The organism is Streptomyces sp. NPDC048441, from assembly GCF_043200235.1.
Taxonomy (GTDB): Bacteria; Actinomycetota; Actinomycetes; order Streptomycetales; family Streptomycetaceae; genus Streptomyces.
In genome coordinates, this window is sequence record NZ_JBICXM010000020.1 from 1 (window position 1) to 56,679 (window position 56,679).

A 56,679-nucleotide genomic window follows, 5' to 3' on the forward strand; every position below is an offset into this window, starting at 1 on the left:
GGGGCGGGGGGGGGGGGTGTGGGGGGGGGGGGGGGGGGGGGGGGGGGGGGGTGTTGTTTTGGGGGTGGGGGGGGGGGGGGGGGGGGGGCGGGGGGGCGCCCCCCCCCCCCCCCCCCCCCCCCCCACGTCTCGGACAGCGGCTCGGCCCCGCTCAGATCGCCACCAGGTCGATCACATTGATCACTACGTGACGGTTCGACTCCTCTTCCTCGCCACCGCACCCGACGGCACTCTCCGCCTCCGCGAGAGCGACGACCCAGGCCGAATACTGGGCGCGACCCGAGAAGGGCTCGCCGCGCTGCTGACGGCGATCAAGGAGTCCCCGGGCGGCAGCTACTAAACAGCAAGCGCCGGACGGGCTCCGAAAGGAACGCGTCCGGCGCTTGGTCGAGCATCGAGCAAGGGCTCAGCCCTGCCAGCTGTGCGGGGCGCGGAAGCCGGGTGAGCGCTCCAGGCGGCGCCAGCCGGCCTTGTCGCGGCCTCGGCGGGCGGCAGCCGGGGTCTGCGCGGTGGCGGCGGCACGGGCCAGCAGGATCGCGGTGATGGCGGCGACCTCTTCGGGCTCGGCGTGACCCTTCTCGACGCGGATGTCGGGGGTAGTCATGTGCAGCGTTCTCCTTGTGGGCTACTGCAGGAATTACTGCGTGTCACTGCATGTCACTGTGTAGTTCTGCGGCGTATTACTGCGGCGGGTTGCCGTGCTTGCGCGACGGCAGGTCCGCGTGCTTGTTGCGGAGCATCGCGAGGGAGCTGATCAGCACCTCACGGGTCTCGGCGGGGTCGATCACGTCGTCGACCAGGCCTCGCTCGGCGGCGTAGTAGGGGTGCATCAGCTCGGCCTTGTACTCCTTGACCATCCGCTGGCGCATGGCCTCGGAGTCCTCGGCGGCGGCGATCTGACGGCGGAAGATGACGTTGGCGGCGCCTTCGGCACCCATCACCGCGATCTCGTTCGTCGGCCAGGCGTAGGTCAGGTCAGCACCGATGGACTGGCTGTCCATGACGATGTACGCACCTCCGTACGCCTTTCGCAGAATCAGCGAGATCCGCGGAACAGTGGCATTGCAGTACGCGTAAAGGAGCTTCGCGCCGTGCCGGATGATCCCGCCGTGCTCCTGATCCACGCCCGGCAGGAAGCCCGGCACATCGAGAAGCGTCACGATCGGGATATTGAAAGCGTCGCACATCTGGACGAAGCGGGCGGCCTTTTCGGATGCCTCGATGTCCAGGACACCGGCCAGGGACTGCGGCTGGTTGGCGACGATGCCCACCACCTTGCCGTCCAGGCGGGCCAGGGCGCAGATGATGTTGCGGGCCCAGCGCTCGTGGACCTCGAGGTAGTCGCCCTCGTCGACGAGCTCCTCGATGACCTTGGTCATGTCGTACGGGCGGTTGCCGTCCGCCGGGACCAGGTCGAGGAGGACGTCCGAGCGGCGGTCCGCCGGGTCGTCCGACTCGTGGGTGGGCGGGTTCTCGCGGTTGTTCGAGGGCAGCATCGCGATGAGGTAGCGGACCTCGGCGAGGCAGGTCTCCTCGTCGTCGTACGCGAAGTGGCAGACGCCCGAGGTCTCGGCGTGCACGTCGGCGCCGCCCAGACCGTTCTGGGTGATCTCCTCGCCGGTGACCGCACGCACCACGTCGGGTCCGGTGATGAACATCTGCGAGGTCTCGCGGACCATGAACACGAAGTCCGTCAGGGCGGGGCTGTAGGCCGCGCCGCCCGCACACGGGCCCAGCATCACGCTGATCTGCGGGATGACTCCGGATGCCTTGGTGTTGCGCTGGAAGATCCCGCCGTATCCGGCGAGGGCGGAGACGCCCTCCTGGATACGGGCGCCCGCGCCGTCGTTCAGCGAGACCAGCGGCGCACCCGCCGCGATGGCCATGTCCATGATCTTGTGGATCTTCGTCGCGTGGGCCTCGCCCAGGGCGCCACCGAAGATCCGGAAGTCGTGTGCGTAGACGAAGACCGTGCGGCCCTCGACCGTGCCCCAGCCGGTGATGACACCGTCCGTGTACGGCTTCTTGGCCTCCAGGCCGAACCCGGTCGCCCGGTGCCGGCGCAACTGCTCGACCTCCTGGAACGAACCCGCGTCCAGGAGCAGCTCGATCCGCTCACGCGCGGTCAGCTTGCCCTTGGCGTGCTGGGCCTCGGTCGCCTTCTCGCTCGGGCCGCGCAGCGCCTCGGCACGGATCGCGTGCAGCTCGGCCACGCGCCCGCGCGCGTCGGTGGGCTCGCCTTCGGGAGAAGCGGTGTCGTCCAAAACGGTCATGTAGTGACCTTACGAAGTGGACCTACAGAAGCGGACCGTCGACTATGAACAGTCTCCGGCCCGTTTTCCTGGCGCCCCTGAACAGAAGCTCACCTCAGTGCGCCCGAAGTGACTGCTCAGAGGTCCGCCGCGCTGTAGGGATTCCACAAAGAGTCAGCTGAGAGACACCTCACACCGGCCTCACCCATGAGAGTCATCAGCGGGAGCGATCGCAGCCGGGCAGAGGCGTCACGCGGTATTCGCTGGGTGACATGCCGTATACGGCGCGGAAGGCGCGGGTGAAGGTGGCGTGGTGGGTGAAGCCCCAGCGCTCGGCGATGCGGTGGACAGGGGTGAGGCGGTGACGTGAGTCGGCGAGGTCGCTGCGGGCGTGTTCGAGGCGCTGGGCACGTATCCACGCCGCGGCTGTCGTGTCCTGGTCGCGGAAGAGGCGGTGCAGTTGTCGCAGGGAGATGTGGTGGGCGACGGCTACGGTCTCGGGTGTCAGCGCCGGGTCGTGCAGGCGGCACTCGATGAACTGCCGGATGTGCAGGAGCAGTCCGCGACGGCGGGCCTCCGGGGAGCAGATCTTCGGGTCCTGAAGCAGGTGGCCGCAACTGCCCACGATGAGGTCCAGCAGGATGCCGCGCAGCCGGGCGACGTCCTTCTCCTGGTAGTGGTGAGGATTTTCGGTGACGTGCAGGAGGAAGTACGACAGGAGCGCGGCGAAGCCCGTGGTGCCGGCCATGGGGCGACCCACGACTTGGTGGACCTGGTCCGATGACAGCGGCAGGAGGACCTTGGGGAACTGTGCGACGACGTGTCGCACTTGCCCGGACGCCGACTCAGCCCAGCCCGCGAAGGGCCGCGACGAGTCGTAGACGAGTAGCTCACCAGTGCCGAACGACGCCTCCCGACCGGCGTGCTCGATCCCCATATGGCCCTCGACCGTGAGCGACATGGTCAGGTAGTGCGGGTCGCGCTCCCTAATGAGCCCGGACGTGCGGCGCACCGCCAGCGGCGGGTAGGCCATGCTGACGACCTCGATGCCGCCCAGGTCCAAGATGGTTGCCGAGGCCGGGAAGTCGTCGGCCCGGTCGCTCGACATCGTCGTGGGTATCAGCGACTGCGCCGTGGTGTCGTGCCACCACCCGAATCGGGTTGCCCGCGGCAGTGACTCCGTACTGATCTCAATGGTCCGCATACTCAACCCCCGGCCGCCATGCTGCATCCCCCAAATCACCCTGGCTACAAGCGTTTTGGCCATCATCACCAAGCCACTGTGCTCACATCGGCGCTCCAGGATCGGACCCGGACCAGCCGCTTCCGCCTGGCACGTATCGTCAAGCGACCCGGCACGCACCGCTAACGACAGTCCCTCGCGCTGCCCGGGAGAGTGGCTGCCCGAGACGAACGATCAGCCAGCCACGGGGCGATGGCCGCACTGTCGTGCCGTGCGTATGAGGGGGGACAAGCATGAGCATCAATAGACGTCAACTGCTGGTCGGGGCGGCGGCCACAGCAGCCGCGGCAACGGCCGGTTCGCTCGGCGTCGCGGCAGCTCCGGCCCAGGCGGCCGCGCGCGGTCCGTTCGACCCGTTCGACCTGGCGCTGGTCGACACCAAGCGAGAGATCGTGGAGATCCACAGCACCGGCGACGTCCAGGGCGGAAAGTTCGGCGCCCCGAAGTCGTCCCTCGGGCCCGGCTGGTCGCCGCTGGAGTTCCGCCGCAGGGAGATCCCGGGGCTCGGTGTCGTCTGCATGGTCTGCGGCTCCGAACTGGACAAGGACGGCGGCCAACAGACACGAACAAGCGGGCGCGTGACGTTCCGCCGCTGGCCCGACATGAACACGGAGATCGCCTCCGCCGAGGGCCTGGAGATCTTCCCGCACTGCATCGAGTACCTGCCGACAGCACGCGCCGTCGTCGTAGTGGGGACCCGGGATCCGGAACCACCGGCCGGGCAGAGGCCGAGGCCGACGAGGCAGCAAGGGAGCTACCAGCTCTACACCGCCCCGGACGGCACACCCGGCTCCTTCCGGCCCATCCCCGGCCAGCTCAAGTACTTCCGGCAAGCGCACGGCGTCCTGTGGGACCCCGTACTCAACGTGCTGTGGATGTACGGCTGGAACCAGCTCGTGGCCTACCGGGTCGAGGGGTCCGGCACAAGCACCCACCTGACCGAGGTGCCGCAGCTGCGCCTCACGACCGAGCTCTTCATCAACGGCCATGACCTTCAGCCCGACTACGCGGAGAGAACGACCCTCTGGGCGAGCGGCTCGAACTACATGATCAAGATATTCAAGGAGGCGGACCGGTCCTTCATCTGGTGGACCGACTCGGTACGCGAGGTGAAGTCCTTCTCCCGGCATGAAGAGGGTCGCGGTATTTACACGACCGCGCGCGGCACGGGCAATCCCTACGGTAACCACCGCGTCTACTTCAAGTGGCCGGAGGAAGTCATCGAGCACCAAGACCGCTCAAGCAGGATCTACAAGGCCCGACTGCTCAACTACGTACTACCAGGCTCCTGACCGACCCGCCGGGGCCCCGGCTCACGCGAATTCGCACCACACGACCTTGCCGGGGTCCCGCTCCCCCACTCCCCACTTGTCCGCGAGCGCCGCGACCAGGAGGAGGCCCCTGCCGTCCTCCGCCTCCGGGCTCAGGACCGGAAGGCGTACATCGCCGTCGCCGCTGTCGTGCACTTCCACGCGTACGACTCCGTCGGCGTGCAGGAAGAGGTACAGCCGGAACCCCCGGCCCGGGGGCACCCCGTGCAGCAGCGCGTTGGTCGCGAGCTCGCTAGCTGCTTTCCAAAGTAGGTCATGAAACTCTTGGCCGACCTCGGGGGGAATGGCGTCCGGACCGGATCATCGTTCCACTACGGCTGGCAGGGGTACCGTTCTGAGTACTGGAGTCGGAACGGAGATCCTCATGTCCACTCACACTGACGGCACTTCACCCGATTACTCGCCCACGTTCGGGCAACGTGTGCGACGACTCCGCGAACGCAACGGTCAGACTCGATCCGTCGTCGGCGGTCTCGTTGGACGCCCGGCGGAGTGGGTCAAGGCGATCGAGAGCGGACGCCTACAGACCCCGCGACTGCCCTTGCTGCTCCGGCTGGCCGACGTGCTTGGGGTTGAAGACCTCGCGGAGCTGACAGGAGACGAGAGGCTCTCGGCCTCCAGCTACACCAAGGCAGCGCATGGCGCTCTGCCTGCCGTGAGGGAAGCTCTAACGACGTACGACCTGGGGCAAGCCGAGGATGAGCCGTCGAACGCGGCAGATCTCCTCACCCGGGTTCAGGAAGCGTGGCGGGTTTGGCACGGAAGCGGCGGCCACCGTACACGCGTTGCTGTCGTGATCCCGGACCTTCTCGCGGACTTGCAGCACGCGGCCCGCTCTTTGGAGGGAAACGACCGCCGTAGGGTGCTCGTCGCCCTGGCTGAGACGTACCACCTCGCCCAGCTCTATCTATCGTTCCAGCCGGTGCCGGAACTGGTCATGCTCACGGGTGATCGCTCGATGTCGGCCGCACAGGACGCGGACAGCCCTCGCGCTATCGCTGCTGCTGCCTGGTACATGAACCACGTGTTTCGTGATGCCGGTGAGCGGCATGAGGCTCGCGTAGATCTCGCGATGAAGGCTGCGGATCTTCTGCGTCCGGATAACACTCCTGAGGATCTTGCCCGTTGGGGCTTGCTGCATCTCGCTGCGTCGCTTTCGTACGCGAAGATCGGGCACCGAGGTAACGCGGAACGCTTCTGGGACCGTGCTGACGATGCTGCGCGACGTCTCGGGGATGATTTCGCACATCCGTACTTGATCTTCGGGCGCGGCATGGTGGACGCCTATGCGATCACTATGAACGCCGATTTGGTGCGCGGGGGCGAGGCTGTGGAGGTGGCTGGACGGGTTGATCTGACTTCGATGCCGTCGGCTACTCGCCGCTCGTTCCACATGATCGAGTCTGCTCGGGCGTACAGCATGCAGGGTGAGCATGTGGCGGTTGTTCACCTCCTCAAGAAGGCTCTCGACATCTCTCCGGAGACTGCGCGGTTCAATATCTTTGCGCGTTCAGCTGTAACGGAGTTGGCGGAGGCCGGTAGTGCCGTCATCCGTGATGATGTTCGATACCTGTCGGGCAAGTTGGGAATTGCCGCTGCTGTGTAAGGGGTACAACCTGTACCCCTTCTCAAGGTGGTAGAAGTCGTACCTGTGCTCCGCATTCAGGCGCCATACGGTCAGCAATTGCCTGACCGAAAGACCCCCGCAACCGTGGTGGACGGTCCGGGGGCATGGCCAACCTGAAAGAGCAGGTCGACATGAACCAAGGTATCGCCCGAATCTTCGAACCGTTGTTACGGCTCCTGCTTCCCGCTCCAGGGCGCCACCGGTCCCCCGAAGCGTCCTCATCCGTGCCGCCTTTGGATGCGCCAACCCGGCCGCTGGCGCGCGTGCCTGTGCTGCGGGGTGAGGACATCGGCTTGGTACGCCCGTACCTCGTCGCCTTCGAGCGGCGGCAGGAAGAGCGTCGGCAGAGGGCGCGGCGGCGTGAGCTGTGGCTGGCCGTGCACGGCGTGGATATCGGCCCGCGCCTGATCCATGGGGTGGAGGTGACGGCATGACGAATCAGACGCGGTTGCTGCCGTGGTCGACGCTGGAGGGAAACCCCTGCGTCCTCGTGGGTCCGGGCACGGGCTTCATGTCGCGGATGGCCGACAACATCGAGAGCGTCCAACTGGGCATGGCCGGTGATCTCCTCGGACACGCGGCGGACACGATCACCGACCCCAAGGCCACACCTGAGGAACTCCGCTTCGTGGCAGCCCGGTTGACCGAGTCGCTCCGGGAGGTCCACCGGATCGCAGAGAGCCGGGGAGATCGCTTGTCCTCATTCGATCAACCCGACGTGGACGACGGCGACGACGAGGGCGACGAGGGGCCGCAGCTTCCGGCGGAGGCGGGCGGATGAGCGAGGTCGGCACCACGCGGGGCCGCTACGTGCCGCTCGAATGGACGCTGGCGGCCATGCCCGCGATGGGCGTGCGTCATGTCGGCAAGTGCCTCGCCTGTAGTGATCACTCGGTGGACACGGCCGATCCGGATGAGGCGCAGTTGTGGTGTCTCAGGCACGCAGGCATGAGACACCATACCGGCTATGAGCTGACGGCCTTTCAGTTCTTCAGTGCCACGATCACTGATCCTGCGGTGAGTGAAGTGGGCCCGTCGATGTAGAGCAGGGCGGGGCTGGCGTGACTGTCTCCGTCAGTCCCGTCCGACCGACTCCCCTCGTCCGGAGGGGAGAGCGGCAGGTACACGTTCCCCCGGCCTGCCCCTGCGGCCCTGGTTCTCTCCCCTGTGAGAGGACCAGGGCCGCGCCGCGCCCGGTGCTTCTGTCCCCTCGGAGTGTGGGCCTGAGCTGGGGTAATGGTGCGCGGTGATCGCGCCGCCTGCCGTAGAGGCTTTTGGGCGGGAGCTGCCATGGGGCGAGTGAACAGGGGGCCATACGCTCGCCAGCGGATCGGGCAGTCTCTTGGAGCCTGCCCGCAATAGCCCGATCGGCCCCCTGTTCTTCGAGGACCGATGCGGCCGAACGGGGGCCCGACGGCGATCCGGATCTGCTTTCCGAAGCACGCCTCGAGCTGTCCGTCTCGCCGTACAGCGCGCGTCCTGTCATCGACGCCATCCGGCTCGCTTGGGACCTGCCGTCGTCCTCCGTGCCGTCCGGGGACGGCCTGATCCCTCCGCCCAGGAGCGCGGACTGTCCGCTGCACCCCCGGGCGTGAGGGATCGGGCACCTTGGATCAGGTCAGCCCCCGCAGTGGAACCGCGCGCCACCCCAGTCCGCGTGGTCGTTCCCGGGCCCGTCACCTCCGTCCCCCGTCACCAGGTCCACGTACTTGGCGCCGGTGACATCGGCCGTCAGGGTCCAGGCGTCGTCCGCCGCCTTCAGCACCGGCGACTTCACCTTCTCCGACCCGTCCGCCGCCACGCTGAACTGCACGCTCCCCCGCGTCCCCTGCGAGTCGTCCTGGCCGACCTTCGCCGTGAAGGACGCGCACTTGCCGCCGAGGTAGTAGCGGATGGTGCCCGGCGGCGCCGTGCCGAGGCCCTTCTCGTAGACCGTGCCGTTGATGGTCAGCGGCTTTCCGTCACCGGCGGCCGTCTCGCCGTTCGACATGTCCTTCTCGGCGGGACCCCATCCGTTCTCCATCGCGGTCCAGTCCATGTCGGAGGCGTACGTGTCCACGGCGGGCGGCGGCGGCAGGGTGCGGACGGATGTGTCCGCCGTCAGGTCGCGCGGTTCGCTCTCCCCTGCGATCGCGTACGTCACCTTCGAACTCAGCTTGTACGTCTGGTACTTGGTGTCTGCCGGGGGTGTGACCTGCCAGGTGGCCGTGGCCTTCGCGCCAGGGGCGACGGGGTCGAGGGCGACCGGGCCCGTGGGCTCGGCGGTCCAGCCGTCCGGGAGCGTGAGGGCGGCCTTGATGTCCTTCGCCTCCGTGGCCTCGTGGTTGGCGAAGGTGGCGGTGACCTCGTTCTTCTCGCCGGGTTCGAGGGTTTCCGCCTTGGCGGCGACGTTCAGCGTCGCGCACGCGGGCTTTTCCTCCGCCGGGCCCAGGTCCTCGACGGTGAAGTTGTCCAGGGCGAAGTCGGCGGTGTCGGCGGCGCTGTCCCGCATTCGCAGGCCCACCCAGGTGTCTCCGCAGCCCGCCGTGACGGTCTGCTCGAAGCGGCCCGTCGTGCGCTGCTCGCCGAGCGGGGTGCGGCGCGTCTCCACCGAGTCCGGCTTGCCGTCCGCCGCGACCCTGTCGTACCCCGTGACCCAGTCGAAGGAGTCGGCGTGGCTCGCCTGGTAGTCGTAACTGACCTTGTAGGAGCGGCCGTTCACCATCGGGACGGTGGCCGGGGTGGTGCGGTGGACCAGGCCGTGGTCGCCCTCGTGCGTCTTGAGCGACCGTGCGCCGTCCAGCACGTCGTCGATGAGCTTTCCGTTCCAGCCCGACTGGGTGTACGGGGCGTGCTTGAGCGCGAGGTGCGTGCGGGGGTCCGTCACGCCTCCCCCGCTGCCCTTCACGAAGGGCCCCCAGCCCTGATCGACGTCCTCGAAGTCCTCGTACGCGATCGTGTCGGGCTTGATGGCGGGGGCGTTGGCGACGATGCGTGCGTCCGCGACGCGGACCTTCGCGGTGGATCCCTTGGACGCCTCTGCCTTGAGCGTCGCGCGGCCCTCGGCGTCCGGCGAGAAGGTGACCTTCACGCGTTGCAGGAAAGTCCCGTGCCAGCTGCTCCCCGCGTCGGTGTTCTCCAGGGTCGAGCGGTCGACCGATCGCGATTTTCCTGCGATCGACAGGGTCGTCCGACGGTCCTTGCCGGGCTCGACCTCAGCCCAGACCGACGCCGTGTAGCGCTTGGCCGGGTCGAGGCCCGTGACGCGCTGGCTCACCGACGCCGCCGACGCGCCGCTCAGTTCCGCGCTCTGGCGGCCCAGCTTGTCGGTGTCACGCCGGACAGTGCCCGCCTTGGACCAGCCGTCCAGGTTCGCGTCGTGGAAACCGGGGTCCTTGAGGTGCGTCCCCTCGCCCCACTCGGGGGTGGTGGCCTTGGGGGTGGTGTTCGTCGGGTAGAGGACGTACGGGCGGCCCGCCTCGGCCTTGAGGGTGACCTTGCCGCCGTCCGCGCGCACCGTGCCCGTCTTCACGCGGCCGTTGTCGGTGAGCTTGTAGACGGTGTACGAGGTGCCGGGCACCGCCCAACTCGTCGTACCGCCCGCCTTGTTGTAGTGGTACAGCTTCTTGCCGCCGTCCCACGGGAGGAGGTACGAGGTGTCGCTGAGGACCTTGCGGCCGTCGTCGTAGAACGTGCGCTTGCCGTCCTCGACCGTGCCGCGCACGCCGCCCGTGAAGGTGATGTCGTCGCTCTTCGCGTCCCAGCGCGTGATCCGCTCGTGCTGGAGATACTTGGCGGGCAGGTCGTGCTGCCAGACGTTGTCGTAGAAGGCGTTCCAGTCGTTCTCGCCGGTCCAGCCCTCGAACTCGTCGATGGCGGTCTGGCCGAGTACGGAGTCGGCGTTCCAGATGTCCTTCTCGCTGTTGCGGATGAAGCGGATGATCTGCGAGTTGAGGCCCTTGTTGGTCTTGGGGCCGTAGTCGAGGTCGTTGGCCCAGTGCGACCAGAGCGAGTCGCGCTCGAACTTGTCCGCCCACTCGGTGGCGAGGTTGAAGCCCTGCGCCTTCACGGCCTTCGCGGTCTGCTCGGCGATCCAGCCGTGGGTGTAGTAGACGTCGATGTAGATGAGGGAGAGGTTCGGGTCGGTCTCCTGCCTCAACTGCTTGAATCTGCTCGCCAGATCACCGCTGTTGATGTCGCGGCGCTGGTCCATGTAGTAGCTCTGGTTGAGCCAGTTCCAGCCGGGCCTGGTCTTGTCGACGAGCTTCTCGTCGAAGGCGTTCGCCTCCGGGTAGGCCTCCGTGGCGTTCACGTGCACGCCGAAGGTGGCGCCCCACTTCTTGCCTTCCCTGAGCAGCTTGTTGAGGTCCGTCAGGCCGCCCGCCCGCTTGTTGATGTTGCCGCCGTAGTCGGGGTGGGCGGAGTCGTGGCCCTCGGAGGCGTAGCCCTTGAGGATGGCCTGCTGGCCGAGGCCGTCCGTGGCGAGGGAGACCCGCTTCACGTCGTCGAGGGTGCGCAGGAAGGGGTGCTGGGCCTGGCTCGCGAAGTTGAAGGGGATGTGGGTGATGACGCGGTCGGGGGTGCCCGCGCTTCCCTTGGGCTTGGTGGCGATGGTGTCGCGGAAAGCGACGGCGCCGTCCTGCCAGTCGACCCGCTTGTCGCCGTTGGCGTCCGGTGTGACGACGACCTTGGCCCAGGGGAGGTCGTCGCCCTTCGCGGGCTCGGGGGCGTCCGCACCCCGGTTGACCCACTGCCCGGACCAGACGCCGACGCGCGTCGCGCCGTCGTCCCCCTTGGTCGCCCGGTGCCAGAAGCGGGCACCGTCCTGACCCGTGGCCCCGCCCGGTTTGTCGTCGGTGGAGTTGGACTCGACGGCGGCGGCCAGCTGTCCGGTGTTGACAAGGGCGTACGAGGCACCGACGGGCGCCTGGTCGGCCGGAGTCTCCGTGGTGACCTTGCCGAACTTGTCGGCGGTCCGCGTGGCATCCGGGTCCAGCTTGGTGAAGGCGGTCTCGGCACCGCCGTCCGAGCTGCCGACGGAGACCAGGTCGTGGCCGGGGATGTCGATGGTGCCGACGCGGAAGCCTTCGGTGTCGCGGACGGCGGTGACCTTGAAGGTGGTGACGCGTCCGCGCACGGAGAGGCGGGCGTCGATCTCGACGCCGGGGAGGTCGGGGAAGGCGAGCGTGTACGCGGCGGCGGCGCCATCGGCCTCGGGGGCGCCCTTGACCTGGACCTTGTGGGGCTTGCCGTTCAGGGTGACCTCGGTGACCGGGCGCGTACTGCCGAGGAGGCGGGCTCCTGTCGCCTTGTCGGTGTACGAGAGGACGCGGGGGAAGTCGTCGGCGACGGCGACGGCGAGCCGCTCGGAGGCGATGACGGTCTGCGCCGTTTCGGATGCGGCCCGCGGCGGGGTGGGGTCGGCGGCGGCGGGACCCGCCAGGGCGAACACGGCGGACGACGCGGTCGACGCGGCGGCGATGGCGCAGGCCGCGCGGAATCTTCGGGAGCGGGGGCTTCGGGAGCCGGCGCTTCGGGAGCCGGCGCTTCGGGAGCGGGACGAGGGCATGGGGACTGGGTATCCGCGTTGTCACGCTCCGGTCAATGAAGTCGGGGGCCACGGAGCGCGGCAGTCCAAGAACCGCCCGGCGGAAGTCCAAGGGGCGGTGCGGCGGGGCGTGGCATAGCGTCGGTTCCGGTACGTGATCTCACGAGCACACTCAGTTTACTGTTGAAAGTTGAACGGAATGGGAGTACGGTCAATCTCGTTGAACATTCAACAGAAGCATGGATACGTACATTCATCCCCGTAGCTCGCAGCTCGGCTTCACCGCCCGCAGCTCGTCCCCAAGGAGCAGTCATGGGTCTCTTCGGCCGCAAGAACGAAACCGCCACCCCCTCCGCCACCGCCACGACGCCCGCCCCGGTCAACCCGGAGCTCGCCGGTCTGACCGGCGACTACACGATCGACCCCTCGCACACCTCGATCGGCTTCGTCGCACGCCACGCGATGGTCACGAACGTCAAGGGTTCCTTCACCGACACCTCCGGCACGCTGCACCTGGACGGCACGGACCCGGCCCGCTCGACGGCCTCCCTCGACGTGCAGATGGAGAGCATCGAGACCGGCAGCGCGGACCGTGACGGTCATCTGAAGAGCTCGGACTTCTTCAAGATCGACGAGTTCCCCACGATGACGTTCCGCTCCACCAAGGCGGAGGCCCTGGGCGGCGACGACTACCGCATCACCGGTGACCTGACGATTCTCGGCACCACGAAGCCGCTCGCCATCGACCTGGAGTTCAACGGCTCCGCCACCGACCCCTTCGGCAACCAGCGGGTCGGCTTCGAGGGCAAGGCGGAGATCCTTCGCTCCGAGTGGGGCCTGACGTGGAACGCCGCCCTGGAGACGGGCGGGGTGCTTGTCTCCGACAAGATCAAGCTGAACTTCGACATCTCGGCGATCAAGGCTGACGCCTGATCCTGGCCGCACCTCTCGCCCCGCACCCTGTCTCTACGAAAGCAACTGGTCGAGCACATCGGCCAGTTGCTTTCGTGCGTCCGGGTCGGTGATCACCCCGTCCTCACCCACCGTCCCCCGGTCCACCGGGATCCGTACGCAGGCCTGCTCCACGATCGCGGCCCCCGTGTAATCGAGCACAAGACGCAAGGTGGCCGCCGCGCCCTCACCGCGTCCAGGCGCCGCCGCGTTCACCCAGGCGACGGGCTTGTCGGAGATCTCCGTACCGCCGACCGTCCAGTCGAGCAGGTTCTTGAACGAGCCGGGGAGGGTCCCCGCGTACTCCGGGGAGCAGACCAGAATCGCCGCCGCCTCGTCGATCGCCGCGCGCAGCTCGACCACGGGCCGCGGCAGGGGGTCGGTGTCGTCGTCGGGGTTGAAGTGGGGCAGCGTCGCGAGGCCTTCGTAGCGAAGAGTGCGTACGTCCGAGGGGGCCACGTCTTGCGCGGTGCGCAGCACGGTCTCGTTGGAGGAACCGGCACGCAGGCTTCCGGACAGCAGCAGGATCATGGGTGAGGATGACATCCGCTGAAGGTACCGAACGTACTGAACGTACCGAACCTCGCTGCCTTCCCGTCCTCCAGCACCTCGGATACGGTTCGGGCCGTGGACGAGTTCGTGCAGCAACTGCCCGCCCTGATAGGCGTGATCGTCGGTGCGCTCGGTTCGTATCTGGCGATCACCCGGGGCGACCGGGCCCGCTTCGAGCGGGAGCAGGCGGCCCGTTGGGAGGAGCGGCGGCTCACCGTCTACACCGACTACGCCCGCGTCCTGAAGCAGGCGGTCACCCTCGCCTACCGCGTCTCGGCCCACTTCGGCAACGACCCGCACCCCCACCCCCTCTCCCCCGACGAGGCGGCGCCCCAGCTGGCGCGAGCCGCCGACGCGCGGGATCCGGCCGGTGAGGCGCTGCTGATGCTGGGCACGCCGGACGTGGTGGAGAGGGCGCGGGTCTGGGTCGTCACCGTCATCGAGATGGAGCACTTCCTGCGCGAGGGCACGCGGGACCCGGACGCGTGGTCCGGACTCCTGGAGCGTCAGCGCACCTCGCGTGAGGGCTATTACGCGGCGGTACGACGGGACTTGGCGCTTCCACCGGGGCATTCGGGACGCTGGCAGCTGTCTCCACCGCAGGACGCCTGACCGCCGCCGAGCGACCCCGCGGCACCCCCGCGGCACCCCCTAGAACCCGCCGCCCCCGAAATCGCCCCCGCCCCCGAAGTCCCCGCCCCCGCCGAAATCTCCGCCGCCCCCGAAGTCCCCGGGGTCGAAGTCCGACCCCGAGTAGTCCCCACCGTCGTAACCGGACCCCGCCCCGAAGTCCCCGTACCCCGAGCCGTAGTCGGCCGCGTACGCCGGGCTCGACATCATGCCGCCCAGCATCGTGCCGACCAGCAGACCCGGCAGCATTCCGCCGCCGAAGTATCCGCCGGCCCACGGGCCGTACGCCGGGCCCGCGTCCCAGTACGGGCGCCGCTCCCCCGACTCCGTGGCCACCGTGCGTGCCATGGGTTCCTCGCCGTCCGCGAGGCGGGTCGCGTCCGCCAGGCAGACCGGGACCGAACGCTCGGACCCGGCCGGCGGTGTCCACTGCGCGTCCTTCACCGACGGGCCGTGCCGCGGGTCGAAGAAGCACGGGGCGCGCCGCTCCGGCAGCGGCCGTCCCTCGCGGCGGGATGCCAGCAGGGCGAGCGAGAAGCGGCCGTCCTCCAGGGACTGGGTGACGGCCCGTACCTCTTCGGGCCGCTGCGCCGCCGCCATGAACGACTTCGCCTTCTCGTACGAGTCGAGCGCCCGCTCGTAATCCGCGCGCATCGCGTCGTCCGCGCCCGCCTCTGCGGGGTGGAAGTCCAGCCGGTCCAGTTCCTCGCCGTACGCCGTGATGTCCTCGTCCACCACGACCCGCAGCTTCTCCAGGGCCACCCGCTGCTCCTCGGCCTTCCGTCGCCGGTTCCGCCGGGCCACCGCGTACGTGGCCCCGGCGCCCGCGACCAGCACCGCGCCGATACCGATCAGCGCACCCACGGGGGTACCGCCGTCGTCAGCACCGGCACCGGCACCGGCACCGGCCCAGGAGGAGGGCGCCGAGCCGTGGGCGTCCTTCACCGCCTGGTCGACGAAGTCGTTGAGCTGGGTCTTGGTGTCGTTCACGCCGCCGTAGGTGGTGACGAGGTTGGAGACGGCCGCGGGGCCGAGGACCTGATGATCGGCCCTCGCGTCGAACGCGTCACCGAGCCGGATGCCGTACACGCCCGTCACGCCGGTCTCGGTGCGGAGCTTCTGGAAGAGGTCCTGCTTGGGGAAGTCGGCCGGCAGCACCGCCACGAACACGGGCTTGTCCGCATCCTTGATCTTCTCCGCGATGGCGTCCGCGTCGGCCCCGGACAGCTCGTCCGAAGCGGCCGGATCCACGTACACCGGGCTCTTCTCCCAGGCGTCGGCCACAGCCGGGACACCGGTGGCGGCCGCGGCCCCGGGCGCCGCCGTGAACGACACGGCACCCAGGGAAACGAGAAGCCCGGACAGCGCGACAATTATTCGCTTCGTCCCATTGCTCATACTTCGAAGCTAACTCAGTCGGGCCCCTGGCGGCGGTCCGGAGCCGCCTCGGCTCTCTCTACTCCACGGGCTCGACGCCCGCCCGCAGCAGACCGAACGTGCACGCGTCCTCAAGCGCCTGCCAGGACGCCGCGATCACGTTCTCCGCGACCCCCACAGTTGACCACTCGCCGTCGCCGTCACTGGTGGAGATCAGCACGCGCGTCGTGGAGGACGTGCCGTGCTTGCCCTCCAGGATGCGGACCTTGTAGTCGACGAGCTCCATCTTGGCGAGCTGGGGATAGATCCGCTCCAGGCCGACCCGCAGGGCGCGGTCGAGGGCGTTGACCGGGCCGTTTCCCTCCGCCGTCGCGACGATGCGCTCGCCCTTGGCCCACAGCTTCACGGTCGCCTCGTTCGCGTGCGTGCCGTCGGGGCGGTCCTCGACGATGGCCCGCCAGGACTCGACACGGAAGTAGCGCCGGGCGCGGCCCTCGGCCTCCTCGCGGAGCAGCAGTTCGAAGGAGGCGTCGGCGGCTTCGTACGTATAGCCCTGGAGCTCGCGCTCCTTGACCCGTTCCACCACCCGCCCGACCAGATCACGGTCGTCGCCCAGGTCGACCCCGAGCTCCTTGCCCTTGAGCTCGATGGAGGCGCGCCCCGCCATGTCGGAGACCAGCATCCGGATGCGGTTGCCCACCAGGTCCGGGTCGATGTGCTGATAGAGATCCGGGTCGACCTTGATCGCGGAGGCGTGCAGGCCCGCCTTGTGGGCGAAGGCCGATACGCCCACGTACGGCTGGTGCGTGGAGGGGGTGAGGTTCACGACCTCGGCGATGGCGTGCGAGACGCGGGTCATCTCGCTCAGCGAGCCCTCGGGCAGGACCTGCTTGCCGTACTTGAGCTCGAGCGCGCCGACCACGGGGAAGAGGTTGGCGTTGCCGACCCGCTCGCCGTAGCCGTTGGCCGTGCACTGCACGTGTGTGGCACCCGCGTCGACGGCGGCGAGGGTGTTGGCGACCGCGCAGCCCGTGTCGTCCTGCGCGTGGATGCCGAGCCGGGCGCCGGTGTCCGCGCGTACGGTTCCCACGATCGCCTGGACCTGGGCGGGGAGCATTCCGCCGTTGGTGTCGCACAGGACGACGACATCGGCGCCCGCGTCGGATGCCGTGCGGACGACGGACTTCGCGTACTCGGGATTGGCGCGGTAGCCGTCGAAGAAGTGCTCGCAGTCGACGAAGACGCGCCGCCCCTGCTCCCGGAGGTAGGAGACGGTGTCCCGCACCATCTCCAGGTTCTCCTCAAGGGTGGTGCGCAGGGCGAGCTCGACATGCCGGTCGTGGGCCTTGGCGACGAGCGTGATGACCGGGGCTCCGGACTCGAGCAGGGCGTTGACCTGCTGGTCCTTCGCCGCCGAGCCGCCCGCGCGGCGCGTGGCGCCGAAGGCGACGAGCTGGGCGTGCCGGAAGTCGATCTCCTGCTGCGCGCGGGCGAAGAACTCGGTGTCACGGGGGTTGGCGCCCGGCCAGCCGCCCTCGATGAAGCCCACGCCGAAGTCGTCCAGGTGCCGGGCGATGGTCAGCTTGTCCGCGACGGTCAGGTTGATGCCCTCGCGCTGCGCGCCGTCGCGCAGCGTGGTGTCGAAGACGTGGAACGAATCGTCGGGTGTGCTGGTTTCCGTCATGCTGATCTGGCTCCTGTGTCGGATCTCGGTCTACCGGAATGACCGGCTCCACCGCCTCAATGATCCCTCGCGCTCCGCGTCCGGCTGATGTTGGGCCAGGAAACGAAAAAACCCCTCGTGGGTACGAGAGGTTTGCGCGCGGGTCTTGAGACGACGGTGTCCGCCCGTACGTGGTCGTACGAGACGGTCACTGCGGACCGGCGCGCCTGCTGCCAATAATCATGGCGAACGAGAGCACGGTGGCAGCCTGCCACAGCGCGCACACACCGCGCTGCTCCGTCTCACCATGCGGGCGACGCACGGGACGCGCCGCCCGCCCGAATGACGTGCGGCCTCACTGGAGCGAGGCGTCAGCGCACGTGGCGTACGAACGTGTCGTCGCCGTCATTGGTGTCGCCGCTCAGGAGTGACGCGTCGCCGGAGAGGAAGGCGATGCGGCGGCCGTCCGCCGAGATGCCGCCGGGGGCGGCCTTCGCCGTGGCCGCGCCGCCCGTGGTGTCCGGCGTGACGAGCGTGGTGCCGCCCTTCTTCAGGTCCCGCAGGTAGACGGGGTACTCCTTGCCGTACTCGGAGCCGGGTTCGGCGAGCTCCGACATATACGTCAGATAGCGGCTGTCGGCGCTGATCGCGGGCGAGCGTGTGTAGACCTCACCGGGGCCGCCCTGGGTGCCGTGGACGCGCTGGTTGGTGCCCGCTGCGATGTCGTGCACGAAGACGTTCCAGGCGACGTCGTTGTCGTCAGGGACGAGATGCGTGTCACGGGACTCGAAGACGACGGTGCGGCCGTCGCCGCTGATCGACGCGTCCAGGGACTCCTTCTCGGTCTTGGAGCCGTCGTAGGAACGGTCGACCTGCGTCACCTTGCCGGTTTCGCGGTCGCGCACCCAGAGGTCGCTCCAGTCGTCGCCGCGCGGGCCGTTGACGAAGGAGTTCGCGTACGCGACGTAGCGGCCGTCGTCGCTGACGGTCGGCGAGTGGGCGTTGCGCTCCCCGTCGCCGCCCGTGTAAGGGTGACTGACCTTCTCGGTGGTGCCGGTCTTCCGGTCGCGCAGGAAGACCGCCGTGCCGTCGAACTGCGGCCCGTCCGTGCTGAAGACGGCGTAGCGCCCGTTCGCGCTCAGGGACACGCTGCCCGCGCTGTCCCCGGGATAGCCGTCGGGCAGTTCGACGTCGAGCCGCTCGAACTTCTTGGTCCTGCGGTCGTAGAGCCGGACGTCGGCGTGCGAGTAGGAGTCCGCCGGGCTGGTGACCATCGCGACGTAACGCCCGTCCGCACTCAGCGAAGGGCTCCTGAGGTCACGCCCTTCGCCGGCGATCCGCTCGGTCTTTCCGGTGCGCAGATCGCGTACGAAGATGTCGTTCAGTCCGTTGCTGTCGCCCGCGACCAGGTCGGTGGCCTCGGAGTCGAAGGCGGCGAACCGCCCGTCGCGGCTGATGGTCGCCGACGACGACCGGTCGTTGCCCGCCTTGCCGTCGGCGGTGACGCTGACGCCCTCCGTGCGGGGCGCGGCGGCACTGCCGCCGGGTGCGGCGAAGGCGGCGGGCAGAGTCGTGGCCGTGACGGCGGCGACGAGTGCGGCGGCGGCTAGGGCGGCGCGGCGCTTCGTCCTGTGCTGGGTGCTGTGCATGGTCAAGTCCCCCGTGTTTTCTTGGTGCTCGATCTGGTTCGGTTCGATCCGGTTCGGGTTCGATCCGGTTCAGTGGGTGTGTCGTACGAAGACGTCGCGCAGGCCGTTCGTGTCGCCAGGCACCACGTCCGTGTCGTCCGAGCCGTAGGCGACGCTCCTGCCCTTGTCGGCGATCGCGCCCGCGGTCGCCCCGCCGTGGCCGACGGTCACCTCGTGGCCGCTGCGGAGATTGCGCAGGACGAGGTTCGACCGGGCGTCCCCGTAGAGGAGTTGGCGCCCGTCCGGGCTGACGGCCTGGGCGTCCTTGCCGGCGAAGTGTTCGACTTTTCCGGTACGCAGGTCGCGTACGTACGAACCGGCCGCCGAGTCGAGCGCCACCGTGCGGCCACTGACCTGCACCAGCGTGGACGGGGTGCCGTCGTCGATCCGGGTGAGGCTGCCCGTGGTGCGGTCGCGGAGCCAGACCTGACTCGTGCCCTTGTCCAGGTAGGCGACGTAGCGGCCGTCAGCACTGATGGACGGGTCCACCATGTCGCGGGCCGAGTCCGGCGGTCCGTCGCTGATGACCTCGCGGGTGTCGCTCTCGCGGTCGTAGACCTCGACCCTGGTGGGTTCTCCGGGGTGCTGCGGCTGGAGGTCGTAGGCGACGTAGCGGCCGTTCGCGCTGATGTCCGGGGACGACGCGCTGAACTTGAAGCCCCTGCCGTCGATCTGCTTGATCTCACCCGTGCTCAGGTCGGTGAGGAAGACGTTGATGCCGTGCGAGCCCCATCCGATGTGCGCGGCATACCGGCCGTCGTCGCTGATCACGGGGGCGCCCATGGAGTTCTTGAGGCGGGTGACCTCGCCGGTCTTCAGATCGCGTACGAACCCGTAGTCGTACGGCCCTTTATGACCTTCTGTCAGATTCTCCGCGTCGCTGCGGAAGGCGGCATAGCGGCCGTTCCCCGAGAGGGACGCGGCACCCGACGCGCCGTCGCCCTCGGTCCCGTCGGCCGCGGTGCTCACCCGCTCGACCCGCGGCGCGTGCGGCGCGGCGTGTGCCGCGGCCGGTAACGCGGTCGTGCCGAGTGCCGCGACCAGCAGGGCACTCAAGGACACACGTCTGGCAATGGACATGGCTTCCCCCAAAACCTGTCGTAACCCGTAACCCCCGGACCGATACCGAAGGCCCGGCCCACTGGGATACAAGCGCACCGCCGGACAACAGGCAATCCGCCGGATTGCGTACAACCTAGACGGGCGTATCGGGGTCCTGCGCGCCCGCGCCGAGCGCTCCGTCCAGGAACTCCTGTACGTGCGCGAGGATCTTCTCCCGCCCCGTGCCCCGCAGGCCGATCGCCACATGGATGGCGAACCCGTCGAGCAGCGCCCGCAGGCGCGCCGCGAACCGGTCGGGGTCCAGGGGCCCGAACTCGCCCCGCGAGACGCCCTCGGCGAGCAGCGCCACCAGGTCGCGGTGCCAGGCGCTCTCGATGGCGACCTGCCGGTCGCGTTCGTCCTCGCCGGCGTTCACGGAGCGGTTCCAGACCTCGAGCCAGAGCGTCCAGTGGGGGTCGCCGGGGCCGTCGGGTACGTACAGATCGACGTACGCGTCGATGCGCTCGCGGGCCGTGCCGCGCCGCGCGAGCAGTCTGCCGCGCTCGGCGCCGAGCGCGGCCTCGCTCCATTCCAGGGTGCGCAGGAGCAGCTCGTCCTTGGAGCCGAAGTAGTAGAGGAGGTGGCCACTGCTCATGCCGACCTCACGGCCGAGCGCGGCCATGGTCAGCTTCTCCAGGCCGCGCTCGGCGATCATCTCCATGGCGGCGGCAAGCACGTCCTCGCGCGGTGGTGCGTTCTTCCGGCGGGCGGCCTCGGCCACGGGGACTCCTGCGATAACTCGTCTGACGCCGGATCGGCGCTAGATCTTCGGCTGCTGCTGGGTGATGCAGTGGATGCCACCACCCCCGGCAAAGATCGTACGGGCGTCAACGAGCGTCACGGTCCGCTCCGGGAAGAGACGGCGGAAGATGCCCGCCGCGATCTCGTCACGCGGGTCGTCGAAACCGCACAGGACGACGCCGCCGTTGCAGAGGTAGTGGTTGATGTAGGAGTAGTCGACCCATCCCTCGTCGTCGGTGAGGACGGTCGGCGCGGGCACCTCGACGATCTGGAGGGTGCGTCCCCGGGCATCGGTCTGCCCTCGCAGCACCCCGATGATCTCCTTGCTGACCTCGTGGTCAGGGTGGGCGGGGTCCTGCTGCGAGTGCACGAGGACGACACCGGGCGCGGCGAAGGCGGCGACGATGTCGACGTGCCCCCGGGTGCCGAACTGACCGTAGTCACCGGTGAGGCCCTTCGGCAGCCAGATCGCCTTTCGCGTGCCGATGCGGGCGTGGATCGCCTCCTCGGCCTGCTCGCGGGTGAGGCCTGGATTGCGCCCCGGGTCGAGCTGGACCGTGTCGGTCAGCAGGACCGTGCCCTCGCCGTCGACGTGGATGCCGCCGCCCTCGTTGACCAGGGGCGAGGAGTGGACGGGCACACCGGCCAGGTCGGCGACATGGCGGGCGATCTTCGCGTCGTGCTCCCAGCGGGCCCAGTCCTGGCCGCCCCAGCCGTTGAACGTCCAGTCCACAGCGGCGAGTTGATCACCATCGCGTACGAAGGTGGGGCCGATGTCACGCATCCACGCGTCGTCCAGATCCCGCTCGACCAACTCGACGTCAGGACCGAGGAGAGCGCGGGCCGACTCGCTCTGCCCGGTACCGACGACCATCGTGACGGGTTCGAAGCGGCGTACGGCACGGGCGACGCCCGCCCAGGCGGCGCGCGCGTCGGCCAGCTCACGCTCGTCCGTGAAGGTCGTGTTGGGGCCCGGCCACGCCATCCAGGTGCGCTCGTGCGGGGCCCACTCGGGGGGCATACGGAAGGTCATGGTGATCCCTAAAGGGCTGCGGGAAGGAGAACTACAGGAAGTAGAGGCGGTTGAGCGAGACCGAGTCGGCGGGCTCGGAACGGACCGGGTCGCCGTCGAGGGTGACCAGGCCGGAGCGCTGGTCGACGTCGATGGACCCGGTGCGCGAGTTGAGGCGCAGATCGGCGGGCCCGATGCCCCGGGTGCCCCGCACGGCGACCCTGCGCCGCCGCGTCGGCATCTGGTCGTTGCCCTGGTCGACGGCTGCCTGCGCGACGAAGGCCACGGAGATGTCGGCGGGCGTCGCACCGTACGACCCGAACTGCGGGCCGAGGACGAGGGGCTCGCAGGTGTCGGTCGCGGCGTTCGGATCGCCCACGACTCCATAGGCCGGGAAGCCGGACTTGAGCACCAACTGCGGCTTGGCGCCGAAGAATTCGGGCTTCCAGAGGACGATGTCGGCGAGCTTGCCGAGCTCGATGGAGCCGACTTCGTGGGCGAGGCCGTGGGCGATGGCGGGGTTGATGGTCAGCTTGGCCATGTAGCGCAGGACGCGCGCGTTGTCGTCCCCGTCGCCGTCGCCGTCCATGGGGCCGAGCTCGGCCTTCATCTTCCCGGCCATCGCGAAGGTCCTGCGTACGGTCTCGCCCGCGCGCCCCATGCCCTGCGCGTCGGAGGAGGTGATGCCGATGGCGCCCAGGTCGTGCAGCACGTCCTCGGCGCCCATCGTCCCGGCCCGGATGCGGTCGCGGGCCATGTGCGCGTCACCCGGCAGATCCGTCTTCAGATCATGGACGGAGACGATCATCCCGTAGTGCTCGGCGACGGCATCGCGCCCGAAGGGCAGCGTGGGATTGGTGGAGGAGCCGATCACGTTCGGCACGCCCGCCATCTTCAGTACGTTCGGTACGTGACCGCCGCCACAGCCCTCGATGTGGAAGGCGTGAATGGTCCGCCCTTCCAGCACCTTGAGGGTGTCCTCGACCGAGAGACATTCATTCAACCCGTCGCTGTGCAGGGCGACTTGCACGTCGTGTTCCTCGGCGACCCGCAGCGCGGTGTCGAGCGCGCGGGTGTGCGCGCCCATGTCCTCGTGCACCTTGAAGCCCGACGCGCCGCCCTCGGCGAGCGCCTCGATCAGCGGGGCGTCGTGCGAGGACGAACCCCGGCCCAGGAAGCCGATGTTGACCGGCCAGGCGTCGAAGGCGTTGAACGCGTGGCGAAGGGCCCAGGGGGAGTTGACCCCGACGCCCCACACCGGCCCGAACTCCTGGCCGATGATCGTGGTGACACCGGAGGCGAGGGACGCCTCCATGATGCGCGGCGACAACAGGTGTACATGGGTGTCCACGGACCCGGCGGTGGCGATGAGCCCTTCCCCCGAGACGATGGACGTACCGGTGCCGACGACGACGTCGACCCCGTCGAGGGTGTCGGGATTCCCGGCACGGCCGATCGCGTGGATGCGGCCTTCCCTGATCCCGATGGACACCTTGCGGATGCCCTGCACGGCGTCGATGACCAGCACATTGCTGATGACGACGTCACAGGTCTCGCGGACGGCGGCGGCCTTCAGGTGCAGCCCGTCGCGGGCGGTCTTCCCGAACCCGGCCAGGAATTCGTCACCGTACTGCTGAGAATCGGACTCCACCCGGACGGTCAGTCCGGAGTCCCCCAGCCGGACCCGGTCGCCCGCGCGAGGGCCGTGGGTCGAGGCGTACGCGTACGGATCGATGCGTTGTGTGGTCATCGGTCAGCTCCCAGGTAGCCGCAGGCCCTGGCCCTGCGCAGGGCCTCTTCCTTCGCGCCGGGCGCGTCGAGCGGACCGTCCACGAGCCCCGCGAAGCCGATCGCGATCCGCTCGCCGCCGATCGGCACGAGCCCCACGTCGACGCTCTCGCCGGGCCCGAAGCGGACCGAGGACCCGGCGGGCACCGCGAGCCGCATCCCGTAGGCGGCGGAGCGGTCGAAGTCGAGCCGGGGGTTGGCCTCGAAGAGGTGGAAGTGCGAGGTCACGGAGACGGGAACGGTGGCGGTGTTGCGCACGGTCAGCGTCAGGACGGGGGTGAGCTCCTCGTGCTCCGGGCCCGGAAGCAGCGCTCCCGGCGCCTCTGCGCCCAGGCCCGTCCCGATCGGCCGGGACACGACCGCGAGCCGGGACCCGTCGTCGAAGACGGCCTCGACATGCACTTCGGTCACCACGTCCGCCACACCCGGCAGGACGTCGTCAGAGCCGAGGACCGAGCGCGCGTGCTCGATCGCCTCGGCGAGTCTGGCCCCGTCGCGGGCCGCCTCGCACACCGTGTCCGCGATCAGCGCGGTCGCTTCGGGGACGTTGAGCCTGAGGCCGCGCGCCTTGCGGGCCCTGGCGAGCTCGGCCGCCCCGAAGAGCAGCAGCCGGTCGCGTTCCGTGGGGGTAAGCCGCACTCCACCACACCTCCGTCGTTTGAGCATCACTCTAACCACAAGATTGACACGACGGAAACATTGACGCGCGAGCTTGCCTCAGTCACATTGAGCAGCACTCAAATAGTCGGACGGCGGCCTGTGTGCGCAGGCGGCCACGATCGAGCGTCAGGGGCACCCTCATGCCGATAGAACAGCGCGGAGTCGACACCATCCCGGACGGGGAACGCACCAGCGGACCCCGCGACCTCATCTCGATCCTGCTCGGCTCCAACCTCTGCCTGGGGGTGATCGTCTTCGGCTGGCTTCCGGTGTCGTTCGGCCTCGGCTGGTGGGCGTCGGTCACGTCCGTGGTGGCAGGCACGGTCATCGGAACGGCCCTGACGGCACCCCTTGCCCTGGTCTCACTCCGTACGGGCACGAACCTCTCCACATCCTCAGGAGCCCAGTTCGGCGTCCGGGGCCGCCTCGTCGGCTCGGTCGTGGGCCTCCTCCTCTCCCTCGGCTACACCGCGCTGACCGTCTGGATCGGCGGCGACGTGATGGTGGGCGTCCTGCACCGGCTGACAGGGCTCCCGTCGAGCGGCCTCTCGTACGGGATCGTGTACGCGCTCCTCGCCGCCGCCACGGTGACGGGGGCGGTGTACGGCTACCGGGTCCTGCTGCGCCTCTCGCGCGTCCTCGCGGTGGGCATGACCGCCCTCCTGATCCTCGGCGTGGTGGCCTACGGCCCCGACTTCACCACCGCCGCCGTGCCCGACGCGGGCGGCTACCTCCTGGGCTCGTTCTGGCCCACCTGGCTGCTCTCCCTGGTGGCGGCGGGCCTGAGCGGCCCCATCGCCTTCATCACGCTCCTGGGCGACTACACGCGCTACGTCTCCCCCACCCGCCACAGCTCCCGGACGGTGCTTCGGGCATCGTGGGCCGGCCTGCTCGCCGGGCTCCTGGTTCCGCAGCTCTTCGGTACGTTCACGGCGTACGCGGCGGGCTCGGCGCTCGACTACGCGGGCCCGCTGGTCTCGGCCTCGCCCACCTGGTACTTGATCCCGCTCCTCCTGGCCGCATCGGCGGGCTCGGTCGGCAACGCGGGCCTGATGCTGTACTCGATGGGTCTCGACCTGGACGCGATCCTGCCGCGCGCGTCCCGTGCCCGTGCGACATTCACGGTCGCGGTGGTCGCCACGGCCTGCGTCTTCGTCGGCCACTACGCGTGGCAGGCGCAGGACGCGATGACGTCGTTCGTCCTGCTCCTGACGGCGATCGGCACCCCCTGGGCGGTGATCACCCTGATCGGCTTCGCGCGCTGCCGGGGCGTCTACGACGCGGAGTCGCTCCAGGTCTTCAACCGCCGTTCCAGGGGCGGGATCTACTGGTACCGCGCGGGCTGGAACGTCCCCGCGACGGTGAGCTGGGCCCTGGGCGCGGCGGTCGGCCTCGCGGCCGTCTCCCTGCCCTCCTACGAGGGCCCGCTGCTCTCCCTGACGGGCGGGGTGGACTGCAGCTTCCTCCTGTCGGGCCTGGTGGGCGGGGTGGCGTACACAGTCCTTGAACGCAAGCAGGCACCCGAGCCCGCACAGGACCCCTCGCCGGGTCAGCGTGCCGACGCCGTGATCAGCTCATAGCCGTACCGCTTGGTGACGGCGCCCCCGTACGTGCCGTCGATCAACTCCCTTACGCAGCCGAGCAGTCCGTCACGTGATGCGACATTGCGGAAGAGACGAGGCGGCGGCCCGCAGTCGGCAGCGCTCGCGCGGGGTCGTGCCGGTATTTCCGCCCGGAGCACGGTTCGCGGCACTCCGGGGCCGAAGTACCCACGCGGCCACTGGACGATAGCGAGGACGGACATACCGGCGCGGCCCCGCTGCCCAAACAGACCGAGGCCGCTACACCAGCCCCCACTCCACCCGCCACAGGCGCCGCAGGCCTCAGCGGCCCGGCCCCGGCATCACATCGAGCCGCTCTCAGCCGAGATCATGCATCCAGCCGTGCCGGTCCTTCGCCGTCCCCCGCTGCACATCGAGCAGCGCCTCACGAAGCCGCATCGTCACCGGACCCGGCTCACCACCGCTCTGCGTCCACTCCCCCGAGCGGCACTTGACCGTCCCCACGGGAGTGATCACCGCGGCGGTGCCGCAGGCGAAGACCTCCGTGAGCGTGCCCTCGGAGGTGTCCGCCTGCCACTGGTCGATCGAGACCCGCGACTCCTCCGACGTGTAGCCGAGGTCACGGGCGACCGTGAGCAGCGAGTCACGGGTGATCCCGGCAAGGAGCGACCCCGTCAGAGTCGGCGTGACGATCTTGTCCCCGTACACGAAGTACAGGTTCATGCCGCCGAGCTCCTCGACCCACTTGTGCTCGACCGCGTCCAAGTACGCGACCTGGTCGCAGCCCTTCGCCGCGGCCTCGGCCTGCGCGAGCAGGGACGCCGCGTAGTTGCCGCCGGTCTTGGCGTCGCCCACGCCGCCCGGGACGGCCCGCACGCGGTCCTCCGAGAGCCAGATCGAGACGGGCTTGACGCCACCGGGGAAGTACGCGCCCGCGGGCGACGCGATCACGATGAACAGGTACTCGTTGGCGGGCTTCACGCCGAGCCCGACCTCGCTCGCGATCATGAACGGACGCAGGTACAGCGACTCCTCGCCACCGTGCGCCGGCACCCACGCCTTGTCCTGCTTGACCAGCGCGTCGCACGCCTCGATGAACGTCTCGACCGGCAGCTCAGGCATCGCGAGCCGCCGCGCCGACCGCTGGAAGCGCTCCGCGTTGGCCTCGGGCCGGAAGGAGGCCACCGTGCCGTCGGGCTGGCGGTACGCCTTGAGGCCCTCGAAGATCTCCTGCGCGTAGTGCAGGACGTTGGTCGCCGGGTCGAGGGAGAGCGGGCCGTACGGCACGAGCTGGCCGTCGTGCCAGCCGCGGCCCTCCGTCCACTTGATCGTCACCATGTGATCGGTGAAGTGGCGACCGAACCCGGGGTTCGTCAGGATCGCCTCGCGCTCCGCGGTGGACAGCGGGGTCGAGGTGGGCTTCAGCTCGATCGTGGGTGTCGGCGTCGTCGTCATGAGTACTAGTCCTTCACGGTGTGATGGTGACGGACCGCGCTCACGTCTGCACTTCCACGCCTGTACTTCTCGTACTAGGACGTCCGAGTAACCCTGCATTCCGCGGCCCCACGTTCGATTATCGCTCTCGTGGCGCCGAGGAAGAAACAGCGTGAATGCGGCCCAGGGGTCGATGGTGGCACCCGGAGCCGCATACGAGAAGCCGCCGGGTCCGTGATACCAGACCCGGCGGCTTCTGTGTCCAGAGGATGAGCTACCGGGTCAGCCCGCTACTCGTACGGCGAGGGCGTCGCCGATCTGCTCGGTGGAGCGGACGCTCTCACCGCGCTCCGCGAGGTCCGCCGAGACGGCAGTCTCGATGCGCGCCGCCTCGTCCTCGTACCCGAGGTGACGCAGGAGCAGCGCGACCGAGAGGACGGTGGCCGACGGGTCGGCCTTGCCCTGGCCCGCGATGTCCGGCGCCGAGCCGTGCACGGGCTCGAACATCGAGGGGAACTCGCGCGCCGGGTTGATGTTCCCGGAGGCCGCGACGCCGATGCCGCCGGAGACGGCCGCGGCGAGGTCGGTGATGATGTCGCCGAAGAGGTTGTCGGTGACGATCACGTCGAAACGGGCCGGGTCGGTGACGAGGTAGATCGTCGCGGCGTCGACGTGGATGTAGTCCGTGGTGACGTCGGGGAACTCCTTCGCCACCTTGTTGAAGACGTTCGTCCAGAGGTGACCCGCGTACGCCAGGACGTTGTTCTTGTGGACCAGCGTCAGCTTCTTGCGCGGGCGGGCCTGCGCACGGGCGAAGGCGTCACGGACCACGCGCTCCACGCCGAAGGCGGTGTTGACGGAGACCTCGGTGGCGACCTCGTGCGGGGTACCGGTGCGGATCGAGCCGCCGTTGCCCGTGTAGGGGCCTTCGGTCCCTTCGCGTACGACGATGAAGTCGATCTCCGGCTGCCCCGCGAGCGGAGTGGAGACACCCGGAAGGAGCTTCGACGGCCGCAGGTTGACGTGGTGGTCGAAGAGGAAGCGGAGCTTCAGCAGGAAGCCGCGCTCCAGGACGCCGGACGGGACCGAGGGGTCGCCGATCGCGCCGAGGAGGATCGCGTCGTACTGCTTGAGGGCCTCCACATCGGCGTCGGTGAGGGTCTCACCGGTGGCGTGATAGCGCCTGGCGCCGAAGTCGAACTCCTTGGTCTCCAGCTTCACATCCTGCGGGAGGACGGCATTGAGGACCTTGAGCCCCTGGGCCACGACTTCCTGGCCGATTCCATCACCGGGGATCACTGCGAGATTGAGGATGCGAGAACTATCCGACATGCGAGAAGCCTACGCTCCGTCCCACGGGATGACACTCACGGTCCGACATGCGGACACCTCTTGAGCCTCCCCGAAAAACCCGTTGGCGGGCCCACCGCGGCCACTGCTAATTTGCTGGCGGCCGTGCGAGAGAACGAGGAGGTGGTACCCGTGAACGCAGTATCGACATGGGTGCTCCCCTCGGGGTTCACGGTCGGGCGATAGGCAGGTCGTCCGGGAGCGCCGTTTCAGAGCCCTCCCGAAAGGCACGACCATGCACTTCACTTCTGAACAGCGTCTCGACGACGGCGTCATCGAGCGCGAATTCACCCTCGGCGAGACCCCCGACAGCCCCGGCATCCCCGGCATCCTGTGGGCGCCCGCAGCCGCCTCCGCACCGGCGCCGCTGATCCTGCTCGGCCACCCTCCCCTCGGACTGCGCAAGATGTACCCCCGCCTCGCGGGGCGGGCCCGGCAGTCCGCGGCGGAGGGCTTCGCCTCGGCCACCATCGAGCTCCCCGGGAACGGCGACCGGCCCCGTTGGCCCGCCCTCGAGCAGGCCCGCGCCGACCTGCGCCGGGCGCTGGAGGCAGGCGAGCCGGTCGGCGACGAGATCGTCGACGCCCTCGTACTCCCGCTGGTCGAGAAGGCGGTCCCGGAATGGCAGGCTGCCCTGGACGCCCTCCTTTCGCTGCCCGAGATCGGCGGCCCGGTCGGGTACTCGGGGGGAGTGATGTCCATCGGGGTCCGGCTCGCGGTGGTCGAGCCGCGCATCGTGGCCGCCGGTCTGTTCGCCGGGAGTTTCGTGCCGCGCGCCATGTTCGACGAGGCACGCCAGGTCACCATTCCGCTGCATGTCCTGCTGCAGTGGGACGACGAAGGGAACGACCGGCAGACGGCCCTGGACCTGTTCGACGCCTTCGCCTCCACGGAGAAGACACTGCACGCCAACATGGGCGGGCACGCCGGCGTCCCACAGTTCGCGGGGGATGCCGCGGCCCAGTTCTTCACCCGGCATCTGAAGTGAGACCGGGCCGTCCACCACATGGCCACCCTCTCTTCACCTGGAGGCCTGGCGGGAGTTGGAAGTTACTGGGAAGTTTTCCTCCCATGGACACCCCCAACGTCGGCATACCGGCGCAGCTCGCGGCCGAGATGAACATGCCGGAGCAGCACGAATACCTGCGCAAGAGATTCTCCCGCCGCAAGGTGCTCGCCAGTTCGTTCGCCACGGCCGGGGCGGCGGGCGGCATCGGCCTGCTCGCCGGCAGCTCGGGCAGCGCCCACGGCGGGGGCGCTTCGGCGTCGACCCCGCTCGCCGCGCCGCCCGCTCCGGTACGGGTGGACGGCAAGCTGGTGGCGCCCTTCGCCCGGCATCTCGCCTTCGGGGCCGACCCGAAGACGCAGATGCGGGTCTCCTGGCAGGTGCCGCTCGCGGTCAAGTCCCCTTATCTGCGGGTGGGGTTGGAGCCCTGGGAGCTGAGCCGGAAGATCGAGGCGGAGGTGCGCGATCTGCACACCCCGTCCCTGTCGAAGAAGCTGCCCGCGGTCGAGCAGTACTACCTGCACGCGGCGCTCGACGGCCTGAAGCCCGGCACGACGTACTACTACGGCGTCGGCCACGAGGGCTTCGACCCGGCGTCCCCCGAGCGGATGGCGACGATCGGCTCCTTCCGCACGGCACCCGCGGCGGCGGAGAAGTTCGTCTTCACGGCCTTCGGCGACCAGGGCGTGAGCTATGACGCGCTGGCCAACGACCAGTTGATCCTCGGCCAGAACCCGTCCTTCCATCTGCACGCGGGGGACATCTGCTACGCCGACTCCAGCGGGCACGGCAAGGAGTCGGACACGTACGACGCGCGTGTGTGGGACCAGTTCCTCGCGCAGACGGAGAGCGTCGCGAAGTCCGTCCCGTGGATGGTGACGACCGGCAACCACGACATGGAGGCCTGGTACTCACCGAACGGCTACGGCGGCCAGTCCGCCCGCTGGTCGCTCCCGGACAACGGCTTCGACCCGAAGAACGCGCCGGGCGTCTACTCCTTCACGTACGGCAATGTCGGCATCGTCGCGCTCGACGCGAACGACGTCTCGTACGAGATCCCCGCCAACAAGGGCTACACGGACGGCAAGCAGACCGCCTGGCTCGACAAGCGCCTCGGCGCACTGCGGGCGGACGACTCGATCGACTTCGTCGTGGTCTTCTTCCACCACTGCATGTACTCGACGGCGACCCACGCGTCGGACGGCGGGGTGCGCGACGCGTGGCTCGAGCTGTTCACCAAGCACCAGGTGGACCTGGTCATCAACGGCCACAACCACGTCTACGAGCGGACCGACGCGGTCAAGGGCGGCGAGGTCGGCAAGCCCGTGCCGGTCGGCGCGTCGACCGATCCGACGCGCGACGGCATCGTGTACGTCACCGCGGGCGGCGCGGGCAAGGACCTCTACAGCTTCGGCCTCGGGGTGAAGGACAGCTACGAGGGGAACGTGCACGACCACGACTCGATCGTGTCCTTCCACTGGACGAAGCTGCGCCTTCCCGACCCGGACACGGTGGAGTGGTCACGGGTGCGCTACACCGGCTTCTCGTTCCTCGCGGTGGAGGTGACGGCCGGTGCGAACCCGAAGCTGACGGTCTCCGCGCTCGCCGAGAGCGGTGAGCGCGTGGACCACTTCGAGGTGGCGCGCGGGGGTCAGTGACCTGTTTCGCCGCCGTTGTCCCTGCGGTCGAGGGCTCGCTGCAGGGCGGCGGCGGCGTTCTTGCGCTCGGACTCGTTCGTGCGGGGGGCGTGGCGGACTCGGCGTGCGGTCGTCTCGGCCATGGGAGATCCACTCCTTGAGGGAAGGGGTTATCGAGACGCCGGAAGGGGCGGGGAGCGGTGGAGCAGCAGGGTTCGCCTGCGGGGGCTCCGGCTCACGACCGCCATTCGCTTGATCGAGCGAGACGTTCGGCTTCTACCAAGCTAAGTGAGGACCCCGCATCTGTCTCCACAATTACTCGGACTTCCTACTATCTGAGACGGGCCTCGCTACCGGCCTCGCCACGAGCCTCACTCGCGTACCGCGCGCAGCTCCCGGATCAGGGCCCTCACAGCCGTGGAAGAAGCCAGCTCGGGGGTAGTGACGTAGCCCACGGAGCGGGTCGGGCGCTCCGTGCCGAGATCGGTGATCTCGATGGTGTCCGGTGCTCCGGTCAGGGAGAGGGCGGGCATGATCGCCATGCCGTGACCATTGCTCACCATCGAGAGCACTGCTCCGTCGTCCTCGGTCAGCACGGTCGCCCCGGGGATCCAGTCCTGCCTGCGCCACCACTGTCTCGTGTAGGAACCGCAGTTCTCGTGCCAGTCCACCAGCGGCAGCGAGCGCGGGTCGGGGTGGCCCACCGGGTGCACCAGCGCGTAGGGCTCTTCGAGGAGTACGTCGCCGATGAGCCCGGCGGGCACGGGCGAGCTGCCGCCGAGCGTCGCGATGCCCACGTCGGCGCGGCCCTCGGCGACCTCGCCCGCCGTGCCCGCGCCGAGCTCCCGGACCACGCGGACCTCGGGCCGGATACCGGGGTGACTGGCGGCGAGGCGTTGCAGGGCGGCCGGGAGCAGATACAGGGCGGCGCTGCGGAAGGCGGCGATGCGCAGGGGTCCTTCGACGGTGCCGCTGTCCGCGCCGCGGGCCTCCGCCACCAGGGTGTCGAGCAGCCGCAGGACGCGCCGGGCGTATCCGGCGGCGGCGGTTCCGGCGGGCGTCGGCGTGGCGCCCTTGCGGCCCCGCTCGAAGAGCACGGCACCGACCTTGCGCTCGATGCCGCGGACGGAGTGCGATACCGCCGACTGGGTGAGGCCGAGGGCCTGCGCCGCCGCCGAGAACCCGCGCTCGCTGTCGACGGCGACGAGGATGCGGAGCTCGTGCGGGGCGAGGTCGGTGGCGGCGGTCTTCGGAGCGGCAGCCATGGCAGCGGTTGCGGCGATCTTCCGAGCGGCATCCATCAGGGTTCCCACCTGCTTCTATGAGGACCCTTCATGGACCGGGCCGTTCCATGAGCGCAACCCTCTCCCCGGCCCCCGCATTCCTCCGTACGGTCACCGTCATGACCGAGACCGCGCTCACCGTGCACCAGACCGCCCGCCCTCATGGCTTCCCCACCCCGGCCGACTTCACCTTCGTCGAGTCCGCGCCGCCCGCGCCCACCCCCGGAACGGCCCTGGTGGAGAACCTGTACTGGTCGGTGGACCCGTACCACCGCGAAATGATGGACGGCGACTTCGAGCTCGACGCACCCCTGGAGGGCCGTGCGCTCGGCCGTGTCATCGAGTCCCGCGACCCCGCGCTCCCCGAGGGCGAGATCGTCTTCCACCGGCAGGGCTGGCGCACCCACAGCGTCGTCACCCCCGAGGAGGCCCGCGCCGTCCCCCGCTTCGACGGCGTACCCCTCTCCGCGCACCTGAGCATCCTCGGCGGCACCGGACTCACCGCCTATGTCGGCCTCACCCGAATCGCCGAACTCCGCGAAGGGCAGGACGTGTTCGTCTCCGCAGCGGCCGGCGGCGTGGGCACGGCCACCGGGCGGCTCGCACGCCTGATGGGCGCCGGACGGCTCGTCGGCAGCGCGGGGACGGCGGCGAAGGCGGCGTACCTGACGGAACACGTCGGCTACGACGAGGCCTTCGACTACCACACAGGCCCGACAGCGGACCTTCTCGCGAAGGCGGCGCCCGACGGCATCGACCTCTATGTGGACAATGTCGGCAGTGAGCACCTCGAAGCCGCGATCGCCTCGCTGCGCGAGTACGGGCGGATCGTACGCATCGGCACGATCGCCCAGTACAACAGCACCGGCACGCCGTACGCGCTGCGCAATCTCCCCGACATCGTCGAGAAGAGTCTGCGCATGGAGGGCTTCCTCGTCCGCAACCACCGTGAAGTGCAGGAGGAGTTGAACGAGTTCGTCGTGCCGCATCTGCAGAGCGGACGCATCGGGCTCGACGAGACCGTGGTCGACGGCTTCGGCAACATCGTGGACGCGTTCCTGGGGATGCTGCGGGGCGAGAACCGGGGCAAGATCATCGTGCGGGCGGCGGAAGCCTCCGAGGCACGGGGCGCCTAGAAAATGTCCCCGTCGCGCCAGTCGATGAGGAGTTCGTGCGCCGGGTCGAGGTCGGCGAGGTCGGCGCCCCGCCTCAACGGCGGCCCGGTCGGCAAGACGGAATGCTGCGCGCTCGTGGTCCTCGCGGGCGGCTTCCGGGTGGGTGGTGCCGGTGCTGGTGCCGGTGCTGGTGCTGGTGCTGGTGCTGGTGCTGGTGGTGATCACCGCGGGTTCGGCGCTGACAGTAGCGGTCCGACTCGCCGCATCCGGTGTGCAGTTGGCGCGCACATCGGCTGCGGCGGTTCTACGGGCTGTATCTGGCCTTGCTCTGCGTCGGATTCACGACGGGGCTCTCATTGATCGTGACGGGATGGAGCTGACCGGGGCACACTCGTGAACATGGCTGACGAGACCGAAGCACGGCCCTGGACCCCCATCCACGGCGAGCCCTACCGCTCCGTTCCCTACCACCCCGCCCGGATGCCCGAGGCCGAATCCCTCGCGCACGCAGCCGAGTTGCGCGAGCGGATGGATGAGCGAAGGACCGTTCGGCAGTTCGCACCCGACCCCGTGCCCGCGCAGGCCGTGCGGGACGCGATCGCGTGCGCGGCGACCGCGCCGTCCGGCGCGCATCAGCAACCCTGGACATTCGTCCTCGTACAGGACCCCGGCATACGGCAGCGCATCCGCGAGGCCGCCGAGCACGAGGAGCAGATCTCGTACGACGGGCGGCTCGGCGAGGAGTGGCTCGCCGCCCTGCGTCCGCTGGGCACGGATGACGTGAAGGCCCATCTGACGGACGCGCCCGCGCTGATCGTCGTCTTCCAGCAGCGGTACTGGCTGGGTGACGACGGAGCCAAGCACAAGCACTACTACGTGGACGAGTCGGTCGGCATAGCTGTGGGGATGCTGCTCTCCGCGCTGCATCTGTCGGGGCTCGCGGCGCTGATCCACACGCCGAGCCCGATGCGGTTCCTGTCCAAGGTGCTCGGGCGCCCGGAGAACGAGAAGGCATTCGCGGTGATCCCTGTGGGGTATCCGGCGGCGGACTGCCAGGTGCCCGATCTCGTACGGAAGTCGCTGGATCAGGTCCTGATCGAAGTCTGAGCCAGCTCCAGCTCCGGCTCCAGCTCCCGGTCGAAGTCCAGGCCCCGCTCCTGGTCCAGGGCCGGGTAGTCCGTGTAGCCCGCCGCGCCGTGGGTGTAGAGGTGCGCCGCGTCGATCGTGTTGAGCGGGGCGCCGAGCGCGAAGCGGCGCGGCAGGTCCGGGTTGGAGATGAAGGCCCTGCCGTACGACACCAGGTCGGCGCGTCCGGCCGCCAGGACCGCCTCGCCCGCCTCGCGGGTGGTCGGGTCGCCGTTCTCGCCCACGTTGGCGATGAGAGTGCCGTGCCAGTGGGGGCGCAGGTCGGTGAGGGCGGGGTAGTCGGCGTTGTCGGTGAGGTGGAGATAGGCGAGGCCGAGCCCGTCGACCTCGTCGAGGAGCGCACGGTAGACGGGCCCCGGGTCAGCCTCGGCCATGCCGAACTGGGGGTTACCGGGCGAGAGGCGCAGCCCCAGACGTTCCGCGCCGATGGCGTCCGCCACCGCTCGGGTCACCTCCACCGCGAAGCGGATGCGGTCGGCGATGGTGTTCTTGCCGTACTCGTCGTCGCGGAGGTTGGTGTTGTCGGCGAGGAACTGGTGGATCAAGTAGCTGTTGGCGCCGTGGAGTTCCACTCCGTCGAAGCCCGCAGCGATGGCGTTGCGGGCGGCGGCCGCGAAGTCCTCGACGGCCTGGTGGACCTCGGCGAGCGTCATCGCACGCGGGGTGACCGCGTCGGCCTTCGCCCCGTCGCGTACGTGCACGCGGCCCGGGGCCAGCACGGCTGAGGGCGCCGTGGGGATGTCCTCGTCGATGCGGGACAGCGGGTGGCCGTGGCGGCCGCCGTGCATGAGCTGGGCGTAGATCCGGCCGCCATCGGCATGTACGGCCTCGGTCACCCGGCGCCAGCCCTCGATGTGCGCGGCGGTCTCGAGCCCCGGGTAACGCCAGCCGCTCTGACCCCGGCTCGACGGCCAGATGCCCTCGGTGACGATGAGGCCCGCGGTGGCGCGCTGGGCGTAGTGGTCGGCGACTACGGGGAGCGGGGTGCCGTCGTCGGTGGCGCGGTGGCGGCTCATGGGGGCCATGACGATGCGGTTGGGCAGGCGCAGGCCGCTGGCCGTGGGGACGGAATACGGTGTAAGGAGCTTGCTGTTCGTCATGCCGGAACGGTAAGAGCTGACACCGGTGTCAGATTCAAGTCTGGAGGGCTCTGGGATGCGGATCGGTGAGCTGTCGCGGCGTACCGCTGTGAGTGAGCGGTCCCTGCGTTACTACGAGAAGCAGGGGTTGCTGGCGGCCGAGCGTACGCCTGGGGGTCACCGGGAGTATCCCGAGAAGGCGGTCGACCGGGTCGTCCACATCCAGGAGCTGTTCGCGGCGGGCCTGTGCAGCGCGAAGATCGTGGAGCTGCTGCCGTGTATGCGGGACAAGGACGGCGGCCCTTCGGCGAGCGCCACGCCTTGGCTGGTGGAGGAGCTTTCGGTGGAGCGGGCCCGGATCGACGGCATGGTGGAGGAGTTGCTGCGGGCCCGGGATGTGCTGGACGAGGTGATCTCCGCGGCCTCGGGGCGCGTGGAGGCCTGACCGCGAGACCTGGCACCTAACCAGTAAAAGCCCATTGACCAGTTAGCACCGCACATGCTTCACTCACCCCCAAGGCAACCATTGAAAGCTCTTTTGGGGGTTAGAAATGATGACGCGTACTCGCCAGGTGCACTACCGGTCCACCGACGTACGAGGGCACGAGATCTTCTACCGCGAGGCGGGAGACACCGACGCACCCGTCCTGCTTCTGCTGCACGGGTTCCCCACCAGTTCACACATGTTCCGCGACCTCATCCCGCTGCTCGCGGACCGGTATCGCGTGATCGCCCCCGACCACATCGGCTTCGGCCGCTCCGCCGCGCCATCCGCCGATGACTTCACCTACACCTTCGCCGAACTCGCCGATGTCACAGCGGAGTTCACCGAGCGGATCGGCCTGACGCGCTTCGCGCTCTACGTCCAGGACTACGGCGCCCCCATCGGCCTGCGCCTCGCGCTCGCGCACCCCGAGCGCGTCACCGCGATCGTGACGCAGAACGGCAACGCGTACGAGGAAGGCCTCGGCACCGAGGCCTGGGCACCCGCCCTCGCCTACATCGCGGACCCGAGCGAGAAGACCGCCGCGCCCGTACGGGAGATCTGGTCCCCGGAGGGCATCAAGTGGCAGTACACGCACGGAGTCCCGGATCCGAGTCTGCTCGACCCCGGCGCCTGGCAGCACGACACGGCGCTGCTGGCCCGCGACGGCCAGGACGGGATACAGCTCGCGCTGATGGGCGACTACGGAAGCAACATCGACCTGTATCCCGCGTTCCACGAGTACTTCCGCGCCTCCCAGATCCCGCTGCTCGCGGTCTGGGGCGCCCACGACGAGATCTTCGTGCCGGACGGCGCGCTCGCCTTCCTGCGGGACCTGCCGAAGGCGGAGGTGCACCTGCTGCCCGCCGGGCACTTCGCCCTGGAGACGCACTCGGCGCAGATCGGCGAGCTGATCGACGGCTTCCTCACGAGGCTGGCCGCCGCAGCCTGACCAGCGGACAAAAACTACAGACGGCACCTACAGACGACACCCACAGACAACACCGCCTCCGACCGGGGTGGGGCCCAGATCGGAGGCGGGGTTCAGGGGGTGGGCATCATGCCCGGGGCGGGCCTCAGCCCATGTGCGGGTAGCCGTAGTCCGTCGGCGAGACCAGCGTCTCCTTGATGGCTCGGGTCAGCGTCCAGCGCTGCAGGTTCTGCGGGGCGCCGGCCTTGTCGCAGGTGCCGGAGGAACGACCGCCACCGAAGGGCTGCTGGCCGACGACGGCGCCGGTCGACTTGTCGTTGATGTAGAAGTTGCCCGCCGCGTAGCGGAGCTTCTCCATCGTGTACGCCGCTGCCGCGCGGTCGCCCGAGATGACCGAACCCGTGAGGGCGTAGTCCGAAGCCGACTCCATCTGGGTCAGCATCTCCTCGTACTTGTCGTCCTCGTAGACGTGGATCGCCAGGAACGGGCCGAAGTACTCGGTCGTGAAGACCTCGTTGGCCGGGTCCGAGCACTCGACGACGGTCGGGCGCACGAAGTAGCCGACCGAGTCGTCGTACGTGCCGCCCGCGACGATCGTGCAGGTCGGGTCGGCCGCCGCGCGGTCGATGGCCGCCTTGTTCTTGGCGAACGCGCGCTCGTCGATGACGGCGCCGATGAAGTTCGACAGGTCGGTGACGTCACCCATCTTGATGCCGTCGACCTCGGCCGCGAACTCCTCCTTGAAACCGGAGTTCCAGATCGAGGCGGGGACGTACGCACGCGACGAGGCGCTGCACTTCTGGCCCTGGAACTCGAAGGAGCCACGGGTCAGCGCGGTCTTCAGGACGGCGCGGTCCGCGGACGGGTGCGCGACGACGAAGTCCTTGCCGCCGGTCTCGCCGACCAGGCGGGGGTACGTGCGGTAGTTGGCGATGTTCTCGCCGACCGTCTTCCACAGGTGCTGGAAGGTCGGGGTCGATCCGGTGAAGTGGATGCCCGCCAGGTCGCGGTGGGTCAGGGCCACCTCGGAGACGGCGATGCCGTCACCGGTGACGAGGTTGATGACGCCCTTGGGCAGGCCCGCCTCTTCCAGGAGCTGCATGAGCAGCACAGCGGCGTGCGTCTGCGTCGGGGACGGCTTCCACACGACCACGTTGCCCATGAGGGCCGGGGCGGTGGGGAGGTTGCCCGCGATGGCGGTGAAGTTGAAGGGGGTGATCGCGTAGACGAAGCCCTCGAGCGGGCGGTGGTCCAGGCGGTTCCAGACGCCGGTCGAGTTCGCCGGGGGCTGCTCGGCGAGCAGGTCACGGGCGTACTTGACGTTGAAGCGCCAGAAGTCGATGAGCTCACAGGGAGTGTCGATCTCGGCCTGCTGCGCGGTCTTGGACTGGCCGAGCATCGTGGACGCGGCGAGGGTCTCGCGCCACGTCGTGGAGAGCAGCTCGGCGGCGCGCAGGATGATCGCGGCGCGGTCGTCGAAGGACATCGCGCGCCACGCCGGGGCGGCGGCGAGAGCGGCGTCGATCGCGTCCTGGGCGTCCTGCTGCGTGGCGCCGCGGCCGTTGCCGATGACGGCCTGGTGGTTGTGCGGCTGCACGACCTTGAAGGCCTCACCGCCACCGAGGCGCTTGACGCCGCCGATGGTCATCGGCAGCTCGATGGGATTCTCGGAGAGCTCCTTGAGCTTGGTCTCGAGGCGGGCACGCTCCGGCGAACCGGGAGCGTAGCCGTGCACCGGCTCGTTGACCGGCGCGGGGACCTGGGTGACGGCGTCCATGAGTTCCGTTCTCCTTAGGGGGTGTCGGGGGAAAGGGAGCTCAGCCCTTGGTGAGGATGGAGCGGGCGAAGAAGAGCAGGTTGGCCGGCTTCTCCGCGAGGCGGCGCATGAAATATCCGTACCAGTCGGTGCCGTAGGCGGTGTATACGCGCATTCGGTGGCCCTCGGCCGCAAGCCGCAGATGCTCGTCGCTGCGGATGCCGTACAGCATCTGGAACTCGTACTCGTCCAGTTTGCGCCCGGCACGGCGCCCGAGCTCCTGTGCGATGGAGATCAGGCGCGGGTCGTGGGACCCGATCATCGGGTACCCGGCACCCTCCATGAGGATGCGCATGATGCGGACGTACGCCTTGTCGATCTCCGCCTTCTCCTGGTACGCGACCTCGGCGGGCTCCTTGTAGGCGCCCTTCACGATGCGTACGCGGCTGCCGGCGGCGGCCAGGCGGCGGGCGTCGTCCTCGGTACGGAAGAGGTACGACTGGATGACGCAGCCGGTCTGCGGGAAGTCCTTCCGCAGCTCCTCGTGGATGGCGAACATCGAGTCGAGGGTGGTGTGGTCCTCGGCGTCCAGGGTGACCGTGGTGCCGATCGCGGCGGCGGCGCGGACGACCGGGCGGACGTTGGCGAGAGCCAGCTCGTGGCCGCCCTCGAGCGCCTGGCCGAACATGGACAGCTTGATGGACATCTCAGCTTTGGTGCCAAGCCCCAGGTCCTTGAGGCGCTCCACGAGCTCCAGGTAGGCGTCGCGCGCGGTGGCGGCCTGCTCGGGCGTCGTGATGTCCTCGCCGACGACGTCGAGGGTGACCTCGAGGCCCTGGTCGACCGATTCCGTGATGATCGGGACCACCTGGTCCACCGATTCACCCGCGATGAAGCGGCCGACGACCTGCTTGGTGCCCGGGGCCGCCGATACGAAACGGCGCATCTTGTCGCTGCGTGACGCGGCGAGAATCACGGGACCCAGCACGGGCACCTCCACGGAGAGTAGAACGGGGCCGTACCCGGATATGCGTAACAAGCCGGTACGGCACGGAGAACCACCGTGAAACTTAAGGATCCCTCCGATCCTGGGCCATCGACACCTGTCACGCATCCTTGCCCTGGATCTCAGACATCTGTCTGAAGGGAGGGGCGAACTACGTCAGAATGGACAGCGTGAAAGGCGATTACCAGGAACTGGTCGACGAGATCTCTGCCCTGCTTGCCGCCCCCGCGACGCTCGAGAACCGTGATTTCGAGCTGATCGCCTTCGGCGCGCACGACAGCGGCGGCGACAGCGATTTCGACGCGACCGCACTCGACCCGGTCCGCACCCGCTCGATCCTCACGCGCCGCTCCACGGCCGGGGTGCGCACCTGGTTCGAGAGCTTCGGCATCACCCGCGCCACGACCCCGGTCCGCATTCCGCCCACTCCGGAGGCGGGCGTCTACCGCGGGCGGATCTGCCTTCCCGTACGGCATCGGGGGTTCGCCCTCGGCTACGTATGGCTGCTCGACGACGATCCGGGACCCACGGACGCCCAGCTGACCGCCGCCATGGAGGTGGCCGCCCGCATCGGCGCGCTCCTTGCCGACGAGGCGCAGGCGGGCGCCGACCTGACCAGGGAGTTCCGCGCGGTCCTGACCGCCGAGCGTGGCTGGCAGCGGGACATGGCCGTGGCCGACCTGCGCACGGCGCTCGGCCCGCGCGGGGACGGCCTGCACGCGGTGGTGTGCGTAGCCCCGTGGCCCTCCGCCGACCCCGACTCAGCCCCTTCGGTCCGTACAGTGCAGGGGGCCACCGCCCTGTGCACGGTGCCGTGGGGCACGGCGGGCCAGAGCCTCGCGGTCCTGGTCAGGCTGCGCTCGGCGGACGTGCTCACCCCAGCGGTATCGGCGGCCACCCGGCTCCTGGATTCGGCGGCTTCCGCAGCCGCGGGAATCGCGAACGCCCGGCACGGCCTGGACGAGCTCGGCGCAGCCTGGTGGGAGGCATCGACGGCGGCCCGAGCGGCCCGCGCCGAGCCACGCTTCGCCCCGGTGGCCCAGTGGTCGGACGTGGGCCCCTACCGTCTGCTCACGTCCCTGCCCGCGGAGGCCGCCCAGGACCCGGTGGCCCGCGCACTCCTCTCCCCCGCCCATCGCGAACTCGCCCGCACCGCCGAGGTGTTCCTCGACTGCGCGGGCCAAGCGGGCCGCACGGCAGCGGAGTTGGGCATCCACCGCCAGACGCTCTACTACCGCCTGTCGCGCGTGGAGCAGCTCACGGGCCTCGACCTGGACGACGGCGAGGACCGGCTGTTGCTGCACATGGTCCTGAAGGCGTCACGCCTGTAGGCGCGTTCAGGATTCGCGACCGGCGGGCGCCCGGCAGGTCAGGTCCCAGGTCTGGTGGTGCCGGGGTTCACCGGCTGACGGGGCCGTCGCCACGAGTGGGGCGGGAGGCTTCGGGCCTCCCGCCCCACTCACGCGTCACGTGGTCGAGACCCGCTGCATGACCCGCCGCAGCCCCTCGGTCAGCTGCTCGGCGTCGGTCGCCGACGCCTCGTCGAACAGCCACTGCACCATCAGGCCGTTGAGCAGCGTCGTATAGAAGCGCCCCTCGGTCTCCACGACATCCTCGGGCAGGTCGTCCTCCGCGATCCCGGTGAACATCGCGGCGAGTCCGCGCCGCCCCTCCACCTGCGCCTTCGCCAGCAGATCGCGAATGCCCGCGAGCCGCTCCCCCTGCGTGACGACCTCCAGGCTCAGCATCCAGACGGCCCGTGACTCGGGGATCGAGCGGATGACGTTCGCCCACGTCTCCTGGAACCGCTCGATGCCGCTGCCGCCCTCCACGGCTCGCGCCGCGCCGACCGCACCCTCGAAGCCCTCGCCCATCGGCTCGATGAGCGCGACGTACGCCTCCACGAGCAGGGCGTCCTTCGAGCCGTAGTGATAGCCGATGGACGCCAGGTTGGTCCCGGACTCCTTCACGATGTCGCGCGCCGTCGTACGCACGAACCCCTTCTCCAGCAGGCAGCGCTTGGCGCCTTCGAGCAGATCTTCGCGGTGTCCCATGCCGGCCAGCCTACCCCCGATCCATACACCCGTCCCAGACCAGCGTTTTATACGCTCGTACTAGACAAGCGTTTAAGACGTCCGTACAGTCCTCGGCATGACGAACTCGACGCACGAACAAGGGAATTCGACGGTCCCGGAGCGCGCGGGCCGCAAGGAGTGGACCGCGCTCGCCGTCCTGATGCTGCCGCTGCTCCTGGTCTCGATGGACGTCTCGGTCCTCTACTTCGCGGTCCCCGCGATCAGCGCCGACCTGGAGCCGAGCGGCACCCAACAGCTGTGGATCTTCGACATCTACGCATTCGTGCTCGCGGGCCTGCTGATGACAATGGGTTCGCTCGGCGACCGCATCGGCCGCCGCAAGCTGCTCATGTTCGGCGCCACCGCGTTCGGTGCGGCCTCCCTCACCGCCGCCTACGCCAACAGCGCCGAGCTGCTCATCGCCGCCCGCGCGGTCCTCGGCATCGGCGGCGCGACCCTGATGCCGTCCACGATGGCCCTCGTACGCACGATGTTCCGCGACGCAGGACAGCGTGCGAAGGCGATCGGCATCTGGTCAGGCGTGATGGTCGGCGGTATCGCGCTCGGCTCGGTGATGAGCGGCATCCTCGTCGAGCACTTCTGGTGGGGCTCGGTCTTCCTGGTCAACCTGCCCGCGATGGTGATGCTCCTGATCCTCGCGCCGGTCCTCATCCCGGAGTCCAAGGACCCGAAGCCGGGCCGCTTCGACCTCATGAGCGTGCCGCTGTCCATGGCCGCTGTGCTGCCCGTCGTCTACGGCCTCAAGGAGATCGCCGCCGAGGGCTTCGAGACCTCGTACGCCGTCTCACTCGCCGTCGGTCTTGTCTTCGCCGCCCTCTTCGTCCACCGCCAGCGCACCGCGGAGTCCCCGCTGATCTCCCCCGCCCTGTTCCGGGGCCGCGGCTTCGCCCCGGCGGTCCTCCTCAACCTGGTCGCGTCCCTGGCGATGATGGGCTCGGCCTACTTCACCACGCAGTATCTGCAGTCGGTGCTGGGCAAGAGCGCGCTTGAGGCCGCGCTGTGGGCCCTGCTGCCCTCGGTCCTCATCGGCTTCGCGGCGCCGGTCGCCACGGCCCTGGTGCAGCGCGGCGTGAATCGCGCCTCGGTCGTCGCCGCCGGCTTCGCCGTCTCGGCGTGCGGGTTCGGCCTGCTGACCCTGACCGGCACGGACTCGCTGTGGACGGTCCTCACCGCCGCCGGGATCCTCGCCTGCGGCGCGGTGGTCATCGGCTCGCAGCTCACCGACCTGGCCCTCGGCTCGGCCCCGGCGGAGAAGGCGGGCTCCGCGTCCTCGCTCCTGGAGACGGGCCAGGAGTTCGGCGGCGCGCTCGGCATGGCCCTGCTCGGCTCCATCGGCACGGCGGTCTACCGGAACGACATCCCGGACGCGGCTCCGGCCGAGGCCCACGAGACGCTGGGCGGCGCGCTCGCGGTGGCCCGCGAGATGCCGGACAAGGCGGCTTCCGCTCTTGTCGACACGGCGCGGGAGGCGTTCACGAGCGGCATGCATGTCGCTGCGCTGACGGGGGCGGCGATCCTGATCGCATCGGCGGTTCTCGCGGCGGTGACGCTGCGCCGGATCCAGCCCGCGGCGGCTCCGGAGCCCGAGCCGGAGAAGGCCCTGATCTGAGACCGCAGGACAAAAGCGCCGGACGGGCTGGAGATTCCAGCCCGTCCGGCGTTTGAGGACGAACTTGGCGAAGCCGGTGACAACCGGCAACCGAAGCTTCGGGGTGCCCCCTAGTCGGTCAGATTCACCGCACGCGCGGACTCCGCACCGATCTCCGCGGCCAGCTCGTTCAGCACCGACTGCGGCACCGAATCGTCCACGGTCAGCACGGCCAGCGCCTCGCCGCCCACGTCCGCACGAGCGACCTGCATACCGCCGATGTTGATGCCCGACTCACCGAGGACACGGCCGACCGTGCCGACGACGCCGGGACGGTCCGCGTACCGGAGGACGACCATGTGCTCGGCAAGGGCGAGGTCCACGTCGTACTCGCCGATGGCGACGATCTTCTGGAGGTGCTTGGGCCCGGCGAGCGTGCCGGAGACCGCGATCTCCTCGCCGCCGGTCAGCGTGCCGCGCACGGTCACCACGTTGCGGTGGTCCGGGGACTCCGAGCTCGTGGTGAGGCGGACCTCGACGCCACGCTCCTGGGCGAAGAGAGGCGCGTTGACGTACGAAACCGTCTCGTCGACGACGTCCTCGAACACGCCCTTGAGAGCGGAGAGTTCGAGCACCTTCACGTCGTGCTGGGTGATCTCGCCGTACACCTCCACGTCGAGCCGCGCCGCGACCTCGCCCGCGAGCGCGGTGAAGATCCGGCCGAGCTTCTCGGCGAGCGGCAGACCGGGGCGTACGTCCTCGGCGATGACGCCGCCCTGGACGTTCACGGCGTCCGGCACGAGCTCACCCGCGAGGGCGAGGCGCACCGACTTGGCGACCGAGATACCGGCCTTCTCCTGCGCCTCGTCCGTCGAAGCACCGAGGTGCGGCGTGCAGACGACCTGGTCGAACTGGAAGAGCGGGGAGTCCGTGCAGGGCTCCTTCGCGTACACGTCCAGACCGGCGCCCGCGACGCGGCCCTCCTTCAGCGCCGAGTACAGCGCCTCCTCGTCGACGATCCCGCCGCGCGCGGCGTTCACGATGCGGACGGCGGGCTTGACCTTGTGCAGGGCGTCGTGGCCGATCAGACCGACCGTCTCGGGGGTCTTGGGCAGGTGCACGGTGATGAAGTCGGAGACCTCGAGCAGCTCGTCGAGCGTGAGGACCTTGACGCCCATCTGCGCGGCCCGCGCGGGCTGCACGTAAGGGTCGTAGGCGACGACCTTCATACCGAAGGCGCTCATGCGCTGCGCGACGAGCGCGCCGATGCGGCCGAGGCCGACGACGCCGAGGGTCTTCTCGGCGAGCTCGACGCCCGTGTACTTGGAGCGCTTCCACTCGCCGGCCTTCAGGGCCTGGCTGCCCTGGGGGATGTTGCGGGCGGTGGCGATGAGCAGGCCACAGGCGAGCTCGGCTGCGGTGACGATGTTCGAGGTGGGTGCGTTCACCACCATGACGCCGGCCTTGGTGGCGGCGGACACGTCCACGTTGTCGAGGCCGACGCCCGCGCGGGCGACGACCTTCAGCTTCTTGGCGGCCGCGATGGCCTCGGCGTCGACCTTGGTCGCGGAGCGGACCAGGATGGCGTCCACATCGGCGATGGCCGGCAGCAGCTCGGCGCGGTCCGCGCCGTTGCACTGACGGATCTCGAAGTCCGGGCCCAAGGCGTCGACAGTGGCGGGCGACAGCTCTTCAGCGATGAGTACGACCGGTTTGCCGTTGGCAGCAGTGCTCACGTGAGTCCTCACAATTCCAATGCGGACGGCCGTCCCGACGGCCGCATGCGGTGGAGGGGAGCGCCACCGGGAAGGGGTGGGTGCGGTCCCGTGTCGTTCGGTGCGTGCTCTCGGCGTGCCGGACGATGGCCCTCGTAGCGGAGCTACTTGGACCTTCGGCCGGTGCGGCGAGAGTGCGTGCCGGGCGGCTCGGGGGCGTGCCTGCCCCTTTTCGGTGGCGCTTAGCCGCGTGGAAGACGCACGACGCTGTGGGCCTGACGCGAATATTTCCAGCAGTCTAGTGGCGTATTGACGGGAGTCTTACGCCTCCATGGAAGGATCACCCGTCCGTGGCTGGACGGGGTGGACAACAGGGCCGGGGCAGCGGCCCCGGCCCCGTCGTCCCAAGGCTTACGCCTCGTCGTTCACCCACGACATGAGCTTGCGGAGCTCCTTGCCCGTGGTCGCCAGGAGGCTGTTCTCGTCCTGGGTCTTGTACTCGTTGTACTTCTTCAGACCGCCGTGGTACTCGTCCATCCACTGCTTGGCGAAGGTGCCGTCCTGGATCTCGGTCAGGACCTTCTTCATCTCGGCCTTGGTGGCGTCCGTGATGATCCGCGGGCCGGTGACGTAGTCGCCCCACTCAGCGGTCTCGGAGACCGACCAGCGCATCTTCTCCAGGCCGCCCTCGTACATGAGGTCCACGATGAGCTTCAGCTCGTGGAGGCACTCGAAGTACGCGATCTCCGGCTGGTAGCCCGCCTCGGTCAGCGTCTCGAAGCCCGCCTTGACCAGCGCGGCGGTGCCGCCACAGAGCACGGCCTGCTCGCCGAACAGGTCGGTCTCGGTCTCCTCGGTGAAGGTCGTCTTGATGACGCCCGCACGCGTGCCGCCGATGCCCTTCGCGTACGAGAGAGCCAGCGCGAAGCCGTTGCCGGTCGCGTCCTGCTCGACGGCCGCGATACACGGAACGCCGCGGCCTTCCTCGTACTGACGGCGGACCAGGTGACCCGGGCCCTTCGGGGCGACCATGCAGACGTCGACGCCCTCGGGGGCCTTGATGAAGCCGAAGCGGATGTTCAGGCCGTGGCCGAAGAACAGCGCGTCGCCGTCCTTGAGGTTGTCCTTGATGGACTCCTCGTAGACCTGGGCCTGGATCGGGTCCGGGACCAGGATCATGATGACGTCGGCCTCGGCGGTGGCCTCGGCGGGCGTCACCACGCGCAGGCCCTGCTCCTTGGCCTTGGCCTTGGACTTGGAGCCCTCGTGCAGACCGACACGGACGTCGACACCCGAGTCACGGAGGGACAGCGCGTGGGCGTGGCCCTGGCTGCCGTATCCGATGACCGCGACCTTGCGGCCCTGGATGATGGACAGGTCGGCGTCGTCGTCGTAGAACAGCTCGGCCACTGGAAATCTCCTATGTGTGCTGGTGTTGCGACCCACCGTACGGCGGGCGGGGGAGGGAAGTTTTACGGTCTCGGTATGCGGGCGGGTCCGGCGGCCGGTTCAGGCCTGTCCGGCCTCGGTCAGGCCGAGCGGTCGAGCGCCCGCAGGCTGCGGTCCGTGATGGAGCGGGAGCCGCGGCCGATCGCGATGGTGCCGGACTGGACGAGCTCCTTGATGCCGAAGGGTTCCAGCATCTTGAGCATGGCCTCCAGCTTGTCGCTGGATCCGGTGGCCTCGATGGTGACCGCCTCGGGCGAGACGTCCACGGTCTTGGCGCGGAACAGCTGGACGATCTCGACGATCTGCGAGCGCGTCTCGTTGTCGGCGCGGACCTTGGCGAGGACCAGTTCGCGGGCCACGGCGCCGGCCGGCTCGAGTTCGACGATCTTCAGGACGTTGACAAGCTTGTTGAGCTGCTTGGTGACCTGTTCGAGCGGCAGTTCCTCGACGTTCACGACGATGGTGATGCGTGAGATGTCGGGGTGCTCGGTGACGCCCACGGCCAGGGAGTCGATATTGAAGCCGCGGCGGGAGAACAGGGCGGTGATCCGGGCGAGGACACCGGGCTTGTTCTCGACCAGGACGGAGAGCGTGTGCTTGGTGGACATGACTCTTGAGTCTCTCTTTCGCTCTCGGTCTCAGTCGTCTTCGTTGTCGCCGAAGTCGGGGCGGACCCCGCGGGCGGCCATGACTTCGTCGTTCGAGGTGCCCGCGGCGACCATCGGCCAGACCTGGGCGTCCTCGTGGACGATGAAGTCGACCACGACGGGGCGGTCGTTGATGGAGTTGGCCTCGGCGATGACCTTGTCGAGGTCCTCGGGACGCTCGCAGCGCAGTGCGACGCAGCCCATGGCCTCCGAAAGCTTCACGAAGTCCGGGACGCGGGTGCCCTTGTTGGGCGGGGTGTCCCCCTCCGGGCCCGCGTGAAGCACCGTGTTGGAGTAGCGCTGGTTGTAGAACAGCGTCTGCCACTGGCGGACCATGCCGAGGGCGCCGTTGTTGATGATGGCGACCTTGATCGGGATGTTGTTCAGGGCGCAGGTGGTGAGTTCCTGATTGGTCATCTGGAAGCAGCCGTCGCCGTCGATCGCCCAGACCGTGCGGTCGGGCTGTCCGGCCTTGGCGCCCATCGCGGCCGGGACCGCGTAGCCCATCGTGCCCGCGCCGCCGGAGTTGAGCCAGGTGGCGGGCTTCTCGTAGTCGATGAAGTGGGCGGCCCACATCTGGTGCTGGCCGACGCCCGCCGCGAAGATCGTGTCCTCGGGGGCGAGCTTGCCGACGCGCTCGATGACCTGCTGCGGCGAGAGCGAGCCGTCCTCGGGCTGGTCGTAGCCCAGGGGGTAGGTGTCGCGCCAGCGGTTGAGGTCCTTCCACCAGGCGGTGTAGTCGCCCTGCTGCCCGGCGGTGTGCTCCGCCTGGACCGCCTGGATCAGGTCCGCGATGACCTCGCGGGCGTCTCCGACGATCGGCACGTCCGCTGCGCGGTTCTTGCCGATCTCGGCCGGGTCGATATCGGCGTGGACGATCTTCGCGAAGGGCGCGAAGCTGTCCAGCTTGCCGGTGACACGGTCGTCGAAGCGGGCTCCGAGGGCGACGATCAGGTCGGCCTTCTGCAGCGCGGTGACGGCGGTGACCGCTCCGTGCATGCCCGGCATTCCCACGTGCAGCTTGTGACTGTCGGGGAATGCGCCGAGCGCCATCAGTGTGGTGGTGACGGGCGCTCCGGTGAGTTCTGCGAGGACCTTCAGCTCTGCGGTGGCCTGCGCCTTCAGGACGCCGCCGCCGACGTAGAGGACGGGCCGCTTGGCGGCGGTGATCAGCTTCGCGGCCTCGCGGATCTGCTTGGCGTGCGGCTTGGTCACCGGGCGGTAGCCGGGCAGGTCCTGGGTGGGCGGCCACTGGAACGTGGTCTGCGCCTGGAGTGCGTCCTTGGCGATGTCGACGAGGACGGGGCCCGGACGGCCGGTGGAGGCGATGTGGAAGGCCTCCGCGATCGTCCGCGGGATGTCCTCGGCCTTGGTCACCAGGAAGTTGTGCTTGGTGATCGGCATCGTGATGCCGACGATGTCCGCCTCCTGGAAGGCGTCCGTACCGATCGCCTTGGACGCCACCTGGCCGGTGATCGCGACCAGCGGGACGGAGTCCATGTGGGCGTCGGCGATCGGCGTGACGAGGTTGGTGGCACCCGGGCCGCTCGTCGCCATGCACACCCCGACCTTGCCGGTGGCCTGCGCGTAACCGGTGGCCGCGTGGCCCGCGCCCTGCTCGTGACGGACCAGGATGTGACGGACGCGGGTGGAGTCCATCATCGGGTCGTACGCGGGAAGGATGGCGCCGCCGGGGATGCCGAATACCGTGTCGGCCCCGACTTCCTCGAGAGAACGAATGAGGGACTTCGCGCCCGTGACGTGCTCGACGGGGGCGGACTGCTGTCCTGAGGATCGGGGCCGCGGCTGCGGATGGTGGGCCCCGGTGGCCTGCTCGGTCATCGGCATTCTCTTCTCGAAGCTGAGGGTTTTTGCGGGGTGTTTGCGGGGGTTTGGCGGGTGCCGGTGCAACAAAAAACCCCTCGTGCCGTGAGGCAAGCGAGGGGAGCGCGTCGGAGCGGGTTGCGGGGATTCCGGTGTTCGGACCGGTGAATCCCTGCTTCAGCCGACGCGCTTTCCAAGTACGAGAATTCGGGTGCGCATGGCACTGACCTTCTCCCCGGCGCACAGTGCCTGTCAAGTAGGTGGGACGGGGGTCTCATTATGTGAGCGGACGTACGCCTCGACACCTCCCCCGAACGCCATCGGAAGGCCACCCGCGAACGCCGGCTCCACGGGCCCGTGCGGCACCGGATACCGCCCGAACGACAGCGCCCGGCGCAGCCGGTACTCGTCGAGGGGCCCGGAGAACGCCATGCCCTGTCCGTGCGTGCACCCCATCGCGCGGAGGGCGATGACCTGCTCCGGCAGATCGACGCCGTCGGCCACGGAGCGCAGCCCCAGATCCGTGGCGATGCGCAGCAGACCGGACGTGATCTTGTGAAGGCGCGCGGACTCGACGACGCCCTCGATGAGACTGCGGTCCAGTTTCAGTACGTCGACGGGGAGCCGCCGCAGTGCGGTGATGGCCGCATAACCACTGCCGAAGCCGTCCAGGGCGATGCGCACGCCGAGTCTGCGCAGCGAGGTCAGACGGCGCTCGAGCTCGTCCAGCGGGACCCGGGGGTCGCTGTCGGCGAGCTCGATGATGAGCGCCCCCGAAGGCAGCCCGTGGCGTGTGAGGAGCGCCTCGATGGAGCCGAGGGGCATGGAGCGGTCGAGGAGACGCCGGGCGCTGATGCGGACGGCGACGGGCGTCGCGTGACCCGTGTGGCCGCGCTCGGCGGCCTGCTGGACGGCTTCTTCGAACATCCAGCGGCCGAGCTCGGCGGTGCGGGCGCTCTCCTGGGCGTCCGAGCTGTCGGCGACGCGCAGGAACTCGGCGGGCGTGAAGAGGATGCCCTGCGCCGAGCGCCAGCGTGCCTGGGCCGCGACGGAGGTGATGCGCCCGTCGTCCAGGGAGACCACGGGCTGGTGGAGCAGCGCGAACTCGCCTTCGTGCAGCGCGGTGCGCAGGCGGGTCGCCAGCTCCGCCTTGCGGACGACGTCGGCCTGCATCTGAGGCGCGTACAGCTCGACGCGGCCCTTGCCCGCGGCCTTGGCGCGGTACATCGCGAGGTCGGCGTTGCGCAGCAACTCACCCGCCCCTAGACCCGGTTCGGCGAAGGCCACGCCGATGGAGGCCGCCACGCGCACGTCGTTGCCGTCGATCGCGTAGGGCTGGGAGAGGGTGATTCTGAGCCGGTCGGCGAGTTCATAGATGTGCTGCTCGCGGGCCGCCTGGTCGCGGGTGCCGTCGCCCACGATGAGCGCGGCGAATTCGTCGCCGCCAAGCCGGGCCGCGCAGTCCCCGGACCTGACGGCCTCCTGAAGGCGGCGGGCCGCCTGGATGAGGAGCTCGTCGCCCGCCTGATGGCCGATGGTGTCGTTGACCGCCTTGAAGCCGTCCAGGTCGATGAAGAGCACGGCTGTGCCCCGGTCGGTGACTCTGCGCCCGTTGAGTGCCTGGCCGACCCGGCGGGTGAACAGGGCGCGGTTGGGCAGGTCGGTGAGCGGGTCGTGTTCCGCGTTGTGCTGCAACTGCGCCTGGAGGCGCACCCGTTCGGTGACGTCCCGGCTGTTGAAGATGAGGCCGCCCTGGTGACGGTTGACGGTGGATTCCACGTTCAGCCAGTCGCCGTCGCCGGACTTGAAGCGGCATTCGATGCGGGTCGTGGGTTCTTCGACGGGGTTCGCCGTGAGGAATCTGCGGACTTCGTGGACCACGCGGCCCAGGTCCTCGGGGTGCATGAGCGAGGCCAGTTCGGAGCCCATGAGCTCTTCGGCATCGCGGCCGTAGACCCCGGAAGCGGCCGGGCTGACGTAGTGAAGTATGCCGTTCGGAGCGGCGATCATGATGACGTCGCTCGAACCCTGCACCAGGGAGCGGAAGTGGTTCTCCTTCTGGGCCAGTTCCTGGGTGAGGGTGATGTTGTCCAGGAGCATGATGCCCTGGCGCACGACCAGGGCGAGCACGACGGTGCCCGCCGTGAAAAGCACGACTTCGTCGACGCTGCGACCACTGAGCACGTTGTAGAGAATCCCCAACGTGCAGACAGCGGCGGCCAGATACGGCGTGAGCGCGGCGAGCGATCCGGCGATCGGCCGGTTGGCGGCGGCCCGCATCCCCTTGGGGACGCCGTCGTCCTCCACACGCGCGCGGCGCACGTCGTTCGCGTCCGCCTGCTTGTGCCAGGGCTCTGCCCAGGGTGCGTACGCCAGGAGCAGCGAGCCCGCGAACCAGCCCGCATCCAGCATCTGTCCTGAGCGGTAACTGGAGTGCAGCAGCGGCGAGGTGAACATCGCGTCGCTCATGACGGTCAGCGCGAGGGCACCGATCGCCGTGTTCACCGCCGTGCGGTTGGCGGACGACCGCCTGAAGTGCAGCGCGAGGACCATGCTGACCAGCGCGATGTCGAGGAGTGGATAGGCGAGCGAGAGCGCGGCGTGCGAGACGCTCTGACCCTCGAACTGTGCCGTGTGCGCGAGAGCCAGGCTCCAGGAGAGCGTGAGCAGCGAGCCGCCGATGAGCCAGGCGTCGAGCGCGAGGCAGATCCAGCCGGCCTTGGTCACCGGGCGCTTGGCGAGCACGAGGAGGCCGATGATGGCGGGCGGCGCGAAGCACAGGAAGAACAGGTCGGCGAGGCCCGGACTCGGCACGGGGCGCTCGAGCACGACCTCGTACCAGCCCCATACGCCGTTACCCAGGGACGCCATCGCGGAGGAGAACGCGAACAGCAGCCATGCGGGTCGAAAGCGGCTGCGGCGGGTTCGTGAGTAGCGGAAGCAGGAGACCGCGGCGGCCGCCGCCGCGATGCTGAGCCCGAAGTCCCCCATGATCAGGGCGGCTCGGTCCGAACCCCAGCCGAGCGCGGCCCCGGTGGCATAACCGCCGCAGACCATGAGCAGCACGACCTGCGAGGCGATGCCCATGCCGCCGCCGGGGACGGGGCACCGGGTCAGTGGTGCTCCGGACGGAAGCGGCGCCGTCAGGCCCCCGCCGCCATCTAGGGTGGTGGCGGCTGACGGGCGGGTGCTCACCGGGCCGCCCTGGTCCGCGCCGCCCTCGTGTCCGCCCGCCTCCCGCGACTGCTCAGTCCCGGAACTTCCCGTATGCCACCGCGCGTCCGACCGCGAGCCGGTACGCATGAGACCCGCCATCGACGGCCTCGCCGCGTCGGATCGTCCGTCCATTGACCGTGCATCGCCCGTCGCCCCCCTCGCGTCTACCTGTGTCGTCCCCGGCGCCGAAACGGTCCACGGCGCAGCCCCTGTCGGGACGATACACCAGTCTCGTCACTCAGGGACATAGTCCTTCTACGCTCAGTGACTATCGGTGGCAATATGGGCACGGGGCGCACACGAATGAGTGCGGAGCGTGCCCGAACGATCCCTGAGTGGCCGCTACTTGGTCGCGCCGCCTGTTGTCAGGACGACGTTCTCCAGGGGTTCCCCGGCGACGTAGCGGGTCAGCTGCGCGGCGAGCAGACGCTTGGCGCGGGGCAGGAAGGCGGAGGTCGATCCGCCCACGTGCGGGCTGATGAGCACTCCAGGAGCCTGCCACAGGGGGTGACCTGCGGGCAGCGGTTCCGGGTCGGTGACATCGAGGGCGGCGGTGATCCGGCCGCTCTCCAGTTCGGCCAGGAGCGCCTTGGTGTCGACGACCGGGCCGCGCGCGACGTTCACCAGCAGGGCGCCGTCCTTCATGCGGGCCAGGAAGTCGCCGCTGACCAGGCCACGGGAGGTGTCGGTGAGGGGCGTGGAGAGGATGACCACATCGGCTTCCGGGAGCAGCGCCGGCAGTTCGGCGAGCGGATGCACGGGGCCGCGCTCCGTGGCACGTGCGGAGCGCGCGACGCGCGTCACCCGCGCGCACTCGAAGGGCGCGAGCCGGTCCTCGATGGCGGAACCGATCGATCCGTAGCCCACGATCAGCACGGACTTGTCGGCGAGCGCCGGATAGAACCCGGACCGCCACTCCTCCTGCCGCTGCCCTTCCACGAACCGGGGGATGCCGCGCAGGGACGCGAGGGTCAGGGCGAGCGCGAGCTCCGCCGTACTGGCCTCGTGGACCCCACGCGCGTTGCACAGCCGCACGCCGGGCGCGAGGGAGGAGAGCCCGGACTGCACGTGGTCGATGCCCGCGGTGAGCGTCTGTACGGCGCGCAGCGATGTCATCTCGGGCAGCGGGCGTACGGAGACCTCCGCGCCCTTCAGATAGGGCACTACGTAGAACGCGCAATCGGCTGGATCGGCCGGAAAGTCCGGGCCGCCGTCCCAGAAGCGGTAGTTGAGCCCGGCCTCGGCTGCCCGGGGCAGGCCGTCGATCTCGTCCGCGGCAAGGGGGAGCCATACATCTGTCGTCATGGTCAGGAGGCTAATGCGCGGAGGCCGCACGCCAGGTGGGGGGAGCCAGACGTTACGTTGGTGACCGCTCGACATGAGGTGGGGGGCACGGCCAGGTGGACCGCAGGACGATCGGCGCGGCAGCGCTCGAGGTGGGTGCGGTCGGACTCGGCTGCATGCCGATGAGCTGGGCGTACACCGGCTCCCGGCAGCGGGGCGAGGAGTCGCTGCGCACCGTGCACACCGCGCTCGACCAGGGCTCGACCCTGCTTGACACGGCGGACATGTACGGCCCGTTCACCAACGAGCTCCTGGTGGGGCGGGCGTTGAAGGAGCGGCGGGCCGAGGCCTTCGTGTCGACCAAGTGCGGGCTCCTTGTGGGCGAGCAGCACATCGTCGCCAACGGCCGCCCCGGCTATGTGAAGCGGGCCTGCGACGCGTCGCTGCGGCGGCTCCAGACCGAGACCATCGACCTGTACCAACTGCACCGCGCCGATCCCGAGGTACCCGTCGAGGAGACCTGGGGCGCGATGGCCGAGCTCGTCGCGGCGGGAAAGGTACGGGCGCTCGGCCTCTGTGCGGTGGGGGCGCGGGCTTCGCGGCGCGAGGGCAGAGGACTGCATGACGGAACGATCCGGCAGCTCGAACGCGTCCAGCAGGTCTTCCCGGTCAGCGCGGTGGAGGCCGAGCTGTCGGTGTGGTCGCGCGAGGCGCTCGACGCGCTCCTGCCGTGGTGCGCGGCGCGCGGGATCGGCTTCCTGGCGGCGATGCCGCTGGGCAACGGATTCCTCACCGGGACGCTGACGCCCGGGGAGGGCTTCGAGCCGGACGATGTGCGGGCCAGGCATCCCCGTTTCACCGCCGAGATGATGGCGGCCAACCAGCCGCTCCTGGTGGGGCTCCGCCGGGTGGCCGAGCGGCACGGGGCGACACCGGCGCAGGTGGCGCTGGGGTGGGTGCTCGCGCAAGGGCCGCACGTGGTGCCGATTCCCGGCGCCAAGCGGGAACGCTGGGCGGTGCAGAACGCGGGGGCCGCCGGGGTGCGTCTGACCGGGGCGGACCTGGCGGAGATCGAGGCGCTGCCGTCGGGGATGGGGTCGTGGGACTGAGCGGGGCCGGGAACCTGTGGGGACCTAGGGCCCTAGCGGTGTATGAACAGGAGAAGCGCTGCGTCGAAGGGAACCTGATCGTGCAACGACCTGCTGTCACGGCCGCATTGGCCGCCGCCGCCCTGGTACTCACGGCCGGTTGCTCGTCCGGGGGATCGGACGCGCCGGACAAGGGAAAGAGCCCCGGATCGAGCCCCGCGGACTCCGGCGGGACGTCCAGGGAAAAGCCACGCGCCGGTGAGGCCCCGCCTGAGAAGGGGGCGGCGAAGGTCACCAAGACTCTCACCGAGAATCTGAAGTCACCGTGGGGCCTCGCGCCGCTCCCCGGCGGGGACCTCCTCGTGTCCTCGCGCGACGAGGGGACCATCACCCGGGTCGACGGCAAGACCGGCAAGAAGACGGAGCTCGGCTCGGTCCCCGGCGCCTCCCCCGCGGGCGAGGGCGGGCTGATGGGCCTGGCGCTCTCTCCTTCGTACGCATCCGACCACATGGTCTACGCGTACTTCACCACGGAGTCGGACAACCGCATCGCCCGCATGTTGTACGACGAGAAGAAGCCGTCCGGCGAACAACTGGGCGCGCCCGACACGGTGTTCAAGGGCATCCCCAAGGGCGTCGTCCACAACGGCGGCCGGATCGCGTTCGGCCCGGACAAGATGTTGTACGCGGGCACGGGCGAGACAGGCGAGTCGGGTCTCGCGCAGGACAAGAAGTCACTGGGCGGCAAGATTCTCCGTCTGACCCCGGACGGCGACCCGGCCCCCGGCAACCCCTTCGGCGACTCCCCTGTCTATTCGTACGGCCACCGCAATGTGCAGGGCCTGGCCTGGGACGAGGACAAGCAGCTCTGGGCGGCGGAGTTCGGCCAGGACACCTGGGACGAGCTGAACGAGATCAAGGCCGGCGACAACTACGGCTGGCCCGAGGTCGAGGGCAAGGGCGACAACGACGGCTTCCATGATCCGGTGGCCCAGTGGAAGACCTCAGAGGCCTCCCCCAGCGGCATCGCCTATGCGGAGGGCTCGATCTGGATGGCGGGCCTCCGCGGTGAGCGCCTGTGGCGCATCCCGGTCCGCGGCGTGCACCCCGGCACCGTCGAACCCCAGTCATTCCTGAAGGGCGAGCAGGGCCGCTTGCGCACGGTCGTGGCGGCGGGCGGCGACAAGCTGTGGCTGGTGACGAACGAGACGGATTCCCGCGGCACCCCTGAGAAGGGGGACGACAAGATTTTGGAGGTGGAGGTGCGGTAGAGCGGGGCGGTCGAGGCGGACTACTTCTCGGGATCAGGCTCGGGGGCAGCGCCTGCGGCAGGCCCGGAGTCGGCAGGCTCGGACTCGGCGGGCTCCGCCTCCGCATCCACCTGCTGCGGCACCCGGACCACCACCTTGCCGGAGGTCAGGTCTATCGGCCCCCGGCCGGGATCACCGTCGGCCACGTCGGTCCGGCTCAGCTCCAGGCGCTTCTGCTCGTCGTCCGTGTGCTTGCGACCCGGCTGGAAAAGCTCGATCAGGTTGAACACACTGCGCCTCCTGGCGGCCGAGTTCCTTCCATCCAGCGTAAGCGAGGCCGCCGGAAACCCGTCGGAGCCGAGAAAGCGCAGGTCAGCACCAGTTCAGCCCGTCGACTGCGCACGCTCGGCGGGGAAGAGGCGCAGACGGTGAGCCAGGGCTGCCGCCTCGCCCCGGCCCGCGACACCCAGCTTGGCGAGGATGTTGGAGACGTGGACGCTCGCCGTCTTCGGGGAGATGAAGAGTTCCTCGGCGATCTGCCGGTTACTGCGGCCCGCGGCGACACGGCGGAGCACGTCCCGCTCCCGACT

50 protein-coding genes and 1 pseudogene (1 of these 51 only partly in view) are annotated in these 56,679 nt (G+C 69.3%); 20 read left to right on the forward strand and 31 right to left on the reverse strand.

From position 1 onward, the window contains the following. Positions 1-187: 187 nt before the first annotated feature. A complete protein-coding gene (locus ACGFSB_RS34625) occupies positions 188-340 on the forward strand; it encodes a DUF397 domain-containing protein (protein ID WP_393407737.1) in 153 nt (50 codons plus the stop codon). Between the two features lie 66 nt (positions 341-406). Here the strand turns inward: ACGFSB_RS34625 and ACGFSB_RS34630 are convergent, their stop codons facing one another. The 3 genes from ACGFSB_RS34630 to ACGFSB_RS34640 form a co-directional block, all read right to left on the reverse strand. Then, positions 407-604: an acyl-CoA carboxylase subunit epsilon gene (locus ACGFSB_RS34630; RefSeq protein ID WP_393407740.1), complete on the reverse strand. Its 198-nt coding sequence runs from the start codon at positions 602-604 to the stop codon at positions 407-409. Between the two features lie 76 nt (positions 605-680). After that, positions 681-2,273: an acyl-CoA carboxylase subunit beta gene (locus tag ACGFSB_RS34635; protein ID WP_393407742.1), complete on the reverse strand. Its 1,593-nt coding sequence runs from the start codon at positions 2,271-2,273 to the stop codon at positions 681-683. Positions 2,274-2,469: 196 nt separating this feature from the next. Further along, positions 2,470-3,456, reverse strand: a complete 987-nt coding sequence (locus tag ACGFSB_RS34640) for a helix-turn-helix domain-containing protein (RefSeq protein ID WP_393407745.1) — start codon at positions 3,454-3,456, stop codon at positions 2,470-2,472. Positions 3,457-3,728: 272 nt separating this feature from the next. Here ACGFSB_RS34640 and ACGFSB_RS34645 point away from each other — a divergent pair, with 272 nt between their 5' ends. Continuing rightward, on the forward strand, positions 3,729-4,787 hold the full coding sequence (locus tag ACGFSB_RS34645) for a hypothetical protein (protein ID WP_393407748.1): 1,059 nt from the start codon (positions 3,729-3,731) through the stop codon (positions 4,785-4,787). 21 nt (positions 4,788-4,808) lie between these two features. Here the strand turns inward: ACGFSB_RS34645 and ACGFSB_RS34650 are convergent. Next, positions 4,809-5,060, reverse strand: a pseudogene (locus tag ACGFSB_RS34650) (ATP-binding protein); the annotation flags it as partial. A gap of 130 nt (positions 5,061-5,190) precedes the next feature. Here ACGFSB_RS34650 and ACGFSB_RS34655 point away from each other — a divergent pair. The 4 genes from ACGFSB_RS34655 to ACGFSB_RS34670 all read left to right on the forward strand — a co-directional run bounded on the left by ACGFSB_RS34655 (position 5,191) and on the right by ACGFSB_RS34670 (position 7,497). Continuing rightward, positions 5,191-6,432: a helix-turn-helix domain-containing protein gene (locus ACGFSB_RS34655; RefSeq protein ID WP_393407750.1), complete on the forward strand. Its 1,242-nt coding sequence runs from the start codon at positions 5,191-5,193 to the stop codon at positions 6,430-6,432. A gap of 125 nt (positions 6,433-6,557) precedes the next feature. Next, positions 6,558-6,887, forward strand: coding sequence for a hypothetical protein (locus ACGFSB_RS34660; protein WP_393407753.1), 330 nt, complete (start codon positions 6,558-6,560; stop codon positions 6,885-6,887). Further along, positions 6,884-7,234 (forward strand): hypothetical protein, encoded by a 351-nt coding sequence (locus tag ACGFSB_RS34665; protein ID WP_393407756.1) that lies wholly within the window; start codon positions 6,884-6,886, stop codon positions 7,232-7,234. The genes ACGFSB_RS34660 and ACGFSB_RS34665 overlap by 4 nt, the downstream gene beginning before the upstream one ends. Then, a complete protein-coding gene (locus ACGFSB_RS34670; protein ID WP_393407758.1) occupies positions 7,231-7,497 on the forward strand; it encodes a hypothetical protein in 267 nt (88 codons plus the stop codon). The genes ACGFSB_RS34665 and ACGFSB_RS34670 overlap by 4 nt, the downstream gene beginning before the upstream one ends. A 574-nt stretch (positions 7,498-8,071) precedes the next feature. On the opposite strand, the gene ACGFSB_RS34675 is transcribed toward ACGFSB_RS34670, so the two are convergent. Continuing rightward, on the reverse strand, positions 8,072-12,001 hold the full coding sequence (locus ACGFSB_RS34675; protein WP_393407761.1) for an endo-alpha-N-acetylgalactosaminidase family protein: 3,930 nt from the start codon (positions 11,999-12,001) through the stop codon (positions 8,072-8,074). Positions 12,002-12,292: 291 nt separating this feature from the next. Here ACGFSB_RS34675 and ACGFSB_RS34680 point away from each other — a divergent pair, with 291 nt between their 5' ends. Then, a complete protein-coding gene (locus ACGFSB_RS34680; RefSeq protein WP_393407763.1) occupies positions 12,293-12,913 on the forward strand; it encodes a YceI family protein in 621 nt (206 codons plus the stop codon). Positions 12,914-12,946: 33 nt separating this feature from the next. Here ACGFSB_RS34680 and ACGFSB_RS34685 read toward each other — a convergent pair whose 3' ends face one another. Beyond that, a complete protein-coding gene (locus tag ACGFSB_RS34685) occupies positions 12,947-13,477 on the reverse strand; it encodes an NADPH-dependent FMN reductase (protein ID WP_393407765.1) in 531 nt (176 codons plus the stop codon). A gap of 81 nt (positions 13,478-13,558) precedes the next feature. Between ACGFSB_RS34685 and ACGFSB_RS34690 the strand changes: the two genes are divergently transcribed. Further along, positions 13,559-14,095 (forward strand): hypothetical protein, encoded by a 537-nt coding sequence (locus tag ACGFSB_RS34690; protein WP_393407768.1) that lies wholly within the window; start codon positions 13,559-13,561, stop codon positions 14,093-14,095. Positions 14,096-14,134: 39 nt separating this feature from the next. Here ACGFSB_RS34690 and ACGFSB_RS34695 read toward each other — a convergent pair whose 3' ends face one another. From ACGFSB_RS34695 to ureA, 8 genes are all read right to left on the reverse strand, one after another. Continuing rightward, entirely contained in the window at positions 14,135-15,511 is a 1,377-nt protein-coding gene (locus ACGFSB_RS34695) for a hypothetical protein (protein WP_393407770.1), read from the reverse strand. Positions 15,512-15,569: 58 nt separating this feature from the next. Beyond that, the gene (cimA, locus tag ACGFSB_RS34700; protein ID WP_393407772.1) at positions 15,570-17,174 is read right to left on the reverse strand and encodes a citramalate synthase; all 1,605 of its coding nucleotides are present in this window, start codon (positions 17,172-17,174) and stop codon (positions 15,570-15,572) included. Positions 17,175-17,524: 350 nt separating this feature from the next. Continuing rightward, positions 17,525-18,802, reverse strand: a complete 1,278-nt coding sequence (locus ACGFSB_RS34705; protein ID WP_393407774.1) for a hypothetical protein — start codon at positions 18,800-18,802, stop codon at positions 17,525-17,527. A gap of 69 nt (positions 18,803-18,871) precedes the next feature. Further along, positions 18,872-19,921: a protein TolB gene (locus ACGFSB_RS34710; protein ID WP_393407776.1), complete on the reverse strand. Its 1,050-nt coding sequence runs from the start codon at positions 19,919-19,921 to the stop codon at positions 18,872-18,874. Between the two features lie 115 nt (positions 19,922-20,036). Then, a complete protein-coding gene (locus ACGFSB_RS34715; protein ID WP_393408037.1) occupies positions 20,037-20,603 on the reverse strand; it encodes a TetR family transcriptional regulator C-terminal domain-containing protein in 567 nt (188 codons plus the stop codon). Positions 20,604-20,702: 99 nt separating this feature from the next. Next, positions 20,703-21,716 carry an agmatine/peptidylarginine deiminase gene (locus tag ACGFSB_RS34720; protein WP_393407779.1) on the reverse strand — a complete coding sequence of 338 codons (1,014 nt, stop codon included), beginning with the start codon at positions 21,714-21,716 and terminating at the stop codon, positions 20,703-20,705. A 31-nt stretch (positions 21,717-21,747) separates the two neighbouring features. Next, entirely contained in the window at positions 21,748-23,445 is a 1,698-nt protein-coding gene (locus ACGFSB_RS34725; protein WP_393407781.1) for an urease subunit alpha, read from the reverse strand. Next, positions 23,442-24,122, reverse strand: coding sequence for an urease subunit gamma (gene ureA / locus ACGFSB_RS34730; protein ID WP_393407784.1), 681 nt, complete (start codon positions 24,120-24,122; stop codon positions 23,442-23,444). Before ureA ends, ACGFSB_RS34725 begins: the two co-directional genes overlap by 4 nt. 161 nt (positions 24,123-24,283) lie before the next feature. On the opposite strand from ureA, the gene ACGFSB_RS34735 reads away from it, so the two are divergent. Next, the gene (locus tag ACGFSB_RS34735) at positions 24,284-25,723 is read left to right on the forward strand and encodes a cytosine permease (RefSeq protein ID WP_393407786.1); all 1,440 of its coding nucleotides are present in this window, start codon (positions 24,284-24,286) and stop codon (positions 25,721-25,723) included. Here ACGFSB_RS34735 and ACGFSB_RS34740 read toward each other — a convergent pair. The 3 genes from ACGFSB_RS34740 to ACGFSB_RS34750 form a co-directional block, all read right to left on the reverse strand. Further along, positions 25,693-25,947, reverse strand: a complete 255-nt coding sequence (locus ACGFSB_RS34740; RefSeq protein WP_393407788.1) for a hypothetical protein — start codon at positions 25,945-25,947, stop codon at positions 25,693-25,695. The genes ACGFSB_RS34735 and ACGFSB_RS34740 overlap by 31 nt on opposite strands. Before the next feature lie 115 nt (positions 25,948-26,062). Next, positions 26,063-27,160: a branched-chain amino acid aminotransferase gene (locus ACGFSB_RS34745; protein WP_393407790.1), complete on the reverse strand. Its 1,098-nt coding sequence runs from the start codon at positions 27,158-27,160 to the stop codon at positions 26,063-26,065. Positions 27,161-27,421: 261 nt separating this feature from the next. After that, positions 27,422-28,471, reverse strand: coding sequence for a 3-isopropylmalate dehydrogenase (locus ACGFSB_RS34750; protein ID WP_393407793.1), 1,050 nt, complete (start codon positions 28,469-28,471; stop codon positions 27,422-27,424). Between the two features lie 253 nt (positions 28,472-28,724). Between ACGFSB_RS34750 and ACGFSB_RS34755 the strand changes: the two genes are divergently transcribed. Beyond that, positions 28,725-29,477 (forward strand): alpha/beta hydrolase, encoded by a 753-nt coding sequence (locus tag ACGFSB_RS34755; RefSeq protein WP_393407796.1) that lies wholly within the window; start codon positions 28,725-28,727, stop codon positions 29,475-29,477. 83 nt (positions 29,478-29,560) lie between these two features. Next, on the forward strand, positions 29,561-31,153 hold the full coding sequence (locus tag ACGFSB_RS34760; protein WP_393407798.1) for a purple acid phosphatase family protein: 1,593 nt from the start codon (positions 29,561-29,563) through the stop codon (positions 31,151-31,153). Here ACGFSB_RS34760 and ACGFSB_RS34765 read toward each other — a convergent pair. Further along, positions 31,147-31,275: a hypothetical protein gene (locus ACGFSB_RS34765; protein ID WP_393407801.1), complete on the reverse strand. Its 129-nt coding sequence runs from the start codon at positions 31,273-31,275 to the stop codon at positions 31,147-31,149. The two genes, ACGFSB_RS34760 and ACGFSB_RS34765, sit on opposite strands and share 7 nt — an antisense overlap. A 228-nt stretch (positions 31,276-31,503) precedes the next feature. Beyond that, on the reverse strand, positions 31,504-32,397 hold the full coding sequence (locus ACGFSB_RS34770) for a LysR family transcriptional regulator (protein ID WP_393408040.1): 894 nt from the start codon (positions 32,395-32,397) through the stop codon (positions 31,504-31,506). Between the two features lie 137 nt (positions 32,398-32,534). Here ACGFSB_RS34770 and ACGFSB_RS34775 point away from each other — a divergent pair, with 137 nt between their 5' ends. The 3 genes from ACGFSB_RS34775 to ACGFSB_RS34785 all read left to right on the forward strand — a co-directional run bounded on the left by ACGFSB_RS34775 (position 32,535) and on the right by ACGFSB_RS34785 (position 34,637). Then, positions 32,535-33,551, forward strand: coding sequence for an NADP-dependent oxidoreductase (locus ACGFSB_RS34775; RefSeq protein WP_393407803.1), 1,017 nt, complete (start codon positions 32,535-32,537; stop codon positions 33,549-33,551). Between the two features lie 145 nt (positions 33,552-33,696). Next, positions 33,697-33,927 (forward strand): hypothetical protein, encoded by a 231-nt coding sequence (locus ACGFSB_RS34780; protein WP_393407806.1) that lies wholly within the window; start codon positions 33,697-33,699, stop codon positions 33,925-33,927. A gap of 2 nt (positions 33,928-33,929) precedes the next feature. Next, positions 33,930-34,637 carry a nitroreductase family protein gene (locus tag ACGFSB_RS34785; RefSeq protein ID WP_393407808.1) on the forward strand — a complete coding sequence of 236 codons (708 nt, stop codon included), beginning with the start codon at positions 33,930-33,932 and terminating at the stop codon, positions 34,635-34,637. Here the strand turns inward: ACGFSB_RS34785 and ACGFSB_RS34790 are convergent. Next, complete coding sequence (locus tag ACGFSB_RS34790; protein WP_393407811.1) at positions 34,616-35,776, reverse strand: alkene reductase; 1,161 nt, start codon at positions 35,774-35,776, stop codon at positions 34,616-34,618. The two genes, ACGFSB_RS34785 and ACGFSB_RS34790, sit on opposite strands and share 22 nt — an antisense overlap. 55 nt (positions 35,777-35,831) lie before the next feature. On the opposite strand from ACGFSB_RS34790, the gene ACGFSB_RS34795 reads away from it, so the two are divergent. Together ACGFSB_RS34795 and ACGFSB_RS34800 are read left to right on the forward strand one after the other, a co-directional pair. Then, positions 35,832-36,200, forward strand: a complete 369-nt coding sequence (locus ACGFSB_RS34795) for a MerR family transcriptional regulator (RefSeq protein WP_393407813.1) — start codon at positions 35,832-35,834, stop codon at positions 36,198-36,200. 106 nt (positions 36,201-36,306) lie between these two features. Next, positions 36,307-37,191, forward strand: a complete 885-nt coding sequence (locus ACGFSB_RS34800) for an alpha/beta fold hydrolase (protein ID WP_393407816.1) — start codon at positions 36,307-36,309, stop codon at positions 37,189-37,191. A 124-nt stretch (positions 37,192-37,315) separates the two neighbouring features. On the opposite strand, the gene pruA is transcribed toward ACGFSB_RS34800, so the two are convergent. Both pruA and ACGFSB_RS34810 read right to left on the reverse strand, forming a co-directional pair. Further along, positions 37,316-38,947, reverse strand: coding sequence for an L-glutamate gamma-semialdehyde dehydrogenase (pruA, locus tag ACGFSB_RS34805; RefSeq protein WP_393407818.1), 1,632 nt, complete (start codon positions 38,945-38,947; stop codon positions 37,316-37,318). 40 nt (positions 38,948-38,987) lie between these two features. Next, positions 38,988-39,914: a proline dehydrogenase family protein gene (locus ACGFSB_RS34810; RefSeq protein ID WP_393407820.1), complete on the reverse strand. Its 927-nt coding sequence runs from the start codon at positions 39,912-39,914 to the stop codon at positions 38,988-38,990. A 179-nt stretch (positions 39,915-40,093) separates the two neighbouring features. On the opposite strand from ACGFSB_RS34810, the gene ACGFSB_RS34815 reads away from it, so the two are divergent. Beyond that, positions 40,094-41,263, forward strand: coding sequence for a PucR family transcriptional regulator (locus ACGFSB_RS34815; protein WP_393407822.1), 1,170 nt, complete (start codon positions 40,094-40,096; stop codon positions 41,261-41,263). 135 nt (positions 41,264-41,398) lie between these two features. Here the strand turns inward: ACGFSB_RS34815 and ACGFSB_RS34820 are convergent, their stop codons facing one another. After that, on the reverse strand, positions 41,399-41,986 hold the full coding sequence (locus ACGFSB_RS34820) for a TetR/AcrR family transcriptional regulator (RefSeq protein ID WP_393407824.1): 588 nt from the start codon (positions 41,984-41,986) through the stop codon (positions 41,399-41,401). 97 nt (positions 41,987-42,083) lie between these two features. Between ACGFSB_RS34820 and ACGFSB_RS34825 the strand changes: the two genes are divergently transcribed. Continuing rightward, the gene (locus ACGFSB_RS34825; RefSeq protein WP_393407826.1) at positions 42,084-43,637 is read left to right on the forward strand and encodes an MFS transporter; all 1,554 of its coding nucleotides are present in this window, start codon (positions 42,084-42,086) and stop codon (positions 43,635-43,637) included. 110 nt (positions 43,638-43,747) lie between these two features. On the opposite strand, the gene serA is transcribed toward ACGFSB_RS34825, so the two are convergent. From serA to ACGFSB_RS34855, 6 genes are all read right to left on the reverse strand, one after another. Next, positions 43,748-45,352, reverse strand: a complete 1,605-nt coding sequence (gene serA, locus ACGFSB_RS34830; RefSeq protein WP_393407829.1) for a phosphoglycerate dehydrogenase — start codon at positions 45,350-45,352, stop codon at positions 43,748-43,750. Positions 45,353-45,742: 390 nt separating this feature from the next. Continuing rightward, positions 45,743-46,741, reverse strand: coding sequence for a ketol-acid reductoisomerase (gene ilvC / locus ACGFSB_RS34835; RefSeq protein ID WP_393407831.1), 999 nt, complete (start codon positions 46,739-46,741; stop codon positions 45,743-45,745). Positions 46,742-46,860: 119 nt separating this feature from the next. After that, complete coding sequence (ilvN, locus tag ACGFSB_RS34840) at positions 46,861-47,388, reverse strand: acetolactate synthase small subunit (protein WP_383316680.1); 528 nt, start codon at positions 47,386-47,388, stop codon at positions 46,861-46,863. Positions 47,389-47,418: 30 nt separating this feature from the next. Continuing rightward, complete coding sequence (locus tag ACGFSB_RS34845; RefSeq protein ID WP_393407833.1) at positions 47,419-49,269, reverse strand: acetolactate synthase large subunit; 1,851 nt, start codon at positions 49,267-49,269, stop codon at positions 47,419-47,421. Positions 49,270-49,503: 234 nt separating this feature from the next. Next, complete coding sequence (locus ACGFSB_RS34850; RefSeq protein ID WP_393408043.1) at positions 49,504-52,446, reverse strand: putative bifunctional diguanylate cyclase/phosphodiesterase; 2,943 nt, start codon at positions 52,444-52,446, stop codon at positions 49,504-49,506. Positions 52,447-52,809: 363 nt separating this feature from the next. Then, positions 52,810-53,772 carry a 2-hydroxyacid dehydrogenase gene (locus tag ACGFSB_RS34855; RefSeq protein ID WP_393407835.1) on the reverse strand — a complete coding sequence of 321 codons (963 nt, stop codon included), beginning with the start codon at positions 53,770-53,772 and terminating at the stop codon, positions 52,810-52,812. 95 nt (positions 53,773-53,867) lie between these two features. Between ACGFSB_RS34855 and ACGFSB_RS34860 the strand changes: the two genes are divergently transcribed. Both ACGFSB_RS34860 and ACGFSB_RS34865 read left to right on the forward strand, forming a co-directional pair. Then, positions 53,868-54,860: an aldo/keto reductase gene (locus ACGFSB_RS34860; protein WP_393407838.1), complete on the forward strand. Its 993-nt coding sequence runs from the start codon at positions 53,868-53,870 to the stop codon at positions 54,858-54,860. Between the two features lie 74 nt (positions 54,861-54,934). After that, a complete protein-coding gene (locus ACGFSB_RS34865; RefSeq protein WP_393408046.1) occupies positions 54,935-56,110 on the forward strand; it encodes a PQQ-dependent sugar dehydrogenase in 1,176 nt (391 codons plus the stop codon). Positions 56,111-56,130: 20 nt separating this feature from the next. Here ACGFSB_RS34865 and ACGFSB_RS34870 read toward each other — a convergent pair whose 3' ends face one another. Together ACGFSB_RS34870 and ACGFSB_RS34875 are read right to left on the reverse strand one after the other, a co-directional pair. After that, on the reverse strand, positions 56,131-56,379 hold the full coding sequence (locus tag ACGFSB_RS34870; RefSeq protein WP_393407840.1) for a DUF6191 domain-containing protein: 249 nt from the start codon (positions 56,377-56,379) through the stop codon (positions 56,131-56,133). Between the two features lie 93 nt (positions 56,380-56,472). Then, on the reverse strand, positions 56,473-56,679 hold the 3' portion of the coding sequence (locus ACGFSB_RS34875) for an AAA family ATPase (protein ID WP_393407843.1). The gene runs 2,898 nt beyond the window's last position; the window shows 207 of its 3,105 coding nt (coding positions 2,899-3,105); its start codon lies off the right edge, out of view; its stop codon occupies positions 56,473-56,475.

Bases quoted from the DNA above. Each gene is read 5' to 3' on its own strand.
- ACGFSB_RS34630 (WP_393407740.1), bottom strand. From the start codon at position 604: ATGACTACCCCCGACATCCGCGTCGAGAAGGGTCACGCCGAGCCCGAA.
- ACGFSB_RS34635 (WP_393407742.1), bottom strand. From the start codon at position 2,273: ATGACCGTTTTGGACGACACCGCTTCTCCCGAAGGCGAGCCCACCGAC.
- ACGFSB_RS34640 (WP_393407745.1), bottom strand. From the start codon at position 3,456: ATGCGGACCATTGAGATCAGTACGGAGTCACTGCCGCGGGCAACCCGA.
- ACGFSB_RS34645 (WP_393407748.1), top strand. From the start codon at position 3,729: ATGAGCATCAATAGACGTCAACTGCTGGTCGGGGCGGCGGCCACAGCA.
- ACGFSB_RS34655 (WP_393407750.1), top strand. From the start codon at position 5,191: ATGTCCACTCACACTGACGGCACTTCACCCGATTACTCGCCCACGTTC.
- ACGFSB_RS34660 (WP_393407753.1), top strand. From the start codon at position 6,558: ATGGCCAACCTGAAAGAGCAGGTCGACATGAACCAAGGTATCGCCCGA.
- ACGFSB_RS34665 (WP_393407756.1), top strand. From the start codon at position 6,884: ATGACGAATCAGACGCGGTTGCTGCCGTGGTCGACGCTGGAGGGAAAC.
- ACGFSB_RS34670 (WP_393407758.1), top strand. From the start codon at position 7,231: ATGAGCGAGGTCGGCACCACGCGGGGCCGCTACGTGCCGCTCGAATGG.
- ACGFSB_RS34675 (WP_393407761.1), bottom strand. From the start codon at position 12,001: ATGCCCTCGTCCCGCTCCCGAAGCGCCGGCTCCCGAAGCGCCGGCTCC.
- ACGFSB_RS34680 (WP_393407763.1), top strand. From the start codon at position 12,293: ATGGGTCTCTTCGGCCGCAAGAACGAAACCGCCACCCCCTCCGCCACC.
- ACGFSB_RS34685 (WP_393407765.1), bottom strand. From the start codon at position 13,477: ATGTCATCCTCACCCATGATCCTGCTGCTGTCCGGAAGCCTGCGTGCC.
- ACGFSB_RS34695 (WP_393407770.1), bottom strand. From the start codon at position 15,511: ATGAGCAATGGGACGAAGCGAATAATTGTCGCGCTGTCCGGGCTTCTC.
- cimA (WP_393407772.1), bottom strand. From the start codon at position 17,174: ATGACGGAAACCAGCACACCCGACGATTCGTTCCACGTCTTCGACACC.
- ACGFSB_RS34705 (WP_393407774.1), bottom strand. From the start codon at position 18,802: ATGCACAGCACCCAGCACAGGACGAAGCGCCGCGCCGCCCTAGCCGCC.
- ACGFSB_RS34710 (WP_393407776.1), bottom strand. From the start codon at position 19,921: ATGTCCATTGCCAGACGTGTGTCCTTGAGTGCCCTGCTGGTCGCGGCA.
- ACGFSB_RS34715 (WP_393408037.1), bottom strand. From the start codon at position 20,603: ATGGAGATGATCGCCGAGCGCGGCCTGGAGAAGCTGACCATGGCCGCG.
- ACGFSB_RS34720 (WP_393407779.1), bottom strand. From the start codon at position 21,716: ATGACCTTCCGTATGCCCCCCGAGTGGGCCCCGCACGAGCGCACCTGG.
- ACGFSB_RS34725 (WP_393407781.1), bottom strand. From the start codon at position 23,445: ATGACCACACAACGCATCGATCCGTACGCGTACGCCTCGACCCACGGC.
- ACGFSB_RS34735 (WP_393407786.1), top strand. From the start codon at position 24,284: ATGCCGATAGAACAGCGCGGAGTCGACACCATCCCGGACGGGGAACGC.
- ACGFSB_RS34740 (WP_393407788.1), bottom strand. From the start codon at position 25,947: ATGTCCGTCCTCGCTATCGTCCAGTGGCCGCGTGGGTACTTCGGCCCC.
- ACGFSB_RS34745 (WP_393407790.1), bottom strand. From the start codon at position 27,160: ATGACGACGACGCCGACACCCACGATCGAGCTGAAGCCCACCTCGACC.
- ACGFSB_RS34750 (WP_393407793.1), bottom strand. From the start codon at position 28,471: ATGTCGGATAGTTCTCGCATCCTCAATCTCGCAGTGATCCCCGGTGAT.
- ACGFSB_RS34755 (WP_393407796.1), top strand. From the start codon at position 28,725: ATGCACTTCACTTCTGAACAGCGTCTCGACGACGGCGTCATCGAGCGC.
- ACGFSB_RS34760 (WP_393407798.1), top strand. From the start codon at position 29,561: ATGGACACCCCCAACGTCGGCATACCGGCGCAGCTCGCGGCCGAGATG.
- ACGFSB_RS34765 (WP_393407801.1), bottom strand. From the start codon at position 31,275: ATGGCCGAGACGACCGCACGCCGAGTCCGCCACGCCCCCCGCACGAAC.
- ACGFSB_RS34770 (WP_393408040.1), bottom strand. From the start codon at position 32,397: ATGGCTGCCGCTCCGAAGACCGCCGCCACCGACCTCGCCCCGCACGAG.
- ACGFSB_RS34775 (WP_393407803.1), top strand. From the start codon at position 32,535: ATGACCGAGACCGCGCTCACCGTGCACCAGACCGCCCGCCCTCATGGC.
- ACGFSB_RS34785 (WP_393407808.1), top strand. From the start codon at position 33,930: ATGGCTGACGAGACCGAAGCACGGCCCTGGACCCCCATCCACGGCGAG.
- ACGFSB_RS34790 (WP_393407811.1), bottom strand. From the start codon at position 35,776: ATGACGAACAGCAAGCTCCTTACACCGTATTCCGTCCCCACGGCCAGC.
- ACGFSB_RS34795 (WP_393407813.1), top strand. From the start codon at position 35,832: ATGCGGATCGGTGAGCTGTCGCGGCGTACCGCTGTGAGTGAGCGGTCC.
- ACGFSB_RS34800 (WP_393407816.1), top strand. From the start codon at position 36,307: ATGATGACGCGTACTCGCCAGGTGCACTACCGGTCCACCGACGTACGA.
- pruA (WP_393407818.1), bottom strand. From the start codon at position 38,947: ATGGACGCCGTCACCCAGGTCCCCGCGCCGGTCAACGAGCCGGTGCAC.
- ACGFSB_RS34815 (WP_393407822.1), top strand. From the start codon at position 40,094: ATGGACAGCGTGAAAGGCGATTACCAGGAACTGGTCGACGAGATCTCT.
- ACGFSB_RS34820 (WP_393407824.1), bottom strand. From the start codon at position 41,986: ATGGGACACCGCGAAGATCTGCTCGAAGGCGCCAAGCGCTGCCTGCTG.
- ACGFSB_RS34825 (WP_393407826.1), top strand. From the start codon at position 42,084: ATGACGAACTCGACGCACGAACAAGGGAATTCGACGGTCCCGGAGCGC.
- ilvN (WP_383316680.1), bottom strand. From the start codon at position 47,388: ATGTCCACCAAGCACACGCTCTCCGTCCTGGTCGAGAACAAGCCCGGT.
- ACGFSB_RS34845 (WP_393407833.1), bottom strand. From the start codon at position 49,269: ATGACCGAGCAGGCCACCGGGGCCCACCATCCGCAGCCGCGGCCCCGA.
- ACGFSB_RS34855 (WP_393407835.1), bottom strand. From the start codon at position 53,772: ATGACGACAGATGTATGGCTCCCCCTTGCCGCGGACGAGATCGACGGC.